The organism is Aeromonas sp. SE22 (assembly GCF_038739755.1).
Lineage (GTDB): Bacteria > Pseudomonadota > Gammaproteobacteria > Enterobacterales > Aeromonadaceae > Aeromonas > Aeromonas jandaei.
On record NZ_JBCGFD010000021.1, the window covers coordinates 1 to 45,750 of the forward strand.

Sequence of the window (45,750 nt, forward strand, 5' to 3'; positions counted from 1 at the left end):
AACCACAGCTTTTATACAAACTTATCCACAGAAACAGCCTTCAGGTTGTTAGAATGGCCGAAAACAAGGAGGCCAAGATGGACTTGCGACTGAGACCCTACAAAGGAAAACGCCCACAACTGGGCAAGCGAGTATATGTAGACCCCTGCGCCACCCTGGTGGGCGATATCGAGCTGGGTGACGATGCCAGCATCTGGCCCATGGTGGCGGCACGGGGGGATGTGAACCATATCCGTATCGGCGCCCGCAGCAATATTCAGGACGGCACCGTACTGCACCTGACTCGCAAGAGCGCCAGCAATCCGGCCGGCTATCCACTGCTGATCGGTGAAGATGTCACAGTCGGCCATAAGGCGATGCTGCACGGCTGCACCATCGGCAACCGGGTATTGGTCGGCATGGGTGCTATTCTGCTTGATGGCGTCGTGGTCGAAGATGATGTGATGATCGGAGCCGGCAGTCTGGTGCCGCCGGGCAAGCGACTCGAATCAGGCTTTCTATATATAGGTAATCCCGTCAAACAGGCTCGTCCGCTCAAACCCGCCGAGGTCGCCTTCCTCAAAACCTCGGCCGACAACTATGTCCTGCTCAAGGATGAGTATCTGCAAGAGACCTGATAGAGCTGCCAGAAACAGGAAGCCCGGCATGATGCCGGGCTTCGCTTCTTATATAGCTATATAGCAGTGCAAAACGGCTGACCGGAGATCAGTGGGCCTGATCCCAGTTGTCGCCGGTGCCCGCCTCCACCACCAGCGGCACATCCAGTTCGGCTGCGGCAGACATCTTATCCTTGATGATGGCGATGTACTCCTCCAGCTTCTCTTCGCTGATCTCGAACACCAGTTCATCGTGTACCTGCATCAGCATACGGATCGACTCATCTTCAATCCCGCGGATCCAGCTGTCCACGTTGATCATGGCGCGCTTGATGATGTCGGCAGCCGTACCCTGCATGGGCGCGTTGATGGCGGCCCGTTCGGCAGCCTTGCGCAGACCGGCGTTGCGGGACTTGATATCCGGCAGATATAAACGACGGCCAAACAGGGTCTCGACATACCCCTGGGCTTCCGCCTGCTGGCGGGTGCGCTCCATGTACTCCAGCACGCCCGGGTAGCGTTCGAAGTAGAGATCCATGTACTTCTGCGCTTCGGCGCGACCGATCCCCAGCTGCTTGGCCAGACCAAAGGCGCTCATACCGTAGATGAGGCCAAAGTTGATCGCCTTGGCGCTGCGGCGCATGTCACTGGTCACCGCATCAAGCGCTACACCAAACACCTCGGCGGCGGTCGCCTTGTGGATGTCCTTACCCTCGGCGAAGGCAGTCAGCAGACCCTTGTCGCCAGAGAGATGCGCCATGATGCGCAACTCGATCTGGGAGTAGTCTGCCGCCACCAGCTTGTAACCGGCGCACGGGATAAAGGCCTGACGGATCCGGCGCCCCTGTTCGTTGCGTACCGGAATGTTCTGCAGGTTGGGATCGGTGGAGGAGAGTCGACCGGTTGCCGCCACTGCCTGATGATAGGAGGTGTGTACCCGTCCGGTCTGCGGCTTGATCATCAGCGGCAGCTTGTCAGTGTAGGTGGACTTGAGCTTGGCCAACCCACGGTGCTCCATCAGGAGGCGCGGCAGCTCATAGGTCTCAGCAAGCTCGGCCAGCACCTCTTCCGCAGTGGATGGCGCACCCTTGGGGGTCTTTTTGATGATCGGCAGCCCCAGCTTGGTGAAGAGGATCTCCCCCAGTTGCTTGGGCGAGGAGAGGTTGAACTCCTGCCCGGCCAGCTCGTGAGCCTGTTTCTCCAGCTCTGCCAGACGCACTTCGATCTCCTGACTCTGCTGATGCAGCAGCTTGGGTTCGATAGTGGTACCGAGTCGCTCCATTCGCGCCAGAACCGGCAACAGGGGCAATTCGATCTCACTGAATACTTTGGCGAGGCCCGGCTCGGTAGAGAGCTTGCCCCACAGCGCCTGATGCAGACGCAGGGTGATGTCGGCATCTTCCGCTGCGTAAGGAGCCGCCTGCTCAAGCTCGATCTGGTTGAAGGTGAGCTGCTTGACCCCCTTGCCGGCGATGTCCTCGAACGAGATGGTCTCGGCGTTCAGATACTTGCGAGCCAGTGAATCCATGTCGTGACGGCTGGCAGTGGAGTTGAGCACATAGGACTCGAGCATGGTGTCGTAGGCGATACCCTGCAGCTCGATACCGTGATTGAGCAGCACGTTGCGGTCGTACTTGAGGTTCTGCCCCACCTTGAGGCGGGCTGGATCTTCCAGCAGCGGCTTGAGCTTGCCGAGTACCACGGCCTCGGTCAGCTGCACTGGCGCCCCCAGATAGTCGTGGCCGAAGGGGACGTAGGCCGCCTTGCCCGGCTCGATGGCAAAGGAGACGCCAACGACCCGCGCTTCCATATAGTCGAGACTGGTGGTCTCGGTGTCGAAGGCAAACAGCGGAGCCGCCTGCAGACGGGCCAGCCAGTCGTCGAATTCGGCCTCGTCCAGAATGCAGAGATAGTCGGTCTCGATGGCGGCTACCGGGGCGGCACCTTCATCATCACCTTCGGCTTCGCTCTCATCAGCGCCGCCGGATTCCAGCTCTTTGATCAGGTTGCGCAGCTCGTACTCGCGATAGACCGCCAGCAGAGCCTCCTTGTCGATGGGGCCGAGCTGCAGCTCTTCCAGACTCTGCTCCAGCGCCACGTCGGTCTTGATGGTGGCCAGCACATAGGAGAGGCGCACCTGCTCTTCCTGTTCACGGAACTTGTCGGCGAACGCCTTGGAGCCACGGAAACCGAGCGCAGCCACCTTGTCGAGGTTGGCGGCGATCTCGTCGATACTGCCGATCCCCTGCAGCAATGCCAGTGCGGTCTTCTCGCCAACGCCGGTCATGCCGGGGATGTTGTCGACCTTGTCCCCCATCAGGGCCAGATAGTCGATGATGAGCTCGGGCGGTACGCCGAACTTCTCGATCACCCCTTCCCGATCGGTCTTCACGTCCTTCATGGTGTCGATCAGGGTGACATGGTCGGAGACCAGCTGCGCCATGTCCTTGTCACCGGTACTGATCAGTACCGGCAGCTGCTTCTCGGTCGCCTGACGGGCCAGAGTGCCGATCACATCGTCCGCTTCTACCCCTTCCACCATCAGGAAGGGGAAACCCATCGCCTTGATCATCTGATGGATGGGGGCAACCTGGCTGCACAGATCGTCCGGCATGCTGGCCCGGTTGGCCTTGTATTCGGGATAGATGTCGTCGCGGAAGGTTTTGCCCTTGGCATCGAACACCACGGCCACATGGCAGTCGGGATACTGCTTGCGCAGGCTGCGCATCATGTTGGCCATGACACGGACGGCGCCGCTCGGCAAACCGGTCGAGGTGCGCAAATCAGCCTGCTGGGAGGCAAAGAAGGCGCGGTAAAGATAAGAGGAGCCGTCGACCAGAATAAGGGGATTGCTAGGGGCCATGAAATCGTCCTGCCAGAGATAAACAGCCGCTAGGATGCCACAGGGGCCCCCTCACACCAAGGGGGGCAGAGAGCCGGCAGAAAGAGCCACACAAGCCTCAGTTCTGTGGATAACTCTGTGCTCAAAAATGGAGTCGCGGAAAAACCACAGTGACAACGCTGTGGATAAAAAACAAAAAATACATATATAACAATATATTGAGATCACAAAAACCGATCGCTAGACCATGAGAATGATCTCGATCAATGTGGAAAAAAATTTAAGGGAGTAGGTACGGCAGGATCCGAAACGAAACAATCCTAGCACAGCAAGATGACTTGACCAGCGGATGACGAGCGATAACCATACAAAAGTACAACAATCCATCTTGGCTCACATTTTCAACAACAAGGAGTTTGCCATGAAAAAAGTGGCCGTGATTTTGAGTGGCTGCGGCGTCTTTGACGGGGCAGAAATCCACGAGGCCGTCATCAGCTTGCTGGCACTGGCACGCCAGGGTGCTGCCGTGCAGTGCTTCGCTCCGAACGTCACGCAGCTCCATGTGATCAACCATCTGACCGGTCAAGTAAGCGAGGGGGAGAGCCGCAACGTGCTGGTCGAAGCAGCGCGTATCTGCCGTGGCCAGATAAAGGATGTGGCCGAGCTGGATGCGGCCGATTATGACGCCCTGCTGGTACCCGGTGGCTTTGGCGCAGCCAAGAACCTGTGCGACTTCGCCATCAAGGGGGCGGAGTGCCAAATCCAGCCTGACGTGCTGAAGGCGTGCCAGAGCTTTGCCAATGCCAACAAACCGGCCGCCTACATCTGCATCGCTCCGGCCATGATCCCGCTCATCTACGGCGCCGGCACCCTGGCCACCATAGGCCATGACGAAGGCACCGCCAACGCCATCGAAGCGATGGGTGGCAGCCACCTCAACTGTCCGGTCAACGAGTTCGTGGTGGATCAGGAGCGCAAGGTGATCTCCACCCCCGCCTACATGCTGGCCAGCAATATCGTAGAAGCGGCAGACGGCATCGAGAAAACCGTCAAACAGCTGCTGGCACTCTGATTGCCCGGCTGACCAAAGCAAACGGGCCGCTCATGGAGCGGCCCGTTTTCAATTCTCGCGGATAGCGACCGATCAGATGCTTTCGCCCATCTGATCCATCTTGCCCAGCAGGGCACGCAGACGCTCCTGCCATGCAGCGTGCTCGTTGCGCAGCTGATGGTTCTCGTCTTGCAGCTTGGTGTTCTGCTCTTTCAGATCGTCCAGTTCCATCTTCAGCAGGGAGATGTTGTCGACGGCGGATTGTACTTTGGATTCGAGTTGCTCAAGGACTTCTAGTGACATATGCATACCTGTTTGTTCAATTGCGATGCCCCACAGAGGGCGATTCAAGCGCGTGGAGCCAGCATACCCCGAGCCTATCGGCACAAACAAGCCAGTGCGCTGCAAAATGCCTCTTCCACAGAGGTATTGTCTAAATATGCGTCTATTTTTCTCGCATCCCGCGCAGCTCACCGGTGAAGAGCGATATAGCCCCCCATCAGCAGGCAGCCAACCCCGTACATCAGCAGGCCATAGAGCAGGTTGCCACGCAAGATGGCGGCAGCACTCAGGTTGTAACGGGAGGCCAGCGCCAGATTGGATCCGGAGAGCGGGCTGGTGCCCGTGGCAATCCCCCACCCCAGCAGAAAACACATGCCGAGCAGGCTGGGATCCGGTGACAGAGGCCAGAGCAGCGGCGCCAGTCCGGAGATACTGATGAGCGGGTGTACCCCGACTATGGCGACCAGCAGGATCAGCAAGAGTGCGAGAGATGCCTCCAGCCAGCCGAAGTGGTTGAACAGCGGCAAACCGTGCCCGCCACCGAGATCGATGACCGACACGGCGCTGTTGATGCCGGCTGCCAGCAGGCCAGCCCCCAGAAACAGCACCAGTTGACCACCGATGGCAGGAAAACGCTCCACCACCTGCCTTTTGAGCGCGGCCTTGCGGCCGGTATGCGGCATAAACAGCAGCGCCAGCAAGGGTGCTACCAGAGCGATAACGGCCATGATGCCGAGATCTGGCCAGATCTGCTTGATGAGCAGCACCAGCCCGGCCAGGGTGATCGGCAGCCCCAGGGTCTGTAGCCGCAGTGGATAGCCGGCAAAATCCGCCACCCCGACCCGCTCCACCTGCCAGGCCGTTATCGTCATTGCCAGCAGGGTCGCCACCACGCCAAACGGCAAGATGTTCGACAGCTTGAGACCCGGTGCGTAAGTGAGTGCCACCGCCATGGCGACAAAGAAGGGGGACCAGAAAGCGGCGACACAGAAGATGCGGCTCAGCACCAGCACCTGACGTCGCTCAAGGGTACCGTTACGTTCCAGCCGCTCCCCGATGATAAAAAGCACCGAGAGGTTGATGACGGCCCCCAGCAGATTGAGACTGGCCATGGTGCTCCACAGCCCCTTGCGCCCTTGCCATGAGGTAGTACCGGTCAAGAGACCCGAGGTAGCGAGATTGAGGGTGCTCACCGCAGCAAACATGGTGAGCATATTGATGTTGGGCAGCAGCCAGGCATCGGCACTGAAGCTGGCCCCCCGCCACCAGGAGAAGAGCAACAGCACAAACGCAGCACCGTAAAGTGCCAGCGCCTGCCGTCTGGCGGCGCCGGCCAGCCATGGCCAGGTGAGCAGAGAAGCAGCCCAAGCCGCGATGGCCGCCGGCCAGGGAGAGAACCCCAGATAGAGATGCAGCAGGTTGAGCAGCCACATCCCCAGGATCAGATAACCCGACCAGCGTTTGGCCATCGACTACTCCGGCCGGGAGATCAGAGGCACTGATCCATATCCAGTGAAGGCTTGTCGCACTCCGGACGGCCGACGATCTTGGCTGGTACGCCCGCGACTGTGGTATGGGGTGGCACCGGATTGATCACCACACTGCCGGCACCAATCTTGGCGCCCATGCCCACTTCGATATTGCCGAGCACCTTGGCGCCCGCCCCTATCATCACCCCTTCGCGGATCTTGGGATGACGATCGCCACTCTCCTTGCCGGTACCACCGAGGGTCACGCTCTGCAGGATCGAGACGTCATCTTCAATCACCGCTGTCTCGCCCACCACTATGCCGGTGGCGTGGTCAAACATGATCCCCTTGCCGATGCGGGCGGCCGGATGCACATCGACCCCGAATACCACCGAGATCTGGTTCTGCAGGTAGAGCGCCAGCGAGCGGCGCCCCTGACGCCACAGCCAGTTGGCGACCCGATAGCCCTGCAGAGCATGGAACCCCTTGAGGTAGAGCAGCGGAGTGGAGAAGAGGTCAACCGCCGGATCGCGATCCTGTACGGCACAGATGTCGGCGGCAACCACGGTCAGCAGCTCCGGCTCGCTACGCAGCGCCAGCTCGATCACCTCGCGCAGGGCGATGGCGGGCATGGTGGCGCTGTCGAGCTTGTTGGCCAGCTGGAAGCTGAGGGCCGAGCGCAAATTTTTGTGATTGAGAATGGTGGAGTGGAAGAAGCTGGCCAGCATCGGCTCCTGGGCCGCCATGCACTGTGCTTCTTGCTGAATTTTCTGCCAGGTTTTGGCAACCAGATCATCCATGTTGCAGCCTACTGTTGTTCAGGGTGAGGACTCTGTTGTTCTTTTGTCAGCACCGAGATGGGGTCCATGTGGATAATAACGTCCATTCGCTCGAAAGCCTGGCGCACGGCCAGCTCGGCTTCATCGGCGATTTGATGGGCCTTGACCAGAGGGATCTGGTCATCCAGCTCCAGGTGCAGCTGCACAAAGCGGGTCGGCCCCGACTGGCGGGTGCGCAGATCGTGGACGCCGTGAACCCCTTCGACGGCGCAGCAGAGGGCCATTATTCTCGCTTGTTCTTCGGCTGGCAACTGACGATCGAGCAGCGCCTGCACCGATTCGTAACCAATATGCAACGCACCCCACAGCAGGAACAGACCGATCAGGATGGCAAACAGGCCGTCGGCCCAGTACCACCCCTGCCCCGCCAACACCAGCGCCAGCAGCACCCCGGCGTTGAGCAGCAGATCAGAGCGGTAGTGCAGCATGTCGGCCTTGATGGCGACGCTGTTGGTCTTGCGAATGACAAAGCTCTGGAAGCTGACCAGCAGCAGGGTCAGCACGATGGAGCCACCACTGACCCAGAGGCCCGCCTCCAGCCGCTCGATGGGTGCCTGCTTGAGCAGCGACGAGATGCCGTGCATCACCAGCAGCAAAGCGGAACCCGAGATAAAGGCCGACTGGATGAGTCCGGCCAGCGACTCGGCCTTGCCGTGACCGAAGCGGTGCTCGTCATCGGCAGGGGCCAGCGCATAACGGATGGCCAGCAGGTTGATGATGGAGGCGCTCACATCCATAAAGGAGTCAGTCAGGGATGCCAGCAAGGTTGATGAATCTGTCATCAGCCAGGCGATCAGTTTGCCGATGATGAGCAGGGTGGCGGTCGTGACGGCCGCCATGCTGGCAAAGGTAACCCAACGGGAATATTGTTGATGGCTCAAAACCGGCTTTCCTCTGGCGATGAAAAACTTATTATACCCTGACCCCGGCGTCAGTTTGGCGCGAAAATCTGCGGAATAACACCCGATGAACAGAATACTCCTGGTCGACGACGATCTTGAATTGACCCAGTTGCTCACCGAAATTCTGACCCTGGAGGGATTTCAGGTCACGGTCGCCGAGGATGGTGAAGAGGGGCTGCAACGACTGGCAGAGCAGAGCTTCAATCTGGTACTGCTCGATGTGATGATGCCCAAGCTCAACGGCTTCGCCATGCTGGCCAAGCTGCGCAAAACCCATGAAACACCGGTACTGATGCTGACCGCCCGTGGCGACAGCCAGGATCGGGTCAACGGTCTTGAGGCGGGGGCCGACGACTATCTGGCCAAACCGTTCGATGATCGGGAGCTGCTGGCCCGGGTGCGTGCCATCCTGCGCCGTACCCAGAGCGCCCCACCCCAGCGCGGCAACTCCTCCGACGAAGTCAGCTTTATGGACATAGTGCTGCAACCCGGCCTGCAGCAGGCACGCTGCGGCGAGCAGCTGCTGGAGCTGACCGCCACCGAGTTCGGTCTGCTGGAGTGCCTGCTGCGCAATCCCGGCCAGATCGTCAGCAAAAGCCACCTCTCCGAGCAGGTGCTCGGCAAGAAGCTGGAACCCTTCGATCGCGCCATCGACATGCACCTGAGCAACCTGCGCAAGAAGCTGCCGGAGCGCGTCGATGGCCAGCCCCGCTTCAAAACCGTACGGGGGCGCGGCTATCTGTGGCTAGAGCAAGAATAAAGGGGGGCACCTCCCTCAACGGGATCTCGACCCACATCTTCCTCTGGTTCTGGTTTATGTTGCTGGTGATCCTCGCGGCAGTGATCAGCCTGCCGACGCTCGATCCCCGCAACCAGATCCCGCTGCCCACCCACGAGGTGGCGCGGATGCAGAACAATGTGCAGGCGCTACTCAATGCCGCCGACCCGGATCAGGATTTCGATCTGGCCAAGGCGATGGACAAGATCGCCATGCTGCCGGTGGACAACGTCTATATCCGCGACGAGAAGGGGCAGATCCAGTCAACCACCCATCCCCGCAAGTTCGTGGTGCGCTTTATGGTGGATGCCGATGACCCGGGCAAACCCATGCTGCGCAACGAGCACCGCAAGGCGATCGCCGGCCCCTTTCTGATGCAGCATCACGGCCACAGCTACCACGTCTATTTCGGGCTCAATGCCGAAAACCCCTACCTGTTCCTGTTCATTCAGGTGCTGGATCACCCGATTCGCATTCTCGGGGTGGCCATGCTGATCAGCACGCCGCTCTGTCTGCTGCTCGCCTGGCGACTGACCCGCCCGATCCTGCAGTTGCAAAAATCGGTCTCCCAGCTGGCAGCCGGCAACCTTGAAGTGCAGATCCCCAATCTCGGCCGCCGCGACGAGATCGGCCAGCTGGCCGACCATGTCAGCCGCATGGTGGATACGCTCAAGAGCATGATCCAGAAGCAGAAACAGCTGCTCTCAGACATCTCTCACGAGCTGCGCAGCCCCTTAACCCGGATGCAGCTGGCGCAGGCGCTGATCCGCCGCAAGCAGGGCGATAGCGCCGAGCTGGCCCGGATCGAATCGGAGATAGGCCGACTGGACAAGCTGATCGGTGACCTGCTCGACCTGTCGCGGGTACAGCAGCATGTGGAGGCCCCCGTCGTGCAGCCGCTGGCCGACCTGCTGGAACCCATGCTCGAAGATGCCATGTTCGAGGCGAACCAGAGCGGCAAACAGCTCAGGCTGCCGCAACTGCCGACCGAGTCGATCCAGATGTGGCCGGAGCTGCTCTCGCGTGCCATCGAGAACCCGCTGCGCAACGCCCTCAAATATGCCCGCGAGTTCATCAAGGTGGAGTGGTATCGGGATGGCAAGGAGTGGGTGATGACCATTCGGGATGACGGGCCCGGTGTACCTGACGAGCAGCAGCCGCTGCTGTTCCAGCCCTTCTTCCGGGTCGATGATGCCCGCAATGCCAAGACCGGCGGCACCGGGCTGGGGCTGGCCATCGCGGCGGAGGCGATCCAGCGCCATGGCGGCACCATTGCCGCCAGCAACAACCACCCGACCGGCCTCACCGTCACCATCAAACTACCGGTCGCCTGACCCTTTTCATCGGCACGGGCGCTGGGTATGCTGGCGCCCCTTCTTGCCTTTACATCTCTTTGCAGGAGCTCGTCATGCTCGATATCGTCCTCTACCAGCCGGAAATTCCGCCCAATACCGGCAATATCATCCGGCTTTGTGCCAACACCGGATACCGGCTCCATCTCATCGAGCCACTGGGATTTGAGTGGGATGACAAGCGGGTAAAGCGGGCGGGACTCGACTATCACGAGTTTGCCGAGGTGAAGCGCTGGCCGAACTATGACGCCTTTCTGGCAGAAGTGGCGCCCAAGCGGGTATTTGCCTGCACCACCAAGGGACGCACCGCGCACTCGGCCGTGCAGTTTGCTCTCGGCGACGCCCTGCTGTTCGGGCCGGAGAGCCGCGGTCTGCCCATCGAGATTATCGAGAGCCTGCCATTCGAGCAGCGGGTACGCATCCCCATGCTGCCCCAGAGCCGCAGCATGAACCTCTCCAATGCGGTTTCGGTCTTTGTCTACGAGAGCTGGCGCCAGCTCGGTTATCCCGGCGCCATGTAAGCGCCACCGATGATCAGTGGCGGGCGTCCAGCAGGCGCCCGCTTCGCTCCAGTCGCCAGCAGCTGATCCCGAGCGACAAGCCACGGCCAACCATCAGCGCGGCCATCGCAGCCCACAGTGCCGCAACACCCCACGACTGACAGAGCCACCAGATCGGGAAGAAACCGCCAAACGCCGCCAGCAGCATGCTGTTGCGCATCTCCTTCGCCCGGGTCGCCCCGATAAAGACACCATCCAGCAGGAAACACCAGACCGCCAGCAAGGGCATCACTACCAGCCAGGGCAGGTGGCGGGTTGCCTCTGCCACGACTACCGGAATATCGGTGATGTAGCCGATAAGGTGGCTACCGAAGAGGGCAAATACCAGAGTAAAACCACTGGCAATGAGGGCCGCCCAGCCCAGATTGAGCAGGATGGCCTCCCGCAGCCGGTGCCGATCCCGCAAGCCGATGGCCCGCCCGACCATGGCCTCGACGGCATAGGCGAAGCCATCGAGCCCGTAGGAGATAAGCATCAGGAAGTTGAGCAGCACCGCATTGGCCGCCACCGCCACATCGCCCAGTCGGGCACCTTGCAGAGTCATAAAGGCAAAACAGAGCTGCAGGGATAAGGAGCGCAGGAAGATATCGCGGTTGAGGCCAAGCAGCCGCACCATGGGAGCAAGTTGGCGCCAGCGCTGCCAGCCATCCTGCCACACCGTCGGCGCCAATTGCCGCAGCTGACGAGATACCAGCCAGATGCCGCCCCCCAGTGCGCAGTAATCGGCCAGCACCGAGGCCGCCGCTACACCGCGCACCTGCCAGCCGAGCCCCAGCACAAACAACGCATCGAGCGCCATGTTGACCAGATTGGTGAGGATCAGCATCACCATGGGGCTGCGGGCATCCTGCATCCCCAGCAGCCAACCCATGATCACCAGATTGCAGAGCGCCGCCGGAGCGCTCCAGATCCGGACCGCCACGTACTGGCCAGCATAGAGCTGCACCTCGGGCGAGCCGCCGCTCAGGGCAATCAGCCGTGGCAACAGGGGAAACAGCAAAAGAATCAGAGCCAGCCCGAGGGCAACAGCCAGCCCCAACCCGCGCAGCAAGGTATCGAGCTGGGCCCGCCCGTCGGCGGCGCCGTGCGCCTGCGCCGTCAGTCCGGTGGTGGACATTCGCAGAAAGCCGAGCAGCCAGAAGATGAGATTGATGAGGGTCGCCCCGACCGAGACGCCCCCGAGAAACCAGGCCTGCCCGAGATGACCGATCACCCAGGTGTCCACCAGACCCAGCAGGGGGGTGGTGATATTGGAGAAGACCATCGGCAGGGCGAGGGCAAAGACGGCGCGGTGGCGAGAGGGATCTCGCCACCAGGGAGCAACAGAGTGCGTCACTCTCAGTGACCTGTCAGCTTCAGGATGCGGGAGAAGTCGGAGAGCATGCTATCCATCTGCACCAGCGGTACCTGGCCGCGCTCCACCTTGGGCCTAAATACCCCCTGCAACTTGCCCTTGGGGTTGATGAGGACGATGGAGGCAGAGTGATCGATCAGGTAATCCTTCTCCCCCTCCTTGGCGATGGAGTAGACCAGCCCCAGATTGCGCACGAACGGGAACAGCTTGTCGTGGGGCGCCGTCGCAGCCTTGAACTCGGGGTTGAAGAAGGCGGTATAGGTTTTGAGACGGGCCGGATCATCGCGCTGGGGATCCGCCGAAACAAAGACCACCTGAGTAGTCGGCGCCAGCTTCTTCAGCTGATCGTAGACGGAGCGTATATCCGCCAGCGTAGTGGGGCAAATATCGGGGCAGAAGGTGTAACCGACGAAGAGAAAGGTCCAGTGGCCCAGCAAGTTGGCCGGGGTGAATGGCTTGTTGTCGGCATCGATCAGCTGGAAGTTGTTGATGTCCCGCCCGACCGGATAGTAGTCAGCATGCTCCGGTCGTTTTGGCTGGGTGAGATAGAAGGCAAGGATCAGGCAGCCTGTCAGCAGCAGAAACAACAGGGGATAGCGAAGCTTCATCATAACAAGAGACCCTTTCGGTTCAGTACACACAGCATCGATAGCCAGACAGGTGGGGATTGTACCCCAGCAGGGCATGAACTGGAGACTCCTTGTACACGGCTCTGTCAGGAACAGACCGTTTGGTTCAATTAAGCAGCAACCGCAAAAACAAAAACCGGCTCTTGAGCGAGCCGGTTTTGTGAGTCTCTGGCGCCATCCATGCCCTTCACGGGCGGTTAATGCGCCTCTGCTGCAGCATTTTGCCGAGCGCTCTGGCACTGATGGGGATCACGGGTGCCAACCAGTTTTCCTGCGACTTGGCAACACCACGGCTCCGCTTGAACAGCAGTACCAGCTGTACCACCTTCTCTTTCGGGCAACCCAGCCAGAGCGTCCAGTGCGAGCCCTTGTGGTGCAGCCAGAGCCCGTAAAACCAGGTCAACCGGCTGCCTCTGAAAAAACGGGTGATGGAGGATACCGGTGCCAGTTCCCTCACCCCTGTATCCCATGGAGATCTCGATGCCATAACCAGTCCTCCCTGACCGACAAGTTATGCTGTTTCGCCTGCCCGACTCTGCCGGCAGCACGGCGACTTGCCATACCACGAGTGACGCCCCATGGCAGGGGTGCCCCCTCTCCCTTCATATCCCGTGAAGGTGCATTGTCCACGTTTGTTCTGACTTTGCCCCAATTACCCGCCACAGGCCGGCAACGCATGGCAAGAAGTCTCTTTATTGGCGAGACCCTGATTTGAGCATATATCCGAAATGAATGATTGGCAGCCACTCCCTTCGTCGAACGCCTGTCGAGTCTCGTAGCAATAGGCGAGTGGCAGGGCCAACAGGAAAGGCGCAAAAAACAAAACGGCCTCCCGCAGGAGGCCGTCTCATGGCAAAGGGATAATTACATCCAGTCGGCGTTGCGGATCACGCCAACGGCCAGACCCTCGATGGTAAGGTGCTGGCTGGAGAGATCCACCTCGATGGGGGAGAGCTCTTCGTTTTCCGGCAGTAGCCACACCTGGCTGCCCTTGCGCTGGAAGCGCTTGACGGTGACATCCTCATCGAGACGAGCCACCACCACCTGACCGTTGCGCACCTCCTGAGTCTTGTGCACCGCCAGCAGGTCGCCATCCAGAATGCCGATGTTCTTCATGCTCATCCCCTGCACTCGCAGCAGAAAATCTGCCCGCGGATGGAACAGGGCGGGATCCACCTGATAGTGGCTCTCGATATGCTCCTGCGCCAGGATAGGTTCGCCGGCAGCCACCTTGCCAATCAGGGGCAGGCCGCTCTCTTCCAGCACCTCTTCCTCCTCTTCAAGCAGCAGGCGGATGCCGCGGGACGTGCCCGGCATGATCTCGATGACCCCTTTTTTGGCCAGGGCCTTCAGATGTTCTTCGGCCGCATTGGCCGACTTGAAACCAAGCTTCTGGGCAATCTCGGCGCGAGTCGGCGGCATGCCGGTTTCGCTCATATTCGCCTTGATCAACTCCAGCACTTCGGCCTGGCGGGGAGTAAGGGGTTTCATAGAATGGGCACCTGTCTTTTTATACAGCACACTGGCAGTATATACAGTGCAGTGACCAAGGCAAGGCAGAGCTGACATTTGTCGCGACAAACCGCTCATTTATCGCTGTTTTGATCCTGCGCAGCTGACTCATCGTACCTCTCGGCGACAAGGGGCCGCCGATTTGCTATGCTCACGCCGCATTTTTTTGGAGAGCAGACGCACATGTCCCTAGGACAGAAGATTTCCAGAGCCATCTTGCAATGGCCGGTCAGCGGCTTGGTCAATCACAAGAGCCTGCCGGAAAATCCCATCACAGAACTCAATCTGGATCCGGCCAGACCCATCGTCTACGCCCTGAAGACCAGTTCGATCACTGACCTGATGACCCTGCAGCAATGCTGTGAGGATCTCGGTCTGCCCGGCCCCTTCACCCCGCTGGAGCTTAACGGCCAGCTGCTGCCGCGCTATGTCTGTCTGGATCGTCCGCCTCCCCTGTTTGGCAAACGTAGCAAACCACTCCCCTTCCTGCAGGAGTTCCACCAGCTGCTGGATCTGCACAAGCAGGATCCCGAACTCGATATCCAGGTGGTGCCCGTCACCCTGTTCTGGGGTCGTGCGCCGGGTCGGGAAGGCGAAGAGGCTTCCGGCTGGAACATCATCAGCAGTCTGGCGCCGAACCGGCTGAAGAAAGCGCTCATCGTGATCCTCAAGGGTCGCGAGAATCTGGTGCGCTTCTCGCCGCCGCTCTCCCTGCGCTATATGGCGGACAAACACGGCACCGACGAAGGGATCGCCCACAAACTGGCGCGGGTGGCTCGTACCCATTTCAGCCGCCAGCAGCTGGCCGCCACCGGCCCGAAACTGCCGAACCGCCACCTGCTGTTCAAACAGCTGCTCGACTCCGAAGTGATCCAGCAGGCGATTGAAGAGGAGGCCCAGCGCGAAGGGATCAGCCTCGAGAAAGCCAAAAAGCGGGCTCACGGCTATATGGACGAGATCGCCTCCGACTTCTCCTATCGGCTGATCCGTCTCGGCGAGAGTTTCCTCGGCTGGCTGTGGAACAAGCTCTACCGCGGGCTCTCCGTCAACGGCGCCGAGAAGGTACGCCAGCTGGCACAGGAAGGGCATGAGATCGTCTACGTCCCCTGCCACCGCAGCCACATGGACTACCTGCTGCTCTCCTACGTCATCTACCACCAGGGGATGGTGCCGCCCCATATCGCGGCAGGCATCAACCTCAACTTCTGGCCGGCGGGCCCGATTTTCCGCCACGGCGGCGCCTTCTTCATCCGTCGTACCTTCAAGGGCAATCCGCTCTACAGCACGGTATTTCGTGAATACCTCAACCTGCTGTTTGCCAAAGGTTACTCGGTGGAGTTCTTCACCGAGGGTGGCCGCTCCCGTACCGGCCGCCTGCTGCCACCCAAGACCGGCATGCTGGCGATGACCCTGCAGGCGATGATGCGCGGGCTGGACAGACCGGTCACTCTGGTGCCGGTCTATCTCGGTTACGAGCACGTGATGGAGGTGAACACCTACCACAACGAGCTCAAGGGCAGCCGCAAGGAGAAGGAGAGCTTCCTGCAGGTGCTCGGCATCCTGCGCAAGCTGCGCAACTACGGCCGCGGCTTCGTCAACTTCGGCGAACCGCTGACCCTCAACAGCTACCTGAGCGAGCATATTCCCGACTGGAAACAGCACATCGGGGAAGAGGAGCGTCCGGAGTGGATGGCGGGTACCGTCAACGAGCTGGCCGAGCTGCTGATGACCCGCATCAACGGGGCTGCCGCGGTCAATGGCCTGACCCTGAGCGCACTGGCACTGCTGGCCGCCGAGCGTCACGCCCTGACCCGCGACGAACTGCAGGCCCAGCTCAACACCTATCTTGATCTGCTCAAGCAGGTGCCCTACAGCCCGCACAGCACCATGCCGGCCGAAGATGCCGCCACCCTGCTGGATCAGGCGATGGAGCTCAACAAGTTCGAGGTGAGTGAGGACAAGCTGGGCCAGATCATCAGTCTCGACCGCTATCAGGCGATCCTGCTGACCTACTACCGCAACAACATCCTCCACCTGTTCGCCATGCCCTCGCTGGTAGCGGCCCTGATCGAGCGCTGCGAAGGGATCTCCCACAGCGAGCTGCTGGCCCGCTGCATCGACATCTATCCGCTGCTCAAGACCGAGCTGTTCCTGCGCTACGAAGAAGATGAGCTGCCGGAGCTGGTCGAGGCCCTGCTGGCCGAACTGCAGCGTCAGCAACTGATCGAGGCGCGCGATGGCGGCTACTGGGTCAACCCGGCCAACCAGATGCGCCTGCTGCTGCTGGCGGAGAGCATTCAGGAGACCCTGCAGCGCTACGCCATCGTGCTGACCCGGGTGCTGGCCCAGCCCCATATCGAGGCGGAGCAGCTGGAAGCGGACGGCCTGATGATGGCAGAGCGCCTCGGCACTTTGCACGGCATCAACGCCCCCGAGTTCTTCGACCAGAAGCTGTTCAGCACCCTGATCCACACACTGCGCAAGGAGGGTTACTTCTCCTCCGACTGCAAGCCGGATCTCGGCCGCTTCCAGGCACTGGCCGACAACATAGTGCCGCTGCTGAGCAACAAGATCCGCCGTACCATTCAGGCTGGCAACCAGCTCTGATCTGCAACGCAAACAAAGAAGGCCGCATGATGCGGCCTTCTTTTTTATCGGAGTTTGCGCGGGAACAGGTCACGCCAGCAGGTAATCGAGCACCACGCCGATGAAGATCAGCGCCCCAACATAGTTGTTGTTGAGAAACGCCTTGAAGCAGGCTTCACGCTCGCGCTCGCGGATCAACCGCTGCTGGTAGACGAAGAGCACCCCAGCCCCCAGCAATCCCCAGTAATACCAGCCCCCCAGCGCCATCAGCTGGCCAACCACCAGCATGATAAGCAGGGTGCCCAGTTGCAGCACCCCGATGATCCGCTTGTCGTTGCGGCCAAACAGGATGGCGCTCGATTTGAGACCGAGCTTGAGGTCATCGTCCCTATCCACCATGGCGTACTGGGTGTCATAGGCGACGGTCCAGAGCAGGTTGGCCAGGAAGAGCAGCCAGGCAACGAGGGGTAGAGCGTTGGCCTGCGCCGCATAAGCCATGGGGATTGACCAGGAGAAGGCCAGCCCGAGCACAAACTGCGGGTTGGAGATGAGCCGCTTCATGAAGGGGTAGCAGACCGCCAGCAACAGAGCGATAAACGACAGGCTGATGGTGAGCGGGTTCATGGTCAGCACCAGGGCAAACGAGATGAGCGCCAGCACAAAGAAGAGTGCCAGCGCCTCGCGCGGATCGACCCTGCCGGTCGGCAGCGGACGCCCTGAGGTGCGTTTGACGTGGCCATCGAAGTCGCGATCCGCATAGTCGTTGATGACACAGCCTGCCGAGCGCATCAGAAAGACGCCCACGGCAAAGACGATGAGATTCCAGAGGTTGGGGACGCCACCTGCCGCCAGCCAGAGCGCCCAGAGGGTGGGCCACAGCAGCAGCAGGGTACCGATGGGTTTGTCGATGCGAGCCAACTGCATATAGGCCAGCCCTCGCTCCTTGGTCAACAGATTCACTCCAGCTCCTTGTTACAAACGAGAGAAGGCAGAAACAGCTCGTGCACCAGCAGTGGCCACGGCCCCAGAAACAGGCGGGAGCGGCGCCCCCAGACCACGGCTGCCGGACAGCGGGGGTTGGCGGCGATCTCGAAGCGCGCCACTTGCAGATGATCGCGCCGCGCCGGCTCGTGGCCGAATATCCGCTCGCCGAGCGGCTGCTCGCCAAGATCGGCCAGCCCGCTTCCCTCCAGCGCCACATCGGCAAACAGGGTCCAGCCCAGAACCGCCGGCCCCCGATCGCCGTGCAGGATCACCTCGCGGCAGACCCCGGCCGGGGTGGGCGCATCCACCAGCCACTGCTCATCGGCAGTGAGAGAGACCTGATGATTGCCAAGCCACTCGACCGAGAAGTGGCTGTTGTGCTGGCGCAACCGCCGGGTCATGGAGCCCGGCTCCAGCAACCAGGGGCGCAGCGAGGCTGGCAATTCACAACTTTCCGGAGCCAGCCAGCTACCCGAGAGTGTGAGGGGAACAGTCAACTCGGACTTCACAGCATCACCATCCAGAGATTTCCGTGTTCAGGTTAAAATCCGGTTTATTATCCGTAAATCAATCGCGAAATGTAAGAACATCCGTGCTTGACGGCCCCGATGGCAGCATCAAAAATGGGGTATCTCTTGCTGATGAGCCATCCATATGAAGCTATTCAAATTTCTGCTGGTGTTGTTGCTGAGCTGCGGTGCACTTCAGGTCTATGCCTCCGAAGGAGAGGAGCCGCCCGCAGAGGGAGAAGCGGCCGCCGCTCCCAAACCCGGCTTCTACTACCACCTGCTCGATCCGGACATCATCACCAACTACCTGAGCGATGGCAAAACCCTTGGCTACGTCCGGGTGACGGTAGAGTTGATGGCCGCCAACGAGGGCGACCTCAAGCTGCTGGAGCAGCATGATCCGCTGATCCGCGACGCCATCATCCGCCTGATGGGCAGCAAGAGCACCGAGCAGATCAAGTCTCTGGTGAGCCGCGAAGAGCTGCGCAAGGAGTGCGAAGCCAAGGCAAACGAGCTGCTGGTGAAAGAGACCGGCAAGAAAGCGGTGCGCGAGCTCATCTTCACCAAATTCCTCTACCAGTAACGTTTCATTCGCAAACCCGCCAGCAGGATTATCCCCGGCTGGCGGTTTTGTCGTTTATTCGAAATGAAAATTGATTACAATACGCCCGTCGAGTCGTAGAGGTAATCGTTATGGGCAGCAAGACCCTGTGTGAGTGGCGCCGCCACGAAATCCCCACTGATCTCAAAGCGCTGCGCAAGATAATCCGCAAACCCAAATTCGTCTGCGGCAAATGTGCCCGCAGTGCCAACGAGAAAGGCTATCTCTGCCAGCCGCTGCGGCTGAAAGAGGAGTAACGCCTCCCCGTCAGGACGTTATTGATCCGTCCACCCCTGCCGTCCCTGTTCGAACAGCCGGCGGGCCTGCATGTCGTTCGGGCAGACGCCGCGATACTCGCCACCAGAGCGACCGGCCAGATAGAGGTGCTCCGGGCGGCAATACCAGGCCAGCCCTTTCTGGCGCCCCTGCTCCCACAGTTCGCTATCCACCTTCTTGCCGCACTGGGCCTGATGGAACTCGACCCGATCGGCGGTGAACCCCAGCTTGCCATCCGCCTCCCCGACATCACTCCACACCTTCTCGCAGGGATCGTTGTTGGAGGCGCAGCCACCCAGCAGGGCTGCCAGCAGTATGATGGTGAGTCGCATAGTCATCCTTGAGTGTCGTTTGAGCAGTTCATTCTTATCCAGCCACCCCGTGACCACAAGAGGCACACGCCAGCCCTGTGAGCGCCGCAAAAAAATCAGGCGGGCACAATGCCCGCCTGTTCATTCAATGCTGTGGTTCACTGGTCATCGAAAGGGTCATCATCCTGCCAGCTTTCGTCTTCCCACTGATCCAGCTCCTCTTCCCAGGATTCCGGCTCCCAATCATCGTCTGACGAGTCGTAATCCGGCTTGTGTCCACCCATCTTCACTCTCCTTGGATAGTTCACCCGCAATCCAATTTTATCCGGAAATGTCGGGCTCGCCAGTCGTCAGAGTTCAAAGTTTGACCAGGGTGCGCCCCGCGATTTGACCCAGCGTGATGGCCTCGGCAGCCTCGACCACCTGCTCCAGCACGATCTCGGTAACCGCCTGAGCAAAGAAGCTGGCAGGCAGATCCCGTGCCAGTCGCTGCCAAGCCAATTGACGACGTGCCAGCGGGCACATCACCGAATCGACCCCCTGCAGCCGCACATTGCGCAGGATGAAGGGCATCACGCTGGTCGGCAGATCGAAGCCCCCCGCCAGCCCGCAGGCTGCCACGGCGCCGCCGTAGTTCATCTGGGCCAGCAGTTTGGCCAGAACCTGACTGCCGACAGTATCGATGGCACCGGCCCACAACTGTTTCTCCAGCGGTTTGGCAGGCTCCAGAAGCTCGCTGCGCGGCACGATGCGGCTGGCACCGAGCGCAGTCAACATGGCACCCTGCTCTTCGGGGCGGCCGGTCAGCGCCGCCACCTGATAGCCAAGGGCCGCCAGCAGGGCGACCGAGGTGGCCCCCACACCGCCTGCCGCACCGGTGACCAGCACCTCACCGCTTGCCGGGGTAATGCCCGCCTCTTCCAACGCCAGCACGCAGAGCATGGCGGTAAGGCCGGCGGTGCCGATGCACATGGCCTGCCGCTCATCGAGCCCGGCGGGCAACGGCACCAGCCAGTCGCCCTTGACCCGCGCCTGTTCGGCCATGCCGCCCCAGTGCCCTTCGCCCACGCCCCAACCGGTCAGCACCACCTTGTCGCCGGGCTGATAGCGGCTATCGGCAGATTCGAGCACGGTACCGGCGAAGTCGATGCCGGGCACCAGCGGCCACTGACGCACTATCTTGCCCTTGCCGGTGATGGCCAGCCCGTCCTTGTAGTTGATGGAGCTGTAGCTCACCGCTACCCGCACCTCTCCCTCCGGCAACTGGCTCTCGGTCAGTCGGGTCAGGGTCGGAATGGTCTTGCCGTCTTGGTTTTCCAGTAACAGAGCCTTGAACATGGTTGCCTCTTTGATGGGGATTGAAAAGGAACGGTTAGCTGCTTTGGCGCTTTTGCAATTCGAACTCGAGGATCCGGGTCGTCTCTTGCACCTCGTCGCCAGCCAGCTTGTGCAGGATCATCTCGGCAGCCATGCTGCCCATTTTGCGATAGGGAACCTGAACCGATGTGAGGGCAGGATAACAACTCTTCGCCACATCGGAATCATCAAAACCGGCGATAGCCAGCTTGCCGGGCACGCTCAGGTGCCGTCGTTGGCACTCGAACAGTACGCCGGCGGCCAGCTCGTCGTTGACGCAGATAAGTGCATCGAGCTCTGGCCAACGCAGCAGGAATTCACCCAGCATGGCAGCACCGGTGCTGAAACTGGGTGCCTCCGAGGTATTGATCACCATATCGGGCGAGAGATAGTTCTCCAGCATCGCCTGCTGCCAGCCACGCATGCGCTGCTGCAGCATCCACTGCTCCTGACGGGCACAGAGAAAACCGATATTGCGGTAACCCCGCTCGATGAGGTGACGGGTCAGGCGATAACCGGCCTCCTGATTGGAGCCGCCGACACAGAGATCCATGGGATGGGGCACCAAAGCCCCCACCTCCACCACCGGCAGACGACTGTTACGCAATAGCGCCTTGTCATCTGGCGACTCAAGGCAACCCAGCACGATCACGGCGGCGGGGTTGTATTGCAACAACTGCTCCAGATGCTCGCTCTGCTGGCGCAGATGCTGGGCGTCGCCCAGTACCAGCTGATAACCGGCCTTCATCAAGATGGGTTGCAACCCGGCCATCAATTCGGCACTGGCACGATCAAGCAGGCTCGGCACTATCACCAGAATCACATGGGAAGTACCCGACGCCAGCGCACCGGCGGCACGATTGGGGATATAGCCGAGCTCTTCCACCGCGGCTTCGATACGCTCGCGCATCTTGTCGGAGACCAGTTCGGGGGTGCGCAGGGCACGGGAGACCGTCATGGCCCCCACTCCGGCCAGCTGGGCCACATCGTTGAGGGTCACCCGACCCGTGCTACGGCGCTTTTTCGCTTCTGACATCCATCCCTTCCTCGGCTTGCGGCTGCTCACTTTAAGGCAAAAGAGCGCCACTGACTATTTGCTCAGGGCCGATTCTACTCTCTTTCCCCTACCGCAGGGGCAGGATGGCTCCCGTTAATGGGTGAAGTGATAGCGCTATCACAGTTTCATGTTAGCGCTATCTGATAGCGCTAACTTTCGCGATCACCCTCACAGTTTCACCACCGCAAGATCGATAGATTGGCGCCATCTTAACTAGCCGGATCACCACCATGCTGACTCAACTGCTGACCGAGGATGTCATCCGCATCGAACCCGCAGCCCGCGACTGGCGCCACGCCATCGAGCTGGCCACGGCGCCCCTGCTGGCCAATGGCACCATCGAACCCTCCTACGTGGCGGCGCTGTTTCGCTCTCATGAGGAGCTCGGCCCCTACTACGTACTGGGCCCCGGTCTGGCGATGCCCCACGCTCGCCCCGAGGACGGAGTCAACCAGCTGGGTCTGGGGCTGACCGTCATCAAGCAGGGTGTCAACTTCGACTCCGAGGGCAACGACCCGATCCAGCTGCTGATCACCCTGGCCGCCAGCGACAGCAACTCCCACGTGGAGACCATCGCCCAGCTGGCCGAGCTGTTTATGAATGAAGAGGACGTGGCGGCCATCATTGCGGCCGACACCAAAGACGACATCCTGCGCATTCTGGCGCGCTACTGATCTGCGCCACGGCGCACCTGACAGAGGAAGAGACAATGAAAATTCTGGTTGTATGCGGTCACGGTCTGGGCACCAGCCTGATGATGGAGATGAGCATTAAGAGCATCCTGAAAGAGCTGGCAGTCACCGCCGAGGTGGATCACCGCGATCTGGCCTCCGCCGGCAGCGAAACCGCCGAGATCTTTGTCGCCACCCGCGACATCGCCGAGCAGCTGCAATCCATGGGCGTCAATGGCCGTCTGGTGGCCCTCGACAACATGGTCGACAAGGCCGCGATGAAAGAGAAGCTCGCCACCGCCCTACGCGAACTGGGCGCCCTCTAAGGATCCTCCATGCGGCCTGCGGGCCGCATCTTCCATTGCCAGGAGCTGACCATGGAATTTTTCAACTTTCTGATGTTTGACGTGCTGTCCGAGCCCGCCGTGCTGGTCGGCCTGATCGCACTTATCGGCCTGATTGCCCAGAAGAAACCGGTGACCGAGTGCATCAAGGGCACGGTCAAGACCATCATGGGTTTCGTCATTCTGGGGGCCGGTGCCACCCTAGTGATCAACTCGCTGGGTGACTTTGCCGTCATCTTCCAGCACGCCTTCGGCATCAAGGGGGTCGTCCCCAACAACGAAGCCATCGTCTCCATCGCCCAGACCTCGTTTGGCAAGGAGATGGCGATGATCATGTTCTTCGCCATGCTGGTGAACATCCTGATCGCCCGTCTGACTCCGTGGAAATTCATCTTCCTGACCGGTCACCACACCCTGTTCATGTCGATGATGGTGGCGGTGATCCTCTCTGCCGGTGGCATGAGCGGCGTGCCGCTGATCGCGGTGGGCAGTCTGGTGGTCGGTGTCGCCATGGTCTTCTTCCCGGCCATCGCCCACCCCTTCATGAAGCAGATCACCGGCTCCGACGACGTGGCGCTGGGCCACTTCTCCACCTGCTCCTACGTGCTCTCCGCCCTGATCGGTGCCAAGTTCGGCAACAAGGCCCACAGCTGCGAAGATGTGCAGGTACCGAAGAGCCTGCTGTTCCTGCGCGATACCCCGGTGGCCATCTCCTTCACCATGGGCATCATCTTCCTGGTGACCTCCGCCTTCGCCGGCCCCGAGTTTGTCTCCAGCGTCGCCAAGGGCAAGCACTGGTTCATGTTCTCCCTGATGCAGTCCATCACCTTCGCCGCCGGTGTCTACGTCATCCTGCAAGGTGTGCGGATGGTCATCGCCGAGATCGTACCGGCCTTCAAGGGGATCTCCGACAAGCTGGTGCCAAACGCCAAGCCGGCACTCGACTGCCCCATCGTCTTCCCCTACGCCCCCAACGCCGTGCTGATCGGCTTCCTGTCGAGCTTTGCCGCCGGCCTGGTGGGGATGGCGCTGCTCTACGCCATGGGCCTGACCGTCATCATCCCGGGCGTGGTACCGCACTTCTTCGTCGGCGCCGCTGCTGGGGTCTTCGGCAACGCCACCGGTGGTCGTCGTGGCGCCATTCTGGGCGCCTTCGCCAACGGCCTGCTGCTGCTCACCATTCTGCCGGTGTTCCTGCTGCCGGTACTGGGCGACCTCGGCTTCGCCAACACCACCTTCAGCGACTCCGACTTCGGTGTGGTCGGCATCCTGCTGGGGCTGATCGTTCGCTAATTCCGGCCACCGCCAAAAACAAAACGGAGCGCATCGCGCTCCGTTTTTTTATGGCTGAGATGTATGAAAGCTGACACTCAGTCGTTCTCCAGCGCAGTGAGGCAGTGCGAGAGGGTGCGCGCCAGCGCTCCCTGATTGCGCAGCACCACGGCGCGAGCCTGCTCCCCCATCTCGCGGCGGGCGTTGCCGTCGGCAAACAGCTGGCTCACCCGCTCGCCCAGCTCGGCGGCATCGGCCACAACGGCCGCGCCACCCTGAGCCACCAGCTGGCGGGTGATATCGCTGAAGTTGAAATAGGCGGGGCCGGTCAGGCAAGGCTTGCCGAGGGCCGCCGGTTCCAGCAGGTTGTGACCGCCGATCTTCACCAGACTGCCGCCGACGAAGGCCACATCGGCCGCCGCCAGCATCAGCGGCAGCTCGCCCATGGTATCGCCGAGATAGACCTTATCCCCGGCACCCACCGCAGCACCATCAGTGCGCCGCACGCAGCCGTAAGGGGCACACAGCTCGGCCACCCGGTCGAACCGCTCGGGGTGGCGCGGCACCAGAATGAGCAGCGCGTCGGGATGGCGTTTGAGCAGCATATCGAAGGCGGCCAGCACCTGCTCATCCTCACCCAGATGGGTGCTGGCGGCGATCCAGACCGGCCGATCCGCCCCCAGCTGCTGGCGCAGGGCACGTCCTTTGGCCTGTACCTCGTCACCAAACTGGATGTCGAACTTGATGGAGCCGGTCACCGCCAACCGCGAACGATCGATGCCGAGGCGGGCGAAGCGGTCGGCGTCATCCTGATGCTGGCAGAGCAGATGGGTCAGTGGCCGGCTCAGGGCGTCGAAGGCGCCGTGGAAGCGGGCATAACGCTGGCAGGAACGCTCGGAGAGGCGGGCATTGATGATGGTCACCGGCAGATGGCGCGCCTCACAGGCGGCCAGCCAGTTCGGCCACAGCTCGGTCTCCATCACCCAGAGCGCGCGCGGCTTGAAGGTGTCGAGAAAGGCGGCAATGGCCCAGGGGTAGTCGAGCGGCGCGTAGCGATGGATCACCAGATCCCCCAGCTTGGCAGCCTGATCGGCACCGGTGCGGGTGGTGGTGGTGAGCAGGATCGGCAGATCGGGCCGCTCCGCCTTGAGGGCGCGAATGAGCGGCGTGATGGCCAGCGTCTCCCCCACGCTCACCGCATGGATCCAGAGCGGCGCCTCCTGTCCGGTGGCGGGCAGCCGCCCGAGATGCTCGGCCCAGCGCTTGCCAAAGCCGGGCTTGCCTTTCTTCGGCTTGTAGAGGGCCAGCAGCGCCAGCGGCAATCCCAGATGGATCAGCAGGTTGTAGAGCAGACGGTAGGGCATCTTACTGACTCTGCTCCAGCTTCTTGCAGGCATCGACCACCTGCTCCGGCGCCAGGTCGATCAGGCACTTGAGATGACCGAATTTGCAGGTGCGCTTGAAGCAGGGGCGACACTCGATATCGGTGTGAACGATCTCGACCCGATCCGCCAGCGGCGGAGTATAGAGTGGCGAGGTGGAGCCATAGACGCCCACCAGCGGCCGGTTGAGGGCGGCGGCGATGTGCATCAGGCCGGAGTCGTTGGAGATGACCCGGCTGGCCAGCGCCATCAGATCGATCGCCTCGTGCAGACTGGTCTTGCCCGCCAGCACGTGGCAGTTGGGGCGGGTCAGCAGGTTGACTCGATCCCGGATGGTATTGGCTACCGGCACATCCTTGTTGGAGCCGAAGATCCACACCTGCCACCCCTCGTCCAGATGCTGCTGGGCCACTACGGCGTAGTGCCCCTCCGGCCAGCGCTTGGCCGGGCCAAACTCGGCACCGGGGCAGAGCACCAGCACCGGGCGGGCGCGATCCAGCCCCAGTCGCTCCAGCGCCTTGCTCTGGTTGATCAGATCGACGTGGAGCGCCGGATGCGGAATGGTCAGAATATCGGCCCGGCTCTTCATCTGCTCCTTGGGATAAGCGAGCGCCAGATAGCCCTCCACCATCAGCGGGAAGGCGGACTTGTTGCTGCGTATATCATTGAGCAGGCCGAAGCGGTGCTCCCCTTTCCAGCCGGTACGCACCGGAATGCGGGCAAACCAGGGGATCAGCGCCGATTTCATGGAGTTGGGCTGGACGATGGCCTGATCGTACTTCTCGGCCGCCAGCTGCTTGCCGAGGCGGCGGCGCGCCACCAGCTTGAAGTCACCGTGGCCGAGGGGCATGGTGATCGCCTTGTCCACCTCCGGCATCCGCTCCAGCAGGGCGCAGCACCAGGCGGGGGCCATCACGTGCAGCTCGCACTCGGGATGGTTGGCCTTGATCGCCTTGTAGAGACTCTGGGACATCACCATGTCGCCGACCCAGGAGGGGCCGATCACCAATATTTTCATTACGCGTCTTCTCTCGGGTCTGGCCCGGCGGTTAATCATCACTGGGCGAGATTATGCCCCAAGAATGGTCGGATAAATAACAGAAGATCCTTGGTAGTCGCCTCTGCTTTGCCTCGGCCAGCCACCACCCGGGTCATGCCCCGGCCACGCTTTTAGGCTAGAATGGGCGCCAATTCGAGCATGTCCCGCCAGACGGGCAACAACCGAGAGCCCCATTTCGTGAAAAAACCGACTCTGGCTGCCGTTCTGATCGTCAAGAATGAAGCCGACAACCTGCGCAAGTGCCTCGCCTCCCTCGACGGACTGGTGGACGAGATCGTCATTCTGGACTCAGGCAGTCAGGACGAGACCCCGGCCATCGCCGCCGAATTTGGGGCCCGTTTCTTCGTCAACGCCAAGTGGCCCGGCTTTGGCAAACAGCGCCGACTGGCCCAGTCTCATGTGCAGTCCGACTGGGTGCTGTGGCTGGATGCCGACGAGCGGCTCACCCCCGAGCTGAAAACCGCCATCGCCAACGTGATGGCCAATCCGGCCAGCGACACCATCTACTCGCTGCCGCGCCTCTCCTGGGTCTTTGGCCGCTTTATCCGCCACAGCGGCTGGTATCCGGATCGGGTGCTGCGCCTCTATCCCAAGGCGCTCACCAGCTACAATGAGGCGCTGGTGCACGAGAAGGTGGAAGTGCGCGCCAACATGAAGATCGTCAACCTCTACGGCGACCTGCACCACTTCACCTATCGGGATCTGGAGCACTATCTGGTCAAATCGGCCGGTTATGCCCGCGCCTGGGCCGATCAGCGCACCGCTCGCGGCAAGAAGGGCTCCCTCAGTCAGGGGCTGATGCACGCCGTCGGCTGCTTCATCAAGATGTACCTGCTCAAGGCAGGCTTCCTCGACGGCAAGCAGGGGTTGCTGCTGGCGATCCTTTCCTCCCACTCCACCTTCGTCAAATACGCCGACCTCTGGGTGCGCCAGCAACCACAGCAGCCGGAATAGCGCCGTACCCCACCCCACCGCAAGTTCGTCAATTCGCCCCTTGTTCCAGCGGAACAAGGGGCGAATGGCATGGCGGCAGATCGGGCAGAGCCCTTGCAGAGCGCGCAATGGCCATGACGGAGGGCGGCAGGGCTTAGCTCGATCGCTATAAGCTGAATTTATGAGTTTTGCTTAAATGACCCCACTCCAGCTTATACCGGCAGGAACCGTGTCAGCAGGGTGCTGACAGGGCCGCAAAAGGGCTGCCGGGGCCATGTCCGATCTGCTGGTCTGTCAGCTGCGATCATCACCATACAAAACAGGGCCCCGCGGGGCCCTGTCTGCATTGCTGCATGGGTTACTTGCGCCAGAAGGGCGCCGCCCAGCGGGCCATCTCCGGCACCATGGCTTTGGGATCGAGCTGGCTCATATCCTCCGGGTGATCGCTGTCCTCCGGCGGGCTGAAGGCGAGGTGGCGTCCTTCGCTGTTGAGGGGCTTCCAGCGCAGCGGGGTGGCGGAGCGGCGCATCGGGAAGAAGCCAATGGTCGGCACGTCGAGCGCCCCGGCGATATGGAGCGGGCCGGTACTGCCGGCGATAAACAAAGCGGCGTTGGCCAGCACCTGACAGAACATCGGCAGACCGTCGCTGGAGCGGTAGATCCAGCCGTTGCCACCGTGGGCCAGCAGCTCGGCCGCCAGCTGTTCGGCCATCTTCTCCTCGCCCGGGCCGGCGGTCAGCACGCACTGCAGCTCGGGGCAGGCCTGGTTCAGCTTGATGATGATGCGGGCATACTGCTCGATGGAGAGGTTGTTGGCCGAGCCACCGCTGCCGGCGTGCACCATCAGCCAGGGGCGGCTGGCATCGAGCTTGAGCTTGGCCGCCAGCTGCTCGCGCACCTGCTGCAGGCTCGCCTCATCGAAACTGAGGAAGGGAGTCTTGGGCTCCACCACGGCGACCTGATGATCGGTCAGGAAGCGACGGATCAGCTCCAGATTGTATTCGGACTCCGGCTTCTGGGAGCGGGATCGGCGTTGCACCAGACGCTGGTTGTAGAGCACCTGCGCCAGCTTGGTCGCCGGCGCCAGCCGGTAAGGGATGTGTGCCTTCCACACCAGCATGGCGTTGCGGGAGTTGGAGAAGAGGCAGATGGACGCGTCGAACGCCGCCGCCTTGATCCGGGCCAGCAGTGCCCGCTGTTGCTCCTTGTCGGCTCGCACGCCCGGATCGATGATCACCTCGTCAATCCAGGGGCAGAGCCGGGCCAGCGGGGCCGTGTAGGCCGGAACCAGGGCAGTCACATGACACTCCATGGAGCCTTTGAGCATGGCGAAGCTCGGCCACGCCAGCATGAAGTCACCAATCTTGTCATTGCGAACGACCAGAATACGTTTCATAAAAAATCCCTTTGCTCCCTGTCACCAATGCAGGGAGGCTTGATGCGCGATGGCGTATTCTTGCCTGATGCACTGCTATTCTCAAGCGACGACCTTATAATGCGACCAAATTTCCAGGTTGCAGGACCGCAAAGATGACTACCAGGGTGATCTATCCCGGGACATTTGATCCCGTTACCAATGGCCATGCCGACCTGATCGGCCGCGCCGCCAAGCTGTTTGACGAGGTGATCGTCGGTGTCGCCAACAGCCCGAGCAAGCGCCCGCTGTTCGATCTGGCGGAACGTGTCCAGCTTGTCCAGCAAGTGACCAGCCAGCTTCCCAACGTCAAGGTGGTCGGCTTCTCCGGGCTGCTGGTCGATTTTGCCAAAGAGCATCAGGCCAACGTGCTGATCCGCGGCCTGCGCGCCGTCTCCGACTTCGAGTACGAGTTCCAGCTGGCCAACATGAACCGCCGCCTGATGCCGGAGCTGGAGAGCGTCTTCCTCACCCCGGCCGAGGAGAACTCCTTTATCTCCTCCACTCTGGTGAAAGAGGTGGCGCTGCACGGTGGCGACATCCGCCAGTTTGTCGACCCCGTGGTGGCCCAGGCCATCGCCGCCAAACAGCAGCAGCGCTAATCCCTCCCCTGATGGGCTGAAACGAACAAGGGCTACCCGTGGGTAGCCCTTGTTGCATCAACGCACTGCACGCCTAACGGCGGGCAAACTGCTCGCGGATCGCCAGCTCCAGCTGATCGAGCCACTCGTAACGACGCCGGTACATGGCCCGCTTCTTGGAAGCGATCTCCTCCAGCGGCTTGCGCGGCTGCAACTGCAGGGCGACAAAGTTGGCATCCACATCCTGCGAGCCAAACTCCTGCCACAACTCGTCGTAATCGGCTTGCAGGTTGGCTTTCTGCTTGCTGCTGTAACGCTTGGCCTGAAACACGTGAGCCCGTTTGCGCACCGCCAGCACCTCGCCGCTGCCCATCGCCAGCGCCAGCTGCTGCACCAGTTGCACCAGCAGGGATTTGGGCCGCAGACCCTGCCCCTCCTTGGTCAGCTCGCGCACCTTATCCTGCGCGTTGGCCACTCCGGGTTCCGGCCCCTGCATGGAGCCGATCACCAGATGCAGCTGCTCGGCGCTGCCAGCCAGCGAGAAGGCACAGCTGTAGAGACGCAGCCCCTCGCTATCGATGATGGAGAGGGCCAGCTCGGCCTCGCGGCGGAAGGTGCCGTCATGGCGCAGCACGATGCGGCAATCGCTCTGGGGATAACGCCCCAGCTCGATGCCGCCCGCCAGATAGAGCGGCTCAACCAGCTGTGGATAGCAACTCAGCTGCAGCTGATAGTGGTTTTCCAGCATCTCGGCCCGCTGACGGGCACTGGCACTGGCGAAGCGATAGGGACGCATCGGCTTGTCGAGCAGCTCGGGATAACGGGCCGGCAGCGCCTTGAGCGGCTCGGCCTGAAACAGGGTAAAGACACGGGTCAGCTGCTCGCGGTAAAGCAGGCTGCGCAGCACGAACTTGCCGCGATTGAAGGTCTGGCGCTCGCTTCCCTCCGGATAGAGGTAGCTGGCCATGGATTTTGCGCAATAGCGCTCCAGCCGGGATAAATGCTCCCAGTCTATTGATTTAACAGTCATTTTTATTTCTCAAACCGCCTGAACGGACGAGATACTAGAGACAACTGTGCAAATCTTCAACAGCCGGGAAATACGCTGTTACAACTTTCCGCAAATTCGGCGAAAAAGTGCCCTTAACGCTGGCAATGGGAGCAAAATACCGTGGTTCTCTGGCCTATTTTTACTTCGCTCAGCAAGGTCTGACAGTGGAAACAGGGCTGGCCGCCACGGCCGTAAACCTGCAGCTGCTGCACGAAATAGCCAGGCTTGCCATCGGCACTGGTGAAATCCTTGAGGGTGGTACCGCCCTGTCTGATGGCTTCGGCCAGTACCCGCTTGATCTCGGCCACCAGCTTCTCCAGCCGCTCGCCACTGATATTGCCCGCCGCCCGTTTGGGGTGGATCCCCGCCGCAAAGAGCGCCTCGTTGGCGTAGATGTTGCCCACCCCGACCACCACCTGATTGTCCATCAGGAACTGCTTGATGGCTGTGCTGCGCCCCTTGGCGCGCTCACGCAGGTAATCGCCATTGAAGGCATCGGTGAGCGGCTCAGGCCCCAGCTTGGCCAGCAGGGCATGCGCCTCGGCCGGGTCGCGAGTCCAGAGCAGAGCGCCGAAACGGCGCGGATCGTTGAGCCGCAGCAGCTTGCCATTCTCCAGCTCGATATCCACATGGTCGTGCTTCTCGGCCGGGGTGCCGATATCCAGCACCCGCAGGCTGCCTGACATCCCCAGATGGAGGATGGCGGTGCCGAAATCGGTCTCCAGCAGCAGATACTTGGCGCGGCGGCGTACCTGATGGATGGTGAGGTCCACCAGCTCCTGAATTTCGCCTGGCACCGGCCAGCGCAGGCGGCCATCGCGCACCACCACTCGGGTGACCTTGATGCCGGTAAGCCAGGGGGAGATCCCCTGCCGGCTGACTTCTACTTCTGGCAATTCAGGCATTGGTACCTCGCAAACAGAGTCGACTGGTGGACAATCAGGGGGCAGGACGCATCAGGTCGCGATACTGCTCGGCAGTGAGGGAGAGCCAGAGGCCGGAGGGGAGCTGAGCACCATACTGGCCACTGTTCTGATAGAGGGCGATCGTCTGCGGGTCATTTTGCCCGGCAATCCACACCCTGAGGGTAACGGGGGCACCGCGTACCGCTTCGCCGGGTGGCAGCAGCCAGCCCTGCCAGCGCTCGATATGGGCCGCCAGCTGATTGCTGTCGAGCCCCAAATCCGGCCCGCTGCGCCAGCCATGGCCGATCCGCTCAATCTGCCAGCTTGGTCCCTGCCAGGTGAGCACCACCGCATCCTCCGGCAGCAGCGGACGCGCGCGTTTGGCGCTGTTCTCCTGCTGGGCCAGTTCCAGCCGGTGCAGCAGGGTGATCACGATCAGTACCACCACGATGATCACGTTGTTCCAGCCTTTGCGGCTCAATTTGAACATGGCAAGCCTCCCTTTGAACCGGCAGTGTACTGAATTCGGCGCATAAAAAAACCCGGCACAAGGCCGGGTTTTTGGGAATGCAGCATCAAGTAATTACTTGATTTTGCCTTCCTTGTAGATCACATGCTGACGAACAACGGGATCAAACTTTTTGATTTCCATTTTTTCGGGCATGGTGCGCTTGTTTTTGGTAGTGGTATAGAAGTGACCAGTACCGGCGCTGGAGTTCAGGCGAATTTTCTCGCGAATACCTTTAGCCATGATCTAATTCCTTATACCTTAACACCGCTGGCGCGCAGTTCAGCCAGAACCACTTCAACGCCACGCTTGTCGATGATACGCATGCCTTTTGCGGATACGCGCAGGCTTACGAAGCGTTTTTCACTCTCAACCCAGAAACGGTGAGTGTGCAGGTTCGGCAGGAAACGACGCTTGGTAGCGTTGTTAGCGTGCGAACGGTTGTTACCAACTGCCGGGCGCTTGCCGGTTACTTGGCATACTCTAGACATGTCAGTCTCTCCAAATCTTACTTCATTGCTCGAGCAAATATCTGCCCCGCTGGCCTTCGATTGCGGGGCAAACAGAAGGCGGCATTTTATACAGCATCCGTGATCAAAGATCAACTAATACGGTGCCAGAGCACAGTTATAGCCAACCGCGCTCGGCAAAAGAAACCGTGATGCCATCACCGATCACCAAGTGATCCAGCACTCTGATATCGATCAGGGCCAAAGCGGCCGTGATCCGATCCGTGATCTGGCGGTCGGCCCTACTGGGCTCGGCGACGCCGGACGGGTGATTATGCGCCAGAATCACCGCGGCTGCATTATGTTTGAGCGCGATCTGCACGATTTCTCTTGGCCAGACGCTCGCCGAATCGATTGTGCCGTAAAAAAGCTCAACAAATTGAATGACTCTGTGCTGATTGTCGAGCAACAGCAGGGCAAACACCTCGCGCGGCCGATCCCGCAACTGGGCCTGTAGATAGTCGCGGGTCAGCTGGGGTGAGGTGAGAGCATCGCCCCGCTGCAACTGCTGCGCCAGATGGCGTTTGGCCATCTCCAGCACCGCCTGCAACTGGGCATATTTGGCCGGGCCGAGGCCGTGTGCCTCGCAGAAAGCGCGCTGATCCGCGCCCAGCAGATTGCGCAGCGATCCGAACTGATTCAACAGGTTACGGGAGAGATCGACCGCACTCAGGCCATTGACGCCGGTGCGCAGGAAGATGGCTAGCAGCTCGGCATCGCTGAGCACCGTCGGCCCCTGTCGCAGCAGCTTCTCTCTGGGACGTTCATCTTCCGGCCACTCCTTGATGCTCATTTGTCTCTCCTCTCTCCCTGTTGAGGAAAAACATAGCAAATATTTGCGTGTTCCCCGCCACAACCCCTTGATGCCAACCCCTGTCGTCATCCCCTGCCTGTGGTATCTTAACCGACCAGTCAAAGTGAGCCGGATAGAGAAACAGCAGATGAGATTGGCCGATAAACGCATCCTGTTGGGTGTCAGCGGCGGGATCGCCGCCTACAAGAGTGCCGAGCTGGTACGCCGTCTGAAAGATCAGGGTGCCGAGGTGCGGGTGGTGATGACCCGCTCCGCCAAGGAGTTCATCACGCCGCTGACCCTGCAGGCGGTCTCCGGCCATCCGGTGGCGGACAGCCTGCTGGATCCGGCTGCCGAAGCGGGCATGGGTCATATCGAGCTGGCCAAGTGGGCCGATCTGGTATTGATCGCCCCCGCCAGCGCCAACCTGATGGCCCGTATGGCCGCCGGCATGGCCGACGAACTGCTCACCACCCTCTGTCTGGCCACCCCGGCACCGGTCGCCCTGGCGCCCGCCATGAACCAGCAGATGTACCTCAACGCAGCCACCCAGGCCAACCTCAAGACCCTGGCCAGCCGCGGCGTCCTGCTGTGGGGGCCGGACTCCGGCAGCCAGGCCTGTGGCGATGTGGGCCCGGGCCGGATGCTGGATCCCCTCGAACTGGTGGAGCGCAGCTGCCAGCAGCTGGCCGCCGAGCCCTTGCTGGCGGGCGTCAAGCTGCTGCTGACCGCCGGCCCGACCCGCGAGGCGCTCGATCCGGTGCGCTACATCAGCAACCACAGCTCCGGCAAGATGGGCTACGCCATCGCCCGCGCGGCTCATGAAGCGGGCGCCGAGGTGACGCTGGTGAGCGGCCCGGTTGCTCTGACCACTCCGGCAGGGGTCACCCGCGTCGATGTCGAGAGCGCCGAGCAGATGCATCAGGCGGTGATGAGCCGGGTGGGCGAATGCGACCTCTTCATCGGTTGCGCCGCGGTTGCTGACTATCGGCCCGAGCAGGTCGCCAGCCAGAAGATCAAGAAGAGCAGTGACAACGATCAGATGGTGGTGAAGCTGGTGAAAAACCCCGACATCATTGCTGCCGTCGGCGCCCTTTCAGACAAACCCTTCACTGTCGGATTTGCCGCCGAAACCGTGGATGTGGAACAATACGCCCTCGATAAATTGCAGCGAAAGCGGTTGGACATGATCGCCGCCAACGATGTATCCCGCGAGGGGCAAGGCTTCAACGCCGATGACAACGCCCTGACCGTGTTCTGGCAAGGGGGCCAGGCGCCTCTGCCGTTGGCCGACAAGCTGACGCTGGCCCGTCATCTGGTTGCCCTGATTGCGTGTCACTATCGGCGCTAAGCGTCCCGAAAGAACAAGACTCACGGCGCCCCGCCTTGCCAAGAGGGGCGCCAACACAAGATCCAACTGAAAAAGCGATTCATGACAACACAAATTGAACTGAAGATTCTGGATGCCCGTATCGGTAGCGAGTACCCGCTGCCCGCCTACGCCACCCCCGGCTCTGCCGGCATGGACCTGCGCGCTCTGCTGGATGCACCGCTGACTCTGGCTCCGGGCGATACCACTCTGGTACCGACCGGTCTGGCCATCCACATCCAGGATCCGGGTCTGTGTGCCACTATTCTGCCCCGCTCCGGTCTCGGCCATAAGCACGGCATCGTGCTGGGCAACCTGGTCGGTCTCATCGATTCCGACTATCAGGGTCAGCTGATGGTCTCGGTCTGGAACCGCGGCAAGGATGAGTTCACCATGCAACCCGGCGAGCGCATCGCCCAGCTGGTGATCATGCCGGTAGTTCAGGCCAGCTTCCAACTGGTCGATGAGTTCAACCAGAGTGAACGGGGTGAAGGCGGTTTTGGTTCTTCTGGTCGCCAATAACAGACCACACCAGCCTGATGGGCGGTGCCTAATAACAGAATCAAGCCATTGTTTTTTTAGGGGAATCCATGGCAAGCAGTAATCAGAAACAGAGTCGGCGCGATCAGATCCTGCAGGCGCTCGCCCATATGCTGGAAACCAGTCCCGGCCAGCGCATCACCACGGCCCGTCTGGCGGCCGAGGTCGGCGTCTCTGAAGCAGCCCTCTATCGACACTTTCCAAGCAAGGCGCGGATGTTCGAGGGGCTGATCGACTTTATCGAGGATTCCCTGCTGTCACGGGTCAATCTGATCATGGCGGAAGAGAAAGACACCATGGCGCGCTGCCACCACATCCTGCAGCTGCTGCTGGTGTTCGCCGAGCGCAATCCCGGCATCACCCGCATCCTCAACGGCGATGCCCTGCTGGGCGAGCACGACCGGCTGCGGGATCGCATCAGCATCCTGTTTGACAAGCTGGAGACCCAGATCAAGCAGGTACTGCGCGAGAAACGGCTGCGCGAGGGGCAGGGCTTCCAGCTCGACGAAACCATGCTGGCCAATCTGCTGCTGGCCTATACCGAGGGCCGCATCAGCCAGTTTGTCCGTTCCGAGTTCAAGCTCAAGCCTACCGCCGGCTTCGAGGATCAGTGGCAGTTTATCCGCAGCCAGCTGCTGCAAAGCTGAGCGCAGCGCTTTTCACCGAGCATAAAGAAGGGAGGCCTTGGCCTCCCTTCTTTTTTGTGGCAGCTTTTTATGGCAGTAAAATAAGCACCAGATGCGACCCGGACTGTCGCGCTGCGATGTTAGATTCATGCGCCATAAACCTTTAGCACCCGAAAGGACATCCTATGGAACCCGAAATCATTACCGAAGCGCAGACCTGGCTGGTCAATAACCAGAGCCTGCTGATCGAGTATGCCGTCAACATCGCGGCCGCCCTGCTCACCCTGCTGGTCGGCTATATCGCCGCCAATCTGCTCAGCGGTGGCGTGGTAAAAGTGATGCAGGCGCGCAAGCTAGACACCACAGTCACCCACTTCGTCGGCAGCATCCTCAAATACGCCATTCTGGTGTTCGTGGTGATCGCCGCGTTGGGCCGGGTCGGGGTGCAGACCGCCTCCTTCGTCGCTATTATCGGTGCCGCCGGTCTGGCCATCGGTCTGGCGCTGCAAGGCTCGCTCTCCAACTTCGCCGCTGGCTTTCTGCTGATCATCTTCCGCCCCATCAAGGCGGGCGAGTTTATCGAAGTGGCAGGCACGTCTGGCGTGGTGCAATCCGTTCAGCTGTTCACCACCACCCTCACCTCCGGTGACAACAAGATGGTGGTAGTACCGAACTCCGCCATCCTCAACGGCACCATCGTCAACTACTCGCGCATGGATACCCGCCGCGTCGATATGACCTTCGGTATCGGCTACGGCTCCGACCTGCGCAAGGCCAAGCAGATCCTTGAGCGTCTGGTGAACGAAGAGCCGCGCATCCTGAAAGATCCGGCTGCCACCATCGCCGTCGCCGCGCTGGCCGACTCCTCGGTCAATATCGTGGTGCGCCCGTGGGTCAAGACCGGCGACTACTGGGGTGTCTGGTTCGACTTCCACGAGAAGGTGAAACTCACCTTTGATGCCGAAGGGATCGAAATTCCCTTCCCGCAGATGGTGATGCACATGCAAAAACCGCAGGCGTGATCGCGGTAAAGCAGCAACCCACAATGCCAGCCTTCGGGCTGGCATTGTCATTTCTGGCGCGCCATCCGCTGCATAATCAGGCCGGCGGAATGAAAACAATTTCAGAGCTGCGGGCCAGCCCCAATCATGAGCGAGCGCAAGATCCCCCTTGCTTTCGTGACTCATAATCCCGATGTTCTGGTTGTATACTCCCGACGGTTGCCCCATTGCGGTAAAAGACAATCGGTAAAACTCTGTTACACGGGCCGCCCGGTCGGCTCGCTATAATGCTCGGATAATAAGGTTTGGCGGGACCTTGCCTGCAAGGTTCAAACACAACTTGGCATTTCAGGAATCCTATGAAAAACATCAATCCAACCCAAACCCAGGCCTGGCAGGCACTGGAAGCCCACTTTGCAGCAAACAAAGAGACCCGACTCAAGGATCTGTTCGCGCAGGACCCGAAGCGCTTTGACAAGTTTTCCCTTACCTTCGGCGGCGACATCCTGGTTGATTACTCGAAGAACCTGATCACCGAAGAAACCCTCAAGTTGCTGGTTGATCTGGCCAAAGAGACCGATCTTCGCAGCGCGATCGATGCCATGTTCAATGGCGACAAGATCAACATGACCGAAGGGCGCTCCGTACTGCACGTGGCCCTGCGCAACCGCTCCGACCGCCCCATCGAGTGCGACGGCAAGGATGTGATGCCGGAAGTGAACGCCGTACTGGCCAAGATGAAGGGCTTCTGCGAGAAGATCATCTCCGGCGAGTGGAAAGGCTACACCGGCAAGGCGATCCAGCACGTGGTCAACATCGGGATCGGTGGCTCCGATCTGGGCCCGGTGATGATCACCGAGGCACTGCGTCCCTACAAAAACCACCTGCAGATGCACTTCGTCTCCAACGTCGATGGCACCCACATCGCCGAGACCCTGAAGAAGATCGATCCGGAAACTACCCTGTTCCTGGTGGCCTCCAAGACCTTCACCACCCAGGAGACCATGACCAACGCCCTGACCGCTCGCGACTGGTTCATCAAGATCGCCGGTGACAAGGCCCACGTTGCCAAGCACTTCGCTGCGCTCTCCACCAACGGCAAGGCCGTGGCCGAGTTCGGTATCGACACCAACAACATGTTCGAGTTCTGGGACTGGGTTGGCGGCCGCTACTCCTCCTGGTCAGCCATCGGCATGCCCATCGCCCTCTCCGTCGGTTTCGAGAACTTCGAAGCCCTGCTGCAAGGCGCCTTCGAGATGGACATGCACTTCGCCACTGCCTCCTATGAGCAGAACGTGCCGGTGCTGCTGGCGCTGATCGGCCTGTGGTACAACAACTTCTACGGTGCCGAATCCGAAGCCATTCTGCCGTATGATCAGTACATGCACCGCTTCCCTGCTTACTTCCAGCAGGGCAACATGGAGTCCAACGGCAAGTACGTGGATCGCAACGGCAAGCCGGTTGACTACCAGACCGGCCCCATCATCTGGGGTGAGCCTGGCACCAACGGCCAGCACGCTTTCTACCAGCTGATCCATCAGGGCACCAAGCTGATCCCCTGTGACTTCCTGGCGCCGGCCATCAGCCACAACCCGATCGGTGACCACCACCCGAAACTGCTGGCCAACTTCTTCGCCCAGACCGAGGCGCTGGCCTTCGGCAAGAGCAAGGAAGAGGTCGAAGCCGAGTTCCTGGCTGCTGGCAAAACCCTGGAGCAGGTCAAGGATCTGGTGCCGTTCAAGGTGTTCGAAGGCAACCGCCCGACCAACTCCATCCTGTTCAAGAGCCTGACCCCGAAGACCCTGGGTGCCCTGATCGCCATGTACGAGCACAAGATCTTCGTACAGGGCGCAATCTGGAACATCTTCTCCTTCGACCAGTGGGGCGTGGAGCTGGGCAAACAGCTGGCCAACAAGATCCTGCCGGAGCTGGGCAACAACGAGGCTGTCACCAGCCACGACTGCTCCACCAACGGTCTGATCAACACCTGGAAAGCGTGGAAAGCCTGATTTATCCGGCCTTTCTGAATGCAAAAGCCCCGCTCGATGAGCGGGGCTTTTTATGACCATCTTTTATGACTGTCAGGCTGATTTTTCTGGCTGGCCGGTCGGGTGTCCAGTCCGACCGGCGACGGGGATCGTCATCCCCGCCCCTTCATCCTCCAGCCCGATGCGGGCTTAACCGCCAACGGCGATGCGTTTCATGTCTTTCATATAACCACGCAGTACCTGGCCGATTTTCTCGATCGGATGGTTGCGGGTCGCTTCGTTGGCCGCCAGCAGCGCCAGGTTGTCGACGCTCTGCCCTTCCGCCTTGCTGGCACCCAGATCGCCCGCTTTCAGGGTCGGCATGAAGTGCTCGCGCAGCAACGGCACGGCGGCGTTGGCGAACAGGTAGTTACCGTACTCGGCGGTATCGGAGATGACCACGTTCATCTCGTACAGACGCTTGCGAGCAACTGTGTTGGCGATCAGCGGCAGCTCGTGCAGGGATTCGTAGTAGGCGGACTCCTCGTAGATACCGGAAGCCACCATGGTCTCGAACGCCAGCTCGACACCCGCCTTGACCATGGCCACCATCACCACGCCATTGTCGAAGTACTCCTGCTCGGCAATCTTGCCAGCGAACGCAGGGGCATTTTCGAAGGCAGACTTGCCGGTCTCTTCGCGCCAACCGAACAGCTTGGCATCGTCTTCGGCCCAGTCGGCCATCATGCCGCGGGAGAACTCACCGGCGATGATGTCGTCCATGTGCTTCTCGAACAGCGGGCGCATCAGGGTCTTGAGCTGCTCGGAGAGCTCGAAGGCGCGCAGCTTGGCCGGGTTGGAGAGGCGGTCCATCATCAGGCTGATGCCACCCTGTTTCAGGGCTTCGGTGATGGTCTCCCAGCCGAACTGGATCAGCTTGCCGGCGTAGGCCAGGTCGGTGCCTTCGGCAACCAGCTTGTCGTAGCAGAGCAGAGAACCGGCCTGCAGCATGCCGCAGAGGATGGTCTGCTCGCCCATCAGGTCGGATTTCACTTCCGCCACGAAGGAGGACTCCAGCACGCCGGCACGGTCGCCGCCGGTGGCAGAGGCCCACGCCTTGGCGATGGCCATGCCTTCGCCTTTCGGGTCATTTTCAGGGTGAACGGCGATCAGGGTCGGTACGCCGAAACCGCGCTTGTACTCCTCACGCACTTCGGTGCCCGGGCACTTGGGCGCAACCATCACGACTGTGATGTCGGAGCGGATCTGCTGACCCTCTTCCACCACGTTGAAGCCGTGGGAGTAGCCCAATGCGGCGCCCTGCTTCATCAGCGGCATCACGGTTTTCACGACGTCGGAGTGCTGTTTGTCCGGAGTCAGGTTCAGCACCAGATCGGCGGTCGGGATCAGCTCTTCATAGGTGCCGACCGCGAAGCCGTTGTCGGTGGCTTTCTGCCAGGAGGCGCGCTTCTCGGTGATGGCGGCCTTGCGCAGGGCATAGGAGATATCCAGCCCGGAGTCGCGCATGTTCAGACCCTGGTTCAGACCCTGGGCACCACAGCCCACAATCACCACCTTCTTGCCCTTCAGCACGTTGCAGCCGTCCGCGAACTCTTCGCGCTGCATGAAACGACACTTGCCCAGTTGGGCCAACTGCTGACGCAGGTTCAAGGTGTTGAAATAGTTAGCCATGGTGATTGCTCCGTTCGATTGATTCCATGCCGGATGGCGGCGTTGTCTGAACCACTATAGCGCGGGACACTTATTGCCTGAACTGATATATTCGAAACAGTACATTGCAATAATTGAAACGTTAACCCTTCATAATCGCCTGCTGAATGTACCGCGAGATGGCAGAAACAAGCCGCCAACCGCTGGATATCGGGCACACATGCCGCGCCAGGAGCTGAAAGATGGACCTTCGCAATCTCGAGCTGTTTCTCCACCTCGCCGACTCCCTCCACTTCGGCAAGAGCGCCGATGCCATGGCGGTCAGCCCCTCCACCCTGAGTCGTGCCATCCAGCGCCTGGAGCAGGAGACCGGCTGCGTCCTGTTCGAGCGGGACAACCGCTCGGTGCGGCTCACCCCCGCCGGCGAGAAGCTGCGGGAGTTTGGCGGCGGCCTGTTGCAGGAGTGGCGTCAGCTCAAGCAGGAGCTCAAACGCAGCGATGAACCGCTGCAGGGGCGGCTACGGGTGTTCTGCTCGGTCACCGCCAGCTACTTTCTGCTGCCCGAGGTACTGGAGCGCTTTCGCCGCCGCTACCCCCAGCTGGAGATCAAGCTGGAGACCGGTGACCCGGCGCTGGCGGTGGACAAAATCCTGGCCGACGAGGCCGATCTCGCCATCGCTGCCCGCCCCGATGCCCTGCCCGCCAAGCTGGAGTTCGCCAGCCTGCAGCAGGTGCCGCTGGTCTTTATCGCACCACGCAATGCGCCCCAGCTGAACCAGTGGTTCCGTCAGGGCGAGCCGGATTGGGAGCAGCTGCCGGTCATCCTCTCCGAGCAGGGGCTGGCCCGCAAACGCAGCGATCAGTGGTTTCGCAACAAGGGGATCGCCCCCAACATCTACGCCGAAGTGGCGGGTAACGAGGGGATCGTCGCCATGGTGGCGCTCGGTTGTGGCGTGGGGCTGGTGCCGGCGGCGGTGATCGACCACAGCCCGCTCGGCGACAAGGTGCGGATCATCGACCTCAAGCCCGCCTTCAAGCCATTTGATGTGGGGATCGGGGTGCTCAAGAAGCGACTGGAAGAGCCGCTGATCCGCGCCTTCTGGGATACGGCGCAGAACCAGAACTCACTGCGTTGAGACGGGCTGGTAGATGAGCGTCGGGTCGGCCATCATCTTGCGACTCGACAACGGCAGATCAGGATTGTTCAGCTCGAGGCGCTGCCGCTGGTCGAGCTGCAAACGGCGGATGGTGCTGCCAAACCCCTCCTCGAAGATCCGGTCAAAATCCCCGGTTTGCCGCGCCCGCTGCAGGCCAAGCTCGATGCGCTGCGCCAGCTCCGGATATTTGGGCGAAACAAAGAAGAGCAGCGCCAGCGGATAGCGAAACACCAGATGGGGCTCGATGGCCAGATCCGGGTGCTGTTTCAGCTCATCCTCGACCTCGATGACGGAGCGCAAAAAGCAGTCGAAACGCTGCTTGCGCAACATGTTGAACAGCGCTTCGTAGAGGTTGCCCGCCATCACATTGAGGCCGTTGGCCCTCAGCAACTGGGTGTCAGGCCAGGATCTGTGCTGGCCGATGATGAGCCCGGAGCGGCGCCAGTCGGCCAGCGAATGAATGGCGGCAAAGCGCCCCTCATCCCCCTGCCGGATCAGGCAAACCCGCCAGCCGAGCAGCCCTTTGGCCAATGGAATGTGTACCGCCAGCAGATCCCTTTCCCGCTCCTCATCGGGGGCAAACACTCCGACCTGAACCAGCTCGCCGCTGTGCAGCTCTTTCACCGTCCGCCCCTGTTCCATCGGTGGGCTGGAGACCAGCTGGTAGGGGCCATATTCAGGCACCGTCAGATCTAGAGAGAGCCGCAGCAACTGCACCACTGCCGGGTTGGGATGCTCCAGCAGCAGATTCCAGGTGCGGATCGACTGCACGGCAGCCGACGTATCCGCCGCCCACAGCCACAACACCATGCACCACAATCCGACTCGCTTCATTCCCTGCACCATCCAAGCGCCATGCTTCTGGTCATACTATAACGCCAGCCAAGGGCCTGATGCGGCGTTCGCTGCCAGATGTGTGAACCTTCTCCTGTCCCGTCTCATGTCAGAAGTGACAATAGGCAAACCGGGCAAGGGATCGCAGACTGAATATTCGCCATCATCGAACTACATCAGGGAGGAGCACCATGAAACAGCATCTGGTCGAGATCAAGGGATCAACCCTGTTTGAGGAGTATTTGCAGAGCATGGGTCTGCCCAGCACCTTGCTGGACAGGGAGCAGGAGATCTATCTGCAGGAGCGTCACCTCGGTGCCATCCGCCGGGTACAGGGGGAGCTGCGCTTTTACCTGCGCGCCAACGCCCTGAACAAACGGTGATCGGGAGCCGGTCACAGAACCTGCAACAAAGAGGTATTAGACTGGTATCTTCCCCCTTTCGACGGGAGTGCCCATGAACGCAAGCGGTCTGGATCGGCTGTTCAAACCCCAATCAATCGCCATCATCGGCGCCTCGACCGATCCGCACAAAGCGGGCCATGTCATCGTTCGCCATCTGCTGGCGGGCCACTTCAAAGGGCCCATCCTGCCAGTCACCCCGCGCAGCAAGGCGGTGGCCGGCGTGCTGGCCTATCCCGACATTGCCAGCCTGCCACTGGCTCCTGATCTCGCCATCATCTGCACTCGCCGGGAGCGGGTCATCCCCCTACTGGAGGCGCTTGGCCAGAAGGGCGCGGGCGCAGCCATCATCCTCGCCGCCGATTTTTCACAAGATGAGCGGCAAGAGCTGAAACGGCTCTGCAAACAATACGGTATCCGCCTGCTCGGCCCCAACAGCATGGGGATGCTGCTGCCCGGTCAGGGGCTCAATGCCAGCTTTTCACCGATTGCCGCCAAGCCCGGGCAAGTCGCCTTTCTCTCCCAGTCTGCCGCGGTCAGCACCACCATTCTCGACTGGGCCAAGCAGCATGAGCTGGGATTCTCTGCCTTTATCTCCCTTGGCGATCACTGCGACATCGACTTCGGCCAGCTGTTGGACCAGCTCTCCCGCGACAGCGTCACCCGCGCCATCCTGCTCTACATGGACAAGCTGCACGATGCCCGCCATTTTCTCTCGGCGGCGCGAGCGGCCTCGCGCAACAAGCCGATCCTGGTGCTCAAAAGCGGACGCCACGATCCGGCCCACGGCCTCGACAACGTCTATGACGCCGCCATCCGCCGCGCCGGCATGTTGCGGGTGCGGGATACCCACGAACTGTTTGCCGCAGTGGAGACCCTGAGCCACTCCATGACCCTCAAGGGCGAACGGCTCGCTATCATCTCCAACGGCCGCGGGTTGGCCAATATGGCGGTGGATGTGCTGCTGGAACGGGGCGGTAAACTGGCACGCCCACCGCTCGATATCGGCAGCGATGCCACCATCACCACCTATCAGGAGGCGCTGGACAACCTGCTCGGGGAAGAGGGGATCGATGCCATCCTGATCATTCATGCTCCTTCGCTCACAGCTCCCAGTGCACCACTGGCCAGCCATCTTATCGCCCACCTGAAACAGCACCCCAGAGCACGCCGTTTCAATATTCTTACCAACTGGGCGGGCGAGTATTCGGCACAGGAGGGGCGCAAACTCTTTACCGAAGCGGGCATCCCGACCTACCGTACCCCGGAAAGCGCCATGGCCGCCTTCATGCATATGGTGGAGTACCGCCGCAACCAGAAGCAGCTGATGGAGACCCCCGCCTCCCTGCACGGCAACCAGCTCAATATCGAGCTCTGCCAGCAGCTGATCCGCCAGGCGCAGGAGCGCAAACAGCTGAGGCTGGATACCCATCTCGCCCACCCCATCTTGCAGGCAGCCGGGCTCGCGACCCTGCCCACCTGGATCGTCACCGACGCCATCGAGGCAACCCTGACTGCCGAGCAGATCGGCTACCCGGTGGCAGTCAAACTCCGTTCGCCCGATATCCTGCACAAATCTGCCGTGCACGGTGTGGTGCTCAATCTGCGCACTTCGGCCGAAGTAGCACAGGCCGCCGACGCCATTCTGGACAGGGTGAAACAGCACGATCCCGGCGCCCGTATTGAAGGGTTGCTGGTACAGCGCATGGCGCGGCGTAGTGGTGGTCTGGAGCTGCGGGTTCGTATCCAGCAAGACGCCATCTTTGGCCCCGTCATCCTGCTCGGTGAATCGGGCGCGGAGCCACAGGAGATGGTTGCAGCGCTGCCGCCGCTCAATCAGGCTCTGGCCCGTTACCAGATCATCGGTGCGCTCAAGAGTCGCAAGATCCGTGAACATGCCACTCCTGATCGGCTGGATATCGATGCCCTCGGTCAGGTGCTCTGCCAGCTCTCCGAACTGCTGCTCGCCTTCCCGCAAATACAGGAGCTGGATCTTCATCCGCTGCAAGCCTGTGGCACCGAGATGGTAGTGCTGGATGCCAGCGTCACGCTGGCCGACCCTGCACTTCCACCCGCCAGTCGGCTGGCGATCCGCCCCTACCCGACCGAACTGGAGGAGGGAGCCTGGCTCAAGGATCAGAGTCATGTTCTGCTGCGACCCATTCGCCCGGAAGATGAACCGGCTCACAAACAGTTCGTGCTGCAGGTTTCCGATGAGGACAGGTACAAACGCTTCTTCGCCGACGTGGGTGAGCTGGGTCACGAAGAGTTGGCTCGCATGACCCAGATCGATTACGACCGCGAAATGGCCTTTGTCGCCGTAGGGCAGGATGGGGAACGTAAAGGTCAGATTCTCGGGGTAGTGCGCGCCATCTCGACGCCGGATCTCAGCGATGCCGAATTTGCCATTCTGGTTCGTTCCGACCTGAAAGGACTGGGGCTCGGCAAACTGATGATGGAGAAGATCATCCGCTACGCCTGCGAGCAGGGGATCGGCCAACTCTCCGGCATGACCATGCCAAGCAATCGCGGCATGGTAACCCTCGCCAAGCGACTCGGCTTTACCATTGACGTTCAGATGGAGGAGGGAGTGGTCAATATGGCCCTTCCCTGTGGCGCTGTAGCCCAGTGATGGGGATGGGTGGCTACGAGTAATCCAGTACAAATGGTTGCGAATCATCCGAAAAATGACCGCAATTACATACCAAAAGGAGGGAATAGCGGGCCTGTCAGCGGCCCTCCCTTAGGCAAGAGCCACTGTTCAGTGGCCTCTCGATGCTGAAAACACAAAAGCCCGGTCTGATAACCGGGCTTTTGTGTCTATTCTGGCGTGCACCGCTGTGGCCAACAGGCAAATCGCCCATAGCAAAAAGGCCTTCCCAATCGGGAAGGCCTTCTATTTAGTGGCGGAGCGG

General features: G+C 60.9%; 47 protein-coding genes. 21 read left to right on the forward strand and 26 right to left on the reverse strand.

The features are described 5' to 3' along the window. Nucleotides 1-77 precede the first annotated feature (77 nt). Nucleotides 78-617 carry a gamma carbonic anhydrase family protein gene (locus AAHA39_RS19610; protein WP_320657168.1) on the forward strand — a complete coding sequence of 180 codons (540 nt, stop codon included), beginning with the start codon at nt 78-80 and terminating at the stop codon, nt 615-617. 88 nt (nt 618-705) lie between these two features. On the opposite strand, the gene polA is transcribed toward AAHA39_RS19610, so the two are convergent. Beyond that, the gene (gene polA, locus AAHA39_RS19615) at nt 706-3,459 is read right to left on the reverse strand and encodes a DNA polymerase I (protein ID WP_320657167.1); all 2,754 of its coding nucleotides are present in this window, start codon (nt 3,457-3,459) and stop codon (nt 706-708) included. A gap of 400 nt (nt 3,460-3,859) precedes the next feature. Between polA and elbB the strand changes: the two genes are divergently transcribed. Then, nucleotides 3,860-4,510, forward strand: coding sequence for an isoprenoid biosynthesis glyoxalase ElbB (elbB, locus tag AAHA39_RS19620; RefSeq protein ID WP_236764107.1), 651 nt, complete (start codon nt 3,860-3,862; stop codon nt 4,508-4,510). A 72-nt stretch (nt 4,511-4,582) separates the two neighbouring features. On the opposite strand, the gene AAHA39_RS19625 is transcribed toward elbB, so the two are convergent. From AAHA39_RS19625 to fieF, 4 genes are all read right to left on the reverse strand, one after another. Continuing rightward, complete coding sequence (locus AAHA39_RS19625) at nt 4,583-4,792, reverse strand: cell division protein ZapB (protein ID WP_033113622.1); 210 nt, start codon at nt 4,790-4,792, stop codon at nt 4,583-4,585. Between the two features lie 167 nt (nt 4,793-4,959). Beyond that, on the reverse strand, nt 4,960-6,240 hold the full coding sequence (locus tag AAHA39_RS19630; RefSeq protein ID WP_320657166.1) for a hypothetical protein: 1,281 nt from the start codon (nt 6,238-6,240) through the stop codon (nt 4,960-4,962). Between the two features lie 20 nt (nt 6,241-6,260). Then, a complete protein-coding gene (cysE, locus tag AAHA39_RS19635; protein WP_033113620.1) occupies nt 6,261-7,040 on the reverse strand; it encodes a serine O-acetyltransferase in 780 nt (259 codons plus the stop codon). Nucleotides 7,041-7,048: 8 nt separating this feature from the next. After that, nucleotides 7,049-7,960 (reverse strand): cation efflux pump FieF, encoded by a 912-nt coding sequence (gene fieF / locus AAHA39_RS19640; RefSeq protein WP_041210793.1) that lies wholly within the window; start codon nt 7,958-7,960, stop codon nt 7,049-7,051. An 85-nt stretch (nt 7,961-8,045) separates the two neighbouring features. Between fieF and AAHA39_RS19645 the strand changes: the two genes are divergently transcribed. The 3 genes from AAHA39_RS19645 to trmL all read left to right on the forward strand — a co-directional run bounded on the left by AAHA39_RS19645 (nt 8,046) and on the right by trmL (nt 10,632). Further along, nucleotides 8,046-8,741, forward strand: a complete 696-nt coding sequence (locus tag AAHA39_RS19645; protein ID WP_042030400.1) for a response regulator — start codon at nt 8,046-8,048, stop codon at nt 8,739-8,741. Further along, nucleotides 8,723-10,093 carry an ATP-binding protein gene (locus AAHA39_RS19650; RefSeq protein ID WP_252353653.1) on the forward strand — a complete coding sequence of 457 codons (1,371 nt, stop codon included), beginning with the start codon at nt 8,723-8,725 and terminating at the stop codon, nt 10,091-10,093. The genes AAHA39_RS19645 and AAHA39_RS19650 overlap by 19 nt, the downstream gene beginning before the upstream one ends. 74 nt (nt 10,094-10,167) lie before the next feature. After that, nucleotides 10,168-10,632 carry a tRNA (uridine(34)/cytosine(34)/5-carboxymethylaminomethyluridine(34)-2'-O)-methyltransferase TrmL gene (gene trmL, locus AAHA39_RS19655; protein ID WP_216976544.1) on the forward strand — a complete coding sequence of 155 codons (465 nt, stop codon included), beginning with the start codon at nt 10,168-10,170 and terminating at the stop codon, nt 10,630-10,632. Between the two features lie 13 nt (nt 10,633-10,645). Here the strand turns inward: trmL and dinF are convergent, their stop codons facing one another. The 4 genes from dinF to lexA form a co-directional block, all read right to left on the reverse strand. Continuing rightward, a complete protein-coding gene (gene dinF / locus AAHA39_RS19660) occupies nt 10,646-12,007 on the reverse strand; it encodes an MATE family efflux transporter DinF (RefSeq protein ID WP_320657165.1) in 1,362 nt (453 codons plus the stop codon). Between the two features lie 2 nt (nt 12,008-12,009). Continuing rightward, nucleotides 12,010-12,636 carry an SCO family protein gene (locus AAHA39_RS19665; RefSeq protein WP_043851866.1) on the reverse strand — a complete coding sequence of 209 codons (627 nt, stop codon included), beginning with the start codon at nt 12,634-12,636 and terminating at the stop codon, nt 12,010-12,012. Nucleotides 12,637-12,841: 205 nt separating this feature from the next. Continuing rightward, nucleotides 12,842-13,057: a hypothetical protein gene (locus AAHA39_RS19670; protein ID WP_320657164.1), complete on the reverse strand. Its 216-nt coding sequence runs from the start codon at nt 13,055-13,057 to the stop codon at nt 12,842-12,844. A gap of 461 nt (nt 13,058-13,518) precedes the next feature. Next, nucleotides 13,519-14,145 (reverse strand): transcriptional repressor LexA, encoded by a 627-nt coding sequence (gene lexA, locus AAHA39_RS19675; RefSeq protein WP_033113613.1) that lies wholly within the window; start codon nt 14,143-14,145, stop codon nt 13,519-13,521. A 204-nt stretch (nt 14,146-14,349) separates the two neighbouring features. Here lexA and plsB point away from each other — a divergent pair, with 204 nt between their 5' ends. Next, complete coding sequence (plsB, locus tag AAHA39_RS19680) at nt 14,350-16,773, forward strand: glycerol-3-phosphate 1-O-acyltransferase PlsB (RefSeq protein WP_201931708.1); 2,424 nt, start codon at nt 14,350-14,352, stop codon at nt 16,771-16,773. Nucleotides 16,774-16,842: 69 nt separating this feature from the next. On the opposite strand, the gene ubiA is transcribed toward plsB, so the two are convergent. Together ubiA and AAHA39_RS19690 are read right to left on the reverse strand one after the other, a co-directional pair. Then, nucleotides 16,843-17,712: a 4-hydroxybenzoate octaprenyltransferase gene (gene ubiA / locus AAHA39_RS19685; protein ID WP_320657163.1), complete on the reverse strand. Its 870-nt coding sequence runs from the start codon at nt 17,710-17,712 to the stop codon at nt 16,843-16,845. After that, nucleotides 17,709-18,245: a chorismate--pyruvate lyase family protein gene (locus AAHA39_RS19690; RefSeq protein WP_320657162.1), complete on the reverse strand. Its 537-nt coding sequence runs from the start codon at nt 18,243-18,245 to the stop codon at nt 17,709-17,711. Before AAHA39_RS19690 ends, ubiA begins: the two co-directional genes overlap by 4 nt. Before the next feature lie 145 nt (nt 18,246-18,390). Here AAHA39_RS19690 and AAHA39_RS19695 point away from each other — a divergent pair, with 145 nt between their 5' ends. Both AAHA39_RS19695 and AAHA39_RS19700 read left to right on the forward strand, forming a co-directional pair. Continuing rightward, entirely contained in the window at nt 18,391-18,828 is a 438-nt protein-coding gene (locus AAHA39_RS19695; protein WP_042030393.1) for a flagellar basal body-associated FliL family protein, read from the forward strand. A gap of 110 nt (nt 18,829-18,938) precedes the next feature. Beyond that, nucleotides 18,939-19,103, forward strand: coding sequence for a hypothetical protein (locus tag AAHA39_RS19700; RefSeq protein WP_104016832.1), 165 nt, complete (start codon nt 18,939-18,941; stop codon nt 19,101-19,103). A gap of 18 nt (nt 19,104-19,121) precedes the next feature. Here the strand turns inward: AAHA39_RS19700 and AAHA39_RS19705 are convergent, their stop codons facing one another. From AAHA39_RS19705 to AAHA39_RS19720, 4 genes are all read right to left on the reverse strand, one after another. Beyond that, nucleotides 19,122-19,454 (reverse strand): DUF2799 domain-containing protein, encoded by a 333-nt coding sequence (locus AAHA39_RS19705; protein WP_033113608.1) that lies wholly within the window; start codon nt 19,452-19,454, stop codon nt 19,122-19,124. 137 nt (nt 19,455-19,591) lie between these two features. Further along, nucleotides 19,592-19,717 (reverse strand): hypothetical protein, encoded by a 126-nt coding sequence (locus AAHA39_RS19710; protein WP_255940094.1) that lies wholly within the window; start codon nt 19,715-19,717, stop codon nt 19,592-19,594. Between the two features lie 73 nt (nt 19,718-19,790). After that, nucleotides 19,791-20,771 (reverse strand): acrylyl-CoA reductase (NADPH), encoded by a 981-nt coding sequence (gene acuI / locus AAHA39_RS19715; RefSeq protein WP_320657161.1) that lies wholly within the window; start codon nt 20,769-20,771, stop codon nt 19,791-19,793. Nucleotides 20,772-20,805: 34 nt separating this feature from the next. Beyond that, complete coding sequence (locus AAHA39_RS19720) at nt 20,806-21,825, reverse strand: LacI family DNA-binding transcriptional regulator (RefSeq protein WP_215806462.1); 1,020 nt, start codon at nt 21,823-21,825, stop codon at nt 20,806-20,808. A gap of 251 nt (nt 21,826-22,076) precedes the next feature. On the opposite strand from AAHA39_RS19720, the gene AAHA39_RS19725 reads away from it, so the two are divergent. The 3 genes from AAHA39_RS19725 to AAHA39_RS19735 are packed head-to-tail and all read left to right on the forward strand — an operon-like array spanning nt 22,077 to nt 24,154. Beyond that, nucleotides 22,077-22,520, forward strand: coding sequence for a PTS sugar transporter subunit IIA (locus AAHA39_RS19725; RefSeq protein ID WP_005357408.1), 444 nt, complete (start codon nt 22,077-22,079; stop codon nt 22,518-22,520). Nucleotides 22,521-22,555: 35 nt separating this feature from the next. After that, nucleotides 22,556-22,843 carry a PTS sugar transporter subunit IIB gene (locus AAHA39_RS19730; protein WP_005356014.1) on the forward strand — a complete coding sequence of 96 codons (288 nt, stop codon included), beginning with the start codon at nt 22,556-22,558 and terminating at the stop codon, nt 22,841-22,843. Nucleotides 22,844-22,894: 51 nt separating this feature from the next. After that, a complete protein-coding gene (locus AAHA39_RS19735; RefSeq protein ID WP_042030406.1) occupies nt 22,895-24,154 on the forward strand; it encodes a PTS ascorbate transporter subunit IIC in 1,260 nt (419 codons plus the stop codon). Between the two features lie 77 nt (nt 24,155-24,231). On the opposite strand, the gene waaA is transcribed toward AAHA39_RS19735, so the two are convergent. Together waaA and waaF are read right to left on the reverse strand one after the other, a co-directional pair. Continuing rightward, on the reverse strand, nt 24,232-25,497 hold the full coding sequence (waaA, locus tag AAHA39_RS19740) for a lipid IV(A) 3-deoxy-D-manno-octulosonic acid transferase (RefSeq protein WP_320657160.1): 1,266 nt from the start codon (nt 25,495-25,497) through the stop codon (nt 24,232-24,234). A 1-nt stretch (nt 25,498) separates the two neighbouring features. Continuing rightward, complete coding sequence (waaF, locus tag AAHA39_RS19745; protein WP_320657159.1) at nt 25,499-26,533, reverse strand: lipopolysaccharide heptosyltransferase II; 1,035 nt, start codon at nt 26,531-26,533, stop codon at nt 25,499-25,501. A 219-nt stretch (nt 26,534-26,752) separates the two neighbouring features. On the opposite strand from waaF, the gene AAHA39_RS19750 reads away from it, so the two are divergent. Further along, the gene (locus AAHA39_RS19750) at nt 26,753-27,529 is read left to right on the forward strand and encodes a glycosyltransferase family 2 protein (protein ID WP_043851870.1); all 777 of its coding nucleotides are present in this window, start codon (nt 26,753-26,755) and stop codon (nt 27,527-27,529) included. Between the two features lie 337 nt (nt 27,530-27,866). Here AAHA39_RS19750 and AAHA39_RS19755 read toward each other — a convergent pair whose 3' ends face one another. Next, entirely contained in the window at nt 27,867-28,904 is a 1,038-nt protein-coding gene (locus AAHA39_RS19755) for a glycosyltransferase family 9 protein (protein WP_041210780.1), read from the reverse strand. A gap of 134 nt (nt 28,905-29,038) precedes the next feature. Here AAHA39_RS19755 and coaD point away from each other — a divergent pair, with 134 nt between their 5' ends. After that, on the forward strand, nt 29,039-29,524 hold the full coding sequence (gene coaD, locus AAHA39_RS19760) for a pantetheine-phosphate adenylyltransferase (RefSeq protein ID WP_041210779.1): 486 nt from the start codon (nt 29,039-29,041) through the stop codon (nt 29,522-29,524). A gap of 73 nt (nt 29,525-29,597) precedes the next feature. Here coaD and AAHA39_RS19765 read toward each other — a convergent pair whose 3' ends face one another. The 6 genes from AAHA39_RS19765 to radC all read right to left on the reverse strand — a co-directional run bounded on the left by AAHA39_RS19765 (nt 29,598) and on the right by radC (nt 33,269). Beyond that, nucleotides 29,598-30,470, reverse strand: coding sequence for a VirK/YbjX family protein (locus AAHA39_RS19765; RefSeq protein WP_320657158.1), 873 nt, complete (start codon nt 30,468-30,470; stop codon nt 29,598-29,600). A 176-nt stretch (nt 30,471-30,646) separates the two neighbouring features. Next, complete coding sequence (mutM, locus tag AAHA39_RS19770; RefSeq protein WP_320657157.1) at nt 30,647-31,459, reverse strand: bifunctional DNA-formamidopyrimidine glycosylase/DNA-(apurinic or apyrimidinic site) lyase; 813 nt, start codon at nt 31,457-31,459, stop codon at nt 30,647-30,649. A 34-nt stretch (nt 31,460-31,493) separates the two neighbouring features. Further along, nucleotides 31,494-31,949, reverse strand: coding sequence for a hypothetical protein (locus tag AAHA39_RS19775; RefSeq protein WP_041210776.1), 456 nt, complete (start codon nt 31,947-31,949; stop codon nt 31,494-31,496). A gap of 93 nt (nt 31,950-32,042) precedes the next feature. Further along, nucleotides 32,043-32,210 carry a 50S ribosomal protein L33 gene (gene rpmG / locus AAHA39_RS19780; RefSeq protein ID WP_005307500.1) on the reverse strand — a complete coding sequence of 56 codons (168 nt, stop codon included), beginning with the start codon at nt 32,208-32,210 and terminating at the stop codon, nt 32,043-32,045. 11 nt (nt 32,211-32,221) lie between these two features. Then, nucleotides 32,222-32,458, reverse strand: a complete 237-nt coding sequence (gene rpmB, locus AAHA39_RS19785) for a 50S ribosomal protein L28 (protein ID WP_005307492.1) — start codon at nt 32,456-32,458, stop codon at nt 32,222-32,224. Between the two features lie 136 nt (nt 32,459-32,594). After that, complete coding sequence (gene radC / locus AAHA39_RS19790; protein ID WP_033113596.1) at nt 32,595-33,269, reverse strand: RadC family protein; 675 nt, start codon at nt 33,267-33,269, stop codon at nt 32,595-32,597. Between the two features lie 148 nt (nt 33,270-33,417). Between radC and coaBC the strand changes: the two genes are divergently transcribed. The 5 genes from coaBC to pgi all read left to right on the forward strand — a co-directional run bounded on the left by coaBC (nt 33,418) and on the right by pgi (nt 38,814). Then, complete coding sequence (coaBC, locus tag AAHA39_RS19795) at nt 33,418-34,620, forward strand: bifunctional phosphopantothenoylcysteine decarboxylase/phosphopantothenate--cysteine ligase CoaBC (protein ID WP_320657156.1); 1,203 nt, start codon at nt 33,418-33,420, stop codon at nt 34,618-34,620. A gap of 81 nt (nt 34,621-34,701) precedes the next feature. Beyond that, nucleotides 34,702-35,160 (forward strand): dUTP diphosphatase, encoded by a 459-nt coding sequence (gene dut / locus AAHA39_RS19800; protein WP_320657155.1) that lies wholly within the window; start codon nt 34,702-34,704, stop codon nt 35,158-35,160. A gap of 68 nt (nt 35,161-35,228) precedes the next feature. Beyond that, a complete protein-coding gene (gene slmA / locus AAHA39_RS19805; protein WP_005339495.1) occupies nt 35,229-35,825 on the forward strand; it encodes a nucleoid occlusion factor SlmA in 597 nt (198 codons plus the stop codon). 164 nt (nt 35,826-35,989) lie between these two features. Beyond that, entirely contained in the window at nt 35,990-36,826 is an 837-nt protein-coding gene (locus tag AAHA39_RS19810) for a mechanosensitive ion channel domain-containing protein (protein WP_320657154.1), read from the forward strand. A 338-nt stretch (nt 36,827-37,164) separates the two neighbouring features. Further along, nucleotides 37,165-38,814 carry a glucose-6-phosphate isomerase gene (gene pgi / locus AAHA39_RS19815; RefSeq protein WP_005355982.1) on the forward strand — a complete coding sequence of 550 codons (1,650 nt, stop codon included), beginning with the start codon at nt 37,165-37,167 and terminating at the stop codon, nt 38,812-38,814. Nucleotides 38,815-38,982: 168 nt separating this feature from the next. Here the strand turns inward: pgi and ilvC are convergent, their stop codons facing one another. Then, nucleotides 38,983-40,464 carry a ketol-acid reductoisomerase gene (gene ilvC, locus AAHA39_RS19820; RefSeq protein WP_320657153.1) on the reverse strand — a complete coding sequence of 494 codons (1,482 nt, stop codon included), beginning with the start codon at nt 40,462-40,464 and terminating at the stop codon, nt 38,983-38,985. Between the two features lie 221 nt (nt 40,465-40,685). Here ilvC and ilvY point away from each other — a divergent pair, with 221 nt between their 5' ends. Beyond that, nucleotides 40,686-41,579 carry an HTH-type transcriptional activator IlvY gene (gene ilvY, locus AAHA39_RS19825; RefSeq protein WP_043851854.1) on the forward strand — a complete coding sequence of 298 codons (894 nt, stop codon included), beginning with the start codon at nt 40,686-40,688 and terminating at the stop codon, nt 41,577-41,579. Here the strand turns inward: ilvY and AAHA39_RS19830 are convergent. Continuing rightward, nucleotides 41,568-42,434, reverse strand: a complete 867-nt coding sequence (locus AAHA39_RS19830) for a hypothetical protein (RefSeq protein WP_201931724.1) — start codon at nt 42,432-42,434, stop codon at nt 41,568-41,570. The two genes, ilvY and AAHA39_RS19830, sit on opposite strands and share 12 nt — an antisense overlap. A gap of 191 nt (nt 42,435-42,625) precedes the next feature. Between AAHA39_RS19830 and AAHA39_RS19835 the strand changes: the two genes are divergently transcribed. Both AAHA39_RS19835 and AAHA39_RS19840 read left to right on the forward strand, forming a co-directional pair. Continuing rightward, nucleotides 42,626-42,817, forward strand: coding sequence for a hypothetical protein (locus AAHA39_RS19835; protein WP_019446537.1), 192 nt, complete (start codon nt 42,626-42,628; stop codon nt 42,815-42,817). A 73-nt stretch (nt 42,818-42,890) separates the two neighbouring features. Continuing rightward, a complete protein-coding gene (locus AAHA39_RS19840; RefSeq protein WP_320657152.1) occupies nt 42,891-45,467 on the forward strand; it encodes a bifunctional acetate--CoA ligase family protein/GNAT family N-acetyltransferase in 2,577 nt (858 codons plus the stop codon). Nucleotides 45,468-45,750 lie beyond the last annotated feature (283 nt).

Bases quoted from the DNA above. Each gene is read 5' to 3' on its own strand.
- cysE (WP_033113620.1), bottom strand. From the start codon at position 7,040: ATGGATGATCTGGTTGCCAAAACCTGGCAGAAAATTCAGCAAGAAGCA.
- AAHA39_RS19700 (WP_104016832.1), top strand. From the start codon at position 18,939: ATGGGCAGCAAGACCCTGTGTGAGTGGCGCCGCCACGAAATCCCCACT.
- ilvY (WP_043851854.1), top strand. From the start codon at position 40,686: ATGGACCTTCGCAATCTCGAGCTGTTTCTCCACCTCGCCGACTCCCTC.
- AAHA39_RS19835 (WP_019446537.1), top strand. From the start codon at position 42,626: ATGAAACAGCATCTGGTCGAGATCAAGGGATCAACCCTGTTTGAGGAG.
- AAHA39_RS19830 (WP_201931724.1), bottom strand. From the start codon at position 42,434: ATGAAGCGAGTCGGATTGTGGTGCATGGTGTTGTGGCTGTGGGCGGCG.
- ilvC (WP_320657153.1), bottom strand. From the start codon at position 40,464: ATGGCTAACTATTTCAACACCTTGAACCTGCGTCAGCAGTTGGCCCAA.
- AAHA39_RS19695 (WP_042030393.1), top strand. From the start codon at position 18,391: ATGAAGCTATTCAAATTTCTGCTGGTGTTGTTGCTGAGCTGCGGTGCA.
- mutM (WP_320657157.1), bottom strand. From the start codon at position 31,459: ATGCCTGAATTGCCAGAAGTAGAAGTCAGCCGGCAGGGGATCTCCCCC.
- waaF (WP_320657159.1), bottom strand. From the start codon at position 26,533: ATGAAAATATTGGTGATCGGCCCCTCCTGGGTCGGCGACATGGTGATG.
- AAHA39_RS19630 (WP_320657166.1), bottom strand. From the start codon at position 6,240: ATGGCCAAACGCTGGTCGGGTTATCTGATCCTGGGGATGTGGCTGCTC.
- AAHA39_RS19775 (WP_041210776.1), bottom strand. From the start codon at position 31,949: ATGTTCAAATTGAGCCGCAAAGGCTGGAACAACGTGATCATCGTGGTG.
- AAHA39_RS19610 (WP_320657168.1), top strand. From the start codon at position 78: ATGGACTTGCGACTGAGACCCTACAAAGGAAAACGCCCACAACTGGGC.
- slmA (WP_005339495.1), top strand. From the start codon at position 35,229: ATGGCAAGCAGTAATCAGAAACAGAGTCGGCGCGATCAGATCCTGCAG.
- lexA (WP_033113613.1), bottom strand. From the start codon at position 14,145: ATGAAACCCCTTACTCCCCGCCAGGCCGAAGTGCTGGAGTTGATCAAG.
- rpmB (WP_005307492.1), bottom strand. From the start codon at position 32,458: ATGTCTAGAGTATGCCAAGTAACCGGCAAGCGCCCGGCAGTTGGTAAC.
- AAHA39_RS19755 (WP_041210780.1), bottom strand. From the start codon at position 28,904: ATGAAACGTATTCTGGTCGTTCGCAATGACAAGATTGGTGACTTCATG.
- pgi (WP_005355982.1), top strand. From the start codon at position 37,165: ATGAAAAACATCAATCCAACCCAAACCCAGGCCTGGCAGGCACTGGAA.
- AAHA39_RS19735 (WP_042030406.1), top strand. From the start codon at position 22,895: ATGGAATTTTTCAACTTTCTGATGTTTGACGTGCTGTCCGAGCCCGCC.
- waaA (WP_320657160.1), bottom strand. From the start codon at position 25,497: ATGCCCTACCGTCTGCTCTACAACCTGCTGATCCATCTGGGATTGCCG.
- coaD (WP_041210779.1), top strand. From the start codon at position 29,039: ATGACTACCAGGGTGATCTATCCCGGGACATTTGATCCCGTTACCAAT.
- AAHA39_RS19705 (WP_033113608.1), bottom strand. From the start codon at position 19,454: ATGCGACTCACCATCATACTGCTGGCAGCCCTGCTGGGTGGCTGCGCC.
- AAHA39_RS19710 (WP_255940094.1), bottom strand. From the start codon at position 19,717: ATGGGTGGACACAAGCCGGATTACGACTCGTCAGACGATGATTGGGAG.
- AAHA39_RS19725 (WP_005357408.1), top strand. From the start codon at position 22,077: ATGCTGACTCAACTGCTGACCGAGGATGTCATCCGCATCGAACCCGCA.
- AAHA39_RS19765 (WP_320657158.1), bottom strand. From the start codon at position 30,470: ATGGCCAGCTACCTCTATCCGGAGGGAAGCGAGCGCCAGACCTTCAAT.
- AAHA39_RS19645 (WP_042030400.1), top strand. From the start codon at position 8,046: ATGAACAGAATACTCCTGGTCGACGACGATCTTGAATTGACCCAGTTG.
- acuI (WP_320657161.1), bottom strand. From the start codon at position 20,771: ATGTTCAAGGCTCTGTTACTGGAAAACCAAGACGGCAAGACCATTCCG.
- polA (WP_320657167.1), bottom strand. From the start codon at position 3,459: ATGGCCCCTAGCAATCCCCTTATTCTGGTCGACGGCTCCTCTTATCTT.
- elbB (WP_236764107.1), top strand. From the start codon at position 3,860: ATGAAAAAAGTGGCCGTGATTTTGAGTGGCTGCGGCGTCTTTGACGGG.
- AAHA39_RS19720 (WP_215806462.1), bottom strand. From the start codon at position 21,825: ATGTCAGAAGCGAAAAAGCGCCGTAGCACGGGTCGGGTGACCCTCAAC.
- AAHA39_RS19840 (WP_320657152.1), top strand. From the start codon at position 42,891: ATGAACGCAAGCGGTCTGGATCGGCTGTTCAAACCCCAATCAATCGCC.
- rpmG (WP_005307500.1), bottom strand. From the start codon at position 32,210: ATGGCTAAAGGTATTCGCGAGAAAATTCGCCTGAACTCCAGCGCCGGT.
- AAHA39_RS19730 (WP_005356014.1), top strand. From the start codon at position 22,556: ATGAAAATTCTGGTTGTATGCGGTCACGGTCTGGGCACCAGCCTGATG.
- coaBC (WP_320657156.1), top strand. From the start codon at position 33,418: ATGAGATTGGCCGATAAACGCATCCTGTTGGGTGTCAGCGGCGGGATC.
- trmL (WP_216976544.1), top strand. From the start codon at position 10,168: ATGCTCGATATCGTCCTCTACCAGCCGGAAATTCCGCCCAATACCGGC.
- radC (WP_033113596.1), bottom strand. From the start codon at position 33,269: ATGAGCATCAAGGAGTGGCCGGAAGATGAACGTCCCAGAGAGAAGCTG.
- AAHA39_RS19665 (WP_043851866.1), bottom strand. From the start codon at position 12,636: ATGATGAAGCTTCGCTATCCCCTGTTGTTTCTGCTGCTGACAGGCTGC.
- dut (WP_320657155.1), top strand. From the start codon at position 34,702: ATGACAACACAAATTGAACTGAAGATTCTGGATGCCCGTATCGGTAGC.
- plsB (WP_201931708.1), top strand. From the start codon at position 14,350: ATGTCCCTAGGACAGAAGATTTCCAGAGCCATCTTGCAATGGCCGGTC.
- AAHA39_RS19810 (WP_320657154.1), top strand. From the start codon at position 35,990: ATGGAACCCGAAATCATTACCGAAGCGCAGACCTGGCTGGTCAATAAC.
- AAHA39_RS19625 (WP_033113622.1), bottom strand. From the start codon at position 4,792: ATGTCACTAGAAGTCCTTGAGCAACTCGAATCCAAAGTACAATCCGCC.